The following is a 57,671-nucleotide window of genomic DNA, read 5'->3' on the forward strand; positions in this document are numbered from 1 at the left end:
CACGCACCGGGCCAGTGCCCTGGCGAGCGAGGAACCCTTCCACCAGCATGGGGGCCAGGGTGGCTCCGATGGTGTTGGACCCGTGAATCTCCATGTCTTCTGCGTGGGTCTGGGGTAACCACAGGGTGAGCGCAAGAAACCACACCCAAATGCGGTGCCGCGCCATGGGAAGATGGCTTTGTTTCATCCTAAAACCTCGTGACAACAGTTAGTTAGCGTTGCCCGAAGAATGCGACAGAAATGTGACAGTCATGTTTCAGTTGCCGTTGGCAGGCCCGGGCGCGAAGGGATCTTTTCGCCAAAACTGTTAAGCAGGCCGCGGTGCCGCAGCGTATTGTGACTTATAGTTGGTGCTCCGCAGTAACAAAAAAACACAAAATGCGGGGTCAATCATGAGCCACCTTTCCGCCCAAGCCAGTGGCGGTGACCGCGTCCGCCCCGATCCGGGATCGCCGCTGCGCCGGGTTTTAATTGTTGATGACCACCCCCTGTTTTCCCAGGGGCTGGCAGGCTTGATGACACAGGCTTCGCTGGCCACATCGGTCGATCTGGCCGATTCCGTTGACCAGGCAGCGGCCCTGCTGGCAGGCCCGAACGATGTCGATCTCGTGTTGCTGGACGTTTCACTGCAGGGCGAAACCGGGCTGATGCTGTTGCCGCGAATCATTGCCCGGGAGCCGCCGGTTCCGGTGGTGGTCATTTCCAGCTCGGAAGACGAAACAACCGTTCGGGCAGCCCGCGCAGCGGGCGCGCGGGGATTCCTGCCGAAATCAGCCGGACGAACCGCACTGGTCAGTATGTTCCGGGCCATCAGCCGGGGGGCCGAGTACTTTCCGGGGCGGCCTCAGCCGGCGGCCCAGGTCCAGGCACTGACACCCCGGCAGATGGAAGTTCTGTCACTGCTGGCGCAGGGCTTTCCCAACAAACGGATCTGCCAGAGCCTCAATCTCACCGAACACACGGTCAAGACCCATCTGAAGGCAATCTTTGCCCATCTCGGGGTCCACAATCGCACCGAGTGCGTCAGTCAGGCCCGCCAGATGGGCTGGCTGTAACCGGCGTATCAGCGTGAGGCGGGTCGCAGGCTGCAAGGGCGGGGGCATCCGCGGCCAGCCTGACATCAATCCAGAAGGTGCTGCCAGCGCCGGGTTCCGACGTGACCCCGCAGGACCCTCCGATCATCCCGGTCAGCTCTCTGACAATGGCGAGCCCAAGTCCCAGCCCGGCCGGATTGTCCCGACCCTGAGCACCACGGACAAACGGCTGGAAAACCGAGTCCTGAAGCTGCTTGTCGAGACCCGTGCCGTTATCGCTGATGCTGACTCGGACGATGGCGCCCCGGGGCGCGACGGTAATGCGCACTTCGTTGCCACCGCTGTGGTCGATGGCGTTGAACACCAGGTTCTGCAGCGCCCTCAGCAGGAGCTCCGGGTCTGCCATGACCTGAAGCCGCGGTTCCGGGGTGGCCCGGCAAAGCCGGATGTCGTGCAGGGTTGCATGATCAACCGTGAGGTCAACGAGCTGGTCCAGCAGGGCGTTCAGGTCCATGACGTCGTTCTGGGGCTGGATCATCCCCTCGTTGATGCGTGAAATATCCAGCACGGTGCCCAGCAGGCGCTGAAAGTGACTGACCGTGCCCTGCAGGCGGCGGACCAGGCTGAGGTGCTCCGGGGCCAGCCGCGCTGCCGACAGGTTTTCCAGGGTCAGGCCAATGATGTTCAGGGGCTGGCGAAGGTCGTGACTGGCCACGGTGATGAGATGACTTTTGCGTTCGCTCTCTTCGGCCGCGCTCTGGTGCAGAAAATTGACTAGTTGCTGGTCGAGGAAGTGGGCCCGGTGCCGGTATTCACTGAGCCAGGCCCCCATCATCCCGATGGTATTCGCCGTGAGGACGAAAAACAGGTTGACCATGACCGCGCCCGGCGGCAGTCCGACTGATAACTCCACAATCAGATAGGCGACGATAATGATTGCCGAGGCGATGGATGCGGCGAAAAAGGGCAGGCCCATGGCAAAGTAACCGAACATCAGCATGAGCAGCATTCCCTCGTAGGGCAGGGGGAAGTCCCGGAGTCGAGCGGTGGCGATGATGGCCACCACACTCAGGCCGCCAATCAGATAGGCGAGGGCGTACAGACCCTCGAAACCGAGGTCCCCCGGTCGTTGGCAATACGACAGCCACCACACCAGGGTGATGACGGGGCAGGTGACCCACAGCCGGATGGCTGTGGTGGTCTTCGCCAGTTCCGGTGGCAGCATGACCAGGTCCAGCAGCACAAAGATGCCGAAGATCAGCAGCCCGGCTGCGGAAACCAGGCGGGCGCGCTCCCGCACCGCTGCGGCCCTGAGCTGGCGATAACCGGGTTCAAGATCGGGGCTGAATCGCAGGCGCCGAAAACCGGCCGATTGCTGCAATCTGATTGTCTGCGTATCCATCAAGCCCACCTGCCGTTACGGAGCACTATGCAGTGTAATGCTCCGTATCCGGAGAAGACGGGAGTGGGCGCACATTATGGCTGATTGCTGCCCAGCATCTTCAGTCGAGCCCAGGTGTGTTGTTTGTTGTCCGGAAAGTACTGGTCCAGGAGTCGGGCCTGCTGGGCGGCCTCGTCGGCGTCGGCCAGTCCGGATTCCTTCAGCTGGGCCAGGGCTTCACTGTATTGCCGGTACCGGGCATCGAAGTCTTCGCGCTCCCGCAGGTAGGCCGTGACATCGGCCGCTGCATCCGGAGCCATGCCCAGATCCATCAGCTGTTGTCCGGCGTTCTCGGGGGAATCCGCCGTTTTCATGGTCTCCATCCGCTGACGGTTCTCCTCGTTGGTCTCCAGAAGCCGGCGTTCGGTTTGCAGCAGGGGTTCCGGAAGCTGGTTGCGATGCCAGTCGATCAGCGCCGTTTTGGCGCCATCCGTCAGGTCCGTCCGGCGGGCGATATCCAGCGTGGCCAGGGTGTACTCTCCGTACGCCTCTTCCATGCCAAAGAAGGCCCGGTGGGCGTCAGGACTGAACACAGTCTGTCGGAGTTGCTGGAGATCCGTGAACGCCTTTTCGAGCATTTGCTGTTGGTACGCCGGGTCGTTCTGGCGCGCCGGATCCAGCGGGGCGGCCTGCAACGCCAGGGCTTGCTGCTTGTAGTCGAGATACTGGTCCAGGAGGGCCATGGCCTGCCTGGCGGCCTCGTGCGGGAGATGACCGAAAGCCAGTGCCCGGATGCGCTCCAGGGCGATCTCCGGCGACACCTCTCCGACGGTACTCAGGAAATAGTCGAAGAAATCCCGGGTACCGAGATCAACAATCAATCGGCCGTTGGCGTCGGCCTTCAGGGCACCGTCGATATCGGTGCCTTCCAGGGAGCGGGCAAAGGGGGCGGACCCCAGCGTCTCCGGTGTGCGGGCGGCGATCGCGGCGGCGGCTGAGGTGTCAGGACCGGTGCCCGTGCCAGCCTGAGGTTGCAGGCTGAGTTCAGGGACGACGGTCTGAGCGTCGGGGGCATCGCGGTCGCCAGTGCCCGCCCGGGTGGTTTCACCGGGCGGGTACAGCCACATCGCACCGCCGGCCACGATGGCCGACAGCGCGATGGGGGCGAGCCATCGACGTTGCAGGAACTGACGATGTCTCATCTGGACCTCACAGACCGCGATTTTTCAGGCGGTTAGCCTGCGAACGGTAAAGGGATACCGGGTTGGTCCAGAGGGAACGGGCGCCGAACAGGTGATTGATGGCATCCACATGGTTCATGACGTAGTGGGTCCCGATCACGTTGCCCATTTTTGTGGAGCAGACACCCACGAGGCCATCGTTGGGCTCGCTGCCGAACGCCAGTGAGGTGATGCCCAGGAACGGATCGGAAACATCGAGAATGTTGGTCCAGACGGCGCGGCCGGTCCAGGAAAAGAACTTGATGCGGTTGCCGTTGATCCAGACGTTCTCATCGGTGCCCGAGCAGGAGGAGCGGTTGACCCCTTTCCAGCCGAGGGCATCGTTCAGTTCCGTGGTGCCCCGCGTGGTCAGGGTTTCCAGCGCAGCCACACCATCCTGGGGGTTGCTCGAGCCGGACAGAGCGTTCACCAGGTCGCCCAGGGCGTTGGCGATGGTTTGCGCTCCGCCTTCGACGTAACTGCCCGGCGGGAGGATGCCGCGGACGACATCGGCCACTTTCGAGCCCTTGTTGACGCCATCAATCGAGGTGATGGAGGCGATCTTGTGGGGAATGAGTGACGCCGTGACCCGGGACGTCGGTGCGCCCTGGCTGTGGGCCATGAGATTGACCTTGGAATGACCGAGGCCGTTGACGTAGTTGGCCAGTTGCTGGCCCCGCTGTTCACTGCTGTTGACGAAGGAAACGCTGGCGGAATAAACCCGTGCGCCGCTGCGTTCCAGGTTCCAGGGGATGGTGTGGAAGTAGTTGACCAGACCACCGATGGTGTTGAATCCGGTGACACCGTGAACCAGAACAATCGGGTAGCGGGTCTGGGTATAACTGGCGTGGCTAAGGAACGAGGCTGACAGCATGACAAGCCCCAGCGCGATGGCTGCGGTAGTTCGAATACGCATGATTGAATCCTGTTGTTTTTGTAAGCGGCCGCTTCCATGGCGGCCTTGGGTCATTAATGCGTTGTCGATTATTCGCGCGAATGCGCGGGCGCGGAATCGCCCATTTGGGGGAGGTGATCAGGAGAATCGGTGGGGTTCCAGTTCCATGTGCAGAATGCGCTGGCCAAGCATGATCACGCGGCCGGTGTAGCGCTCCTCGCCGGTGGAGGTGAAGTCAAACAGAAATCGGCGCCAGACCCGCACCCGCCCCTCGGGGTCGCGCTTGAACCAGATGCCGCGAAGATAGACGGCATCGTCCAGCAGCATGACGTCCATGCTCTTGCAGTAGCGGCGGGCCGCCTGGAGCACGAAGTCCTTGATGGCCTTGGCGCGCCACCAGTACCAGATGGCGAAGGCGGCTAGAAATAGCCAGAAGAGGGTTCCCAGAGTCACGGTTTGGCGATCTTTTTCGTTGAATAGCAAAATGGAGTGACAGACTACCCTAATCGGCTGGCTTGGGAAATTGTGCCCGGCCTGCCCCTGGGTGGCCGGGCGATTTGCGGGCCGGTCAGTGACCGGCTTTATTGTGATCGCGCGCCAGCAGGATGTAGAACGCCGGCAGCACGAAGATGGTGAACAGGGTGCCGATGCCGAGACCTGCGCTGATGGTCAGGCCGATGGCGAAACGGCTCTCCGCGCCCGGCCCGATGGCAATCAGCAATGGCACCATGGCGAAGATCAGCGCCAGTGAGGTCATGATGATCGGGCGCAGGCGGATGGCCGCCGCCTCGATGACCGCCTTGACCTTGTCCAGGCCCCGTTCCACCTGCAGCTGATTGGCAAATTCGACGATCAGGATGCCGTTCTTGGAGACCACGCCGATCAGGGTGATCAGCCCGACCTGGGTGTAGATGTTCATGCTGGCAAAGCCGAGCACGATAAACGCCATCGCACCGGCTACCGACATGGGCACGGACACCAGGATAATGAACGGGTCACGCCAGCTCTCGAATTGCGCAGCCAGTACCAGGTAGATCACCAGCAATGACAGGAAGAAGGTGACTACCAGGGCGCTGCCCTGGGTCGCAAGCTGCCGGCTCTGGCCAGTGTAGTCGTAGCTGAAGCCCTGCGGGAACACCTCGTCAGCGGTCTTTTCCATGTAATCCATGGCCGCACCGGCCGCCACACCCGGCATCACCACGCCCTGGAGGGTCAGCGAGTTCTGCTGATTGAACTGGGTCCGGTTGGACGGCTCAACAGTGCGGCTGAAGCTGACCACACTTTCGAGCGGAACCAGTTCACCGGTATCGGCGCGGATGTAGTAATCGTTCAGCGCTTGAGCGTCCAGGCGGAATTGCTGGTCCACCTGGGGAATCACCTGGTAGGAGCGGCCTTCCATGCTGAACCGGTTGATATAGCCCCCGCCCAGCATACTGGAGAGGGCCTGGCCGACGTCCTGCATGGACAGGCCAAGGTCGGCAACCCGGTCCCGGTCCACGTTGATCCGGGTGATGGGCCGGTCAAAGTTGATCGATTTCTGCAGGAACATGAAGTTGCCGCTGCCCATGGCCTTGCCCCGCAAGTCGTCGGCGACCTGGTCCAGCTGCTCATAGCTGTTGCCGGTGGTGATCACGAACTGGAACGGCAGGCCGCCACCGGAACCCGGCAACGACGGCCGCGGGAACACCGCCGTCTGCAGCCCGGTGACCTTCTTGAGCTCGGCATCCAGCTGGGGCTGGACTTCGAACTGGGTAATCTCCCGCTGGCTCCAGGGCGCCAGTTTGAAACCGCCGAACACCGCATTCGGCCCGGTAAAGCCGATGATCATGAAGTCTTCGTTGTACCCGGGCAGGTTCGACATCCGGTTCTGGATTTCGTCGCCGTGCTCCTGCAGGTAGTCGAGGGTGGCGGTCTCGGGCCCGAGGCCCTGATAGAACAGGATGCCCTGATCCTCGGTCGGCGCCAACTCGTTCTGGCTCATCATGGCCATGAAGTAAATGGAACCCAGCACCACAACCGCAAAGAAGATGACCACGGACTTGGTTTCCATCAGCGAGCTGAGAGCCTTCTTGTAGCCGTTGGACAGACCGTTGAAGCTGCGTTCCACCAGCGCCTCGAACCGGCCGGGGTTGCCATGGGGCTTCAGTACCAGGCCCGACAGCATGGGGGAGAGGGTGAGCGCCACGACACCGGAAATCACCACTGCACCGGCCAGGGTGAAGGCAAACTCGGTGAACAGCGAGCCGACCAGGCCGCCCATGAAGCCAATCGGCGCATACACGGCCACCAGTGTGGTGGTCATGGCAATGATTGGCACCGCCATTTCCCTTGCGCCCTTGATGGCGGCGTCAAACCGGGACTCGCCCCGTTCGATATGGCGGTGCACGTTTTCGACCACGATGATGGCGTCGTCGACCACCAGGCCGATGGCCAGGACCATGGACAGGAGGGTCAGGAGGTTCAGGGAAAAACCGAACATCAACATGATGAAGGCGCCGCCGACCAGCGACAGGGGAACCGCCACGGACGGCACGATGGACGCCCGGATTGAGCCCAGGCACAGGAACACCACCACCAGTACAATGACCAGCGCTTCGAGCAGGGTCTTGATGACCTCGTTGATGGAATCCTCAATGAAGTCCGAGGCGTCATAGGCCAGCCGGACATTCAGGCCGGAGGGCAGCTGGCTTTCGATGTCCGGGAGGGAGTCTTTCACCAGGCCGGCCACGGTCAGCGGGTTGGCGCCCGGTGCCAGTTCAATGGCCACGTAGGTCGCCGGGTCGCCCTTGTAGAGCGCAAGCTGGTTGTAGGACTCCGAACCCAGCTCCACCCGGGCGATGTCCTGAAGCCGGATCTGGGTGCTACCAGACTGTTTCACCACCAGATTGCGGAACTGATCCGGATCGGCGACATCGGTGTCGCTGGTCATGCTGATCTCGGTGTACTGACCCTTGGTGTTGCCCACAGCCGCCTGGTAATTGTTGGCACGCAGCTTGGCAACGACTTCCGGGGGAGTCATGTCGACTGCCGCCAGCCGCTCCGGATCCAGCCAGACCCGGAGTGCGAATTTGCGGCCAATCAGCTCGGCCTTGCCGACACCCGGAAGTGCCTGCAGCTTGGGCTGAACCACCCGGGTGAGGTAATCGGAGATCTGGGGCACACCGATTTCGCTGCTGTAAAAAGCAATGTACATCAACGCGGTGGAATCGCCGGTCGTGGAGGTGATGACCGGGTCCTGGGCCTCTGCCGGCAGCACGTTGCGCTGACTGGCTACCTTGGCCTGAATCTCTGCCAGTGCGGCATTGGCGTCGTAGTTGAGTACCATCTTGGCTTCGATGGTGGAAGTTCCCTGGGAGCTGGTGGAGGTCAGGTAATCGATACCACTGGCCTCAGCAATGGCCTGCTGAAGCGGTGTGGTGATGAACCCCTTGATCAGGTCAGAGCTGGCGCCCGGATAAGCGGTGGTCACGGTGACCGTGGTGCTTTCGAGCTCGGGGTACTGACGGATCTCCATCTCCATCGCAGCCCGGGCGCCGAGCAGCAGGATCAGAAGGCTCACCACCGTGGCCAATACCGGACGGTGGATAAAAATATCGGTAAATCGCATTATTCAGACGCCTCCTGCGATTCACCTGACTCGTCCTGAATCTCGACCGGCTGACCGGCCCGCAGGCGCAGCAAGCCCTTCGATACCACGGTCTCGCCTTCGCCGAGTCCGGCCAGAATGGCGACCCGGGTGTCGCGGGTTTCGCCGGTGTCGACGGTGCGGCGGGTGACAACCTGGGTACCCTCGTCGTTTTTGCCCACGACAAAGACAAAGTCACCGTAAGTGTTGTAGGAGACCGCAGTGCGGGGCACTGTCACCACTTCGTTGTCCCTGGGCTGGCTGGTCATCACCGTCGCAAACATGCCGGGCCGAAGCAGGTTCTCCTTGTTGTCGAGGGTGGCCCGGATTCGTACGGTGCGGGTTTCCGGGTTGACGGAGGTGTTGATCGCGCTGACCGTGCCTTCGAAAATCTGGTCCGGTACCGCAGCCACAGTCGCCCGCACCGGATAGCCGGTTGCCACGTTAGGCAGGTTCTTTTCCGACAGGGTATAGTCGACGTAGATCGGATCCAGCATGTTGATCTCGACAATGGGCGTGCCCGTGGCAATGTACTCACCCTGGTCGACCATCCGGATGCCCAGCCGGCCGTCAAACGGTGCGCGGATGATCTTTTTGCTCAGTTGGGCTTCGGCTTCGTTCACCCGGGCGCGGGCGGCGTCGAAGTTGGCCTTGGCTTCATCGTACTGGGACTGGGAGACGGCGCGTTTGGGCAGGAGGTTGGAGACCCGCTTGAACTCCTGTTCGGCGAGTTGGGCTTCCGCCCGACGGGTCCGGAGTGCCGCTTCATCAATCGCGGAATCGATGCGAATAAGCACGTCACCTTTTTTGACGGTGTCGCCGGACTCGAAATTGACGGTCTCAACGACGCCGGGTACTTCGTTGGCAACCTCAATCCCGTTGACCGCTTCGATACTGCCAACGGCCTTGATCGCTGGTGTCCAGAGTTCTTTTTGGGCCTGGACCGCGGAGATCTGTGCGGGCGGACGCGGCTGCCCCATCTTTTCTTGCATCTGGCCAAACTGGTAAAACTTGTAGCCAAAAATGCCGCCAAGGACGACGCCGAGGAAGATGATAACGATCACGAAGCGGGAGGCAGTACGCATAGTTCGGGTCCTGGGAATCGGGCTTTATATGTAAGTCATAAAACATAGCATCCTATAAAAGTCCGGTAGGTGTTGTCACCGGTTTGTCAGTATTTCTGCGTAGCCTATTCAGACAGTTGCGCCAATTTGGCGCCATTGGACTGACCGTGAAGGGGATGCTGGTATTGTCGGTCAGGTAAGTGACAGAATTACGAACGGACTCTAGTGAAGGATCAGCGCATGCAGTGGATTCTCGGCCTCGCTCTGGCGGCTGCCGTCTTTGTCATTCTGAAACAGTGGGGCGCCCTGACGCCCGAGAAGCAGAAATCGGCAATCTGGAAGATTGTTCTGGTGGCGGGCGGAGCGCTGCTGGTATTCATGGTTTTGACGGGGCGCGTGCACGTGTTGACCGCGGCTGTGGCTGCGCTGCTCCCGCTGTTGCGAAAACTGCCGGCGGCGTTGAAGTATATTCCCCAGTTTCGCCAGAATTTCCGGACCGGTGCCGGTGCCGAAGCGGATGAGGGCCAACATCGCAGAGCGGCATCCCATGGCAATATGTCCAAGCAGGAAGCCTGTGAGGTGCTTGGGGTGCAGGCGGGATGCAGTGACGAGGACATTATCGTCGCCCATCGGCGGCTGATCCAGAAACTGCATCCTGACCGGGGTGGCAACGATTACCTTGCCGCCAAGATCAACGAGGCCAAGAGTGTCCTGCTGAGTCGCTCTCGGGCCTGACGCTCAGGGCAGGATATCAACCTTCACCTCAAAGCTGCGATTTTCTCCCCGACTGCTGCTGACACTGTAGGTAATGCCGGACCGCTGGCTGCTCGCCTGTGTCGAGGTGCCGCCCAATGACACCCATTGCCCGGGTTCTACCCTGCGAACGGTGACCAACGCCTCGGTTTCGTACCCGGGCAGCGACGCCGGGTCCTCTTCGAATGAAACAATATTCAATTCAATGGCGCGGTCGGAAATGACCTGTGGGCTCACCAGGAAACCGCTCCGGGTCTCGACCTGTTCGAGAATGGCTGCGGGATTCCGTCCGCCCTGAATAACGATTGGAAGCGTGCTGATCTGGCCCGAGGTCACATGGGCCGAGTGTCCATCCTGCACCACCAGGCTGCGCTGACGGGCATTGTTGGTGCTGGTGACCTTGCGCTCGACATTTACGTTGACCCGGTCCTCCGAGCCCGAGATGCTGGCACCAGATCGCTTGCCGCCGATGTCTTCCCGGGACCGAACCGTGATACGCAGCTGCACGGCGGCCACATCCAGGGTGCCGATCAGCATGCCAATTTCGTCGAGCAATTGCGCCTCCCCGCGAACTACCACCTGTTGTCCCCGTGCAACCACCGTCAGCGCCGAGTCTTTATAGAGTGCACGGATCTGGCTGGCGACATCGTCGGCAGGCCGGTTATGAAGCTCGTAGACGCGGGCCCCGGATTGCGCCAGGGCGCCCGCCGAAAGCAGACAAAGGGACAGAAGCAGCACCAACGCCGCAGCCAGGGTGCCGGCGCGGTATTGGAGGTAGGAGGACGTTTGTTGTGTCATTTCTGCTCCTGACCCTGCCATCGAACTTCAAAAAGTCGGGGCAATGGGGTTGCCAAGGTGAAAACCGGGGGTATATATTGAAAAGCATGAAGACGACACACGCGACCTGTCAATTGAATGTTCTGCAAGCTTTCGGTGAAAAACCGATGGCGGCAGTCGCTACTGTGTTTTCTTGGTGGTTTGGTTATGGCTTTTATTTTAGCCAGAGCCCGGGCCGCCCGTAAGATCTTCATCGACCGAACAACGAGGAAGGCAGCCCGGCAGAAACCCAGGCTGCCACCGGACTCAAAAAGCCCCGACTGGTAGCCCAGCCGGGGCTTTTTCGATTCTGATACAGGGAAACAGGAACAGTGATATGAACATGCCGCCCAGCACTGACGCTCTAGAGGCCACTGATGCAATGAGCGAGGCCGCGCCCGATGCCGCACCAGAGCTTCGCCAGGAAGTGGCTTTGCCCACTCCCGCCGCCCTGCGCCAGCAACTTCCGGTTGATCTCTCGCTGGCCAGACAGATTGCCGGCAAGCGCGAGGCGATCCGCAAGGTCCTGCGGGGGGAGGATGACCGGACCCTGATCGTAATGGGGCCTTGTTCCATTCACGATGAAGTGGCGGCGTTGGAATACGGTGAAAAACTCAAAGCCCTGTCGGATGCGGTGAGCGGCCGGTTCCTCATTGTGATGCGAGCGTACCTCGAGAAACCACGAACCACCGTAGGCTGGAAAGGTCTGCTCTACGATCCCGAGCGGACCGGATCCGGCGATCTGAATGCCGGGCTGGTGCGCTCCCGCCGGTTGCTGCTGAACCTCTCCGAGATGGGCCTGCCGCTGGCGACCGAGGCGCTCAGCCCCTTTGCAATGGACTACCTGGGTGATCTGGTTAGCTGGACGGCCATCGGCGCCCGCACCACCGAATCCCAGATTCACCGGGAGCTGGTCAGCGGACTGCCCATGCCGGTCGGCTTCAAAAACGGAACCGATGGGAGCATCGGGGTGGCGGCGAATGCCATGAAGTCCGCCGCCCACTCCCATCACCACATGGGGGTTTCCAACACCGGTGCGCCGGTAATGATTACTACCGCGGGCAATCCCGATACCCATCTGGTGCTGCGCGGCGGTCGGGGCGTGACCAATTACGATGCGGACAGCATTGCGGCGGCGATCCGGTCCCTGTCGGATGCCGGGCTGTCGTCCGCGATAATGGTCGATTGCAGTCACGACAACGCCTGCAAGCAGGCTGAGCGTCAGTTGGACATTGCCCGGCAGGTGATGGCCCAGCGCAAAGCCGGCAATGCCCATGTACGGGGTCTGATGCTGGAAAGTTTCCTGGAGCCCGGCCGACAAAATGACGGTGACGACCTGGTTTACGGTTGCTCCATCACCGATCCGTGCCTGGGGTGGGACCAGACGGAGGCTCTGATCCGCTCACTGTAGAAAGCAGGAGCTGACCGGCCAACAGCAGCAGAACGCCGCCCATCATGCGGTCGAGCCAGTGTCCGAACCGATTGAAGCCGCGGCGGACCCGGGGCAGGGTAAAAAACACGGCCACCAGAGCAAACCACAGCGCCGTGGCGGCGGCCATGTAGAGACCGTAACCGGCCTGCAGCGCAATGGGCGTGCCCGGATTGATCACGACGGAAAATAGTGACACGAAGAACAGCGTGGCCTTGGGATTCAGCGCGTTGGTCAGGAAGCCGAGGCGCAGGGCCGCAATCCTCGACTGTGCCGCTCCGGGGCCAGCGTCGACGTAGATGCCATTGGCGCGGGACCGCAGGCACTGCACCGCAATCCAGGTCAGGTACAGGGCGCCGACCACTTTCAGGATGTTGAACAGCCATACAGACTGTTGAATGATCAGGCCTATGCCCAGCAACGAGTAGGCCACATGCAACAGAATGCCCAGGCCGATGCCGACGGCGGTGAGAAGGGCGTTTTTCCGGCTCTGGCTGAGTGCCTGCCTGAGCATCACCGCAAAATCCGGCCCCGGGCTGGCGACTGCCAACAGGTGCACGAGGGCCACGGTCAGGAATTCCGGCCAATAGCTTTGCACGTCATTGTTCCCCTGATCTTCTGGTTCTTGAAGCCACAGCTTAAGCCAATTCATCGGTGATTTCTCGTGCGCGCAACCGCAATCGGTCAGCCGCGGGCAGTCGATACTTCTATACTGTTGAATGGTTATAGACCCACCTCTGCCCGCCACGCTGGATGGGCGGCTGCAAGGAGATGTCAGAATGGAAAAGCGAGAAGTCGACGTTGCCATCATCGGAGTGGGTACCGCCGGCATGGTGGCGTACCAGCGAGTTCGGAAAGTCACCGATCGGGTCCTGCTGATCGAAGCAAACCGTTACGGAACCACCTGCGCGAGGGTCGGGTGCATGCCGAGCAAGCTGCTGATCGCGGCCGCCGATAATGCCAATCAGATGGCCAAGGCACCTTTATTTGGTGTTTCAGCCGGCAGTATCCGGATTGATGGCAGGGCGGTCATGAAACGGGTCCGTCAGGAGCGGGACCGCTTCGTCGCCTCGGTAGTGGACTCGGTCGACAAATTTCCTGACGCCCATCGCCTGTTCGGGCACGCCCGGTTCGCCGGTCCGCACCGGTTGATGGTCGAGGTTGGCAATGGTGAAGAGCAGGAAGTTCGGGCGGGGCGCATAATCATTGCCACTGGGTCCCGGCCGAATATCCCGGGTTTTCTGAAAGAGGCCAAGGACCGGTTGGTGGTCAACGACGATCTGTTCGAATGGCAGGATCTGCCGGAATCCGTGGCCGTATTCGGCCCCGGCGTCATCGGTCTTGAACTTGGTCAGGCACTGGGTCGTCTCGGAGTCCGGGTCAGGATGTTCGGGGTCGGTGGTGCCATAGGGTCCATCCAGGACGAATCGATCCGGCAGTACGCGCTGGAAGCCTTCAACCGGGAGTTTCCGCTCGATCCGGACGCCGATGTCCGGAAGGTTGAGTGCACCGGCGAGGGTGTCAGGATAAGCTTCCGCGACCCGGACCGGGGTGCCGTGACTGAAACCTTTGAGTACCTGCTGGCTGCAACGGGCCGGCGCCCCAATGTCGATGGGTTGGACCTCCAGAATGCCGACATCGAACTGGACGACCAGGGCATGCCCCTGTTCGATCCCCATACCCTCCGGTGCGGAGACAGCCACATCTTCATTGCCGGCGATGCCAACAATGCCCTGCCGTTGTTGCACGAAGCCGCAGATGAGGGACGCATTGCCGGTGACAACGCCGCCACCTACCCGGACGTTCGGGCCGGTCTGCGGCGGACGCCGCTGTCGGTGGTATTCACCGATCCCCAGATTGCCTCGATCGGCCTGACCATTGATCAGGTGGATGAGCGGTGTCGGGGGTGCTTCGCGGTCGGCGAGGTCTCGTTCGAGGATCAGGGCAGGAGCCGGGTCATCGGCAAGAATGTGGGCCTATTGAGGGTCTATGGCGAGCACGGCACGGGGTTGTTGATGGGAGCCGAGATGTTCGGCCCTGCCGCCGAGCACATTGCCCATTTACTGGCCTGGTCGGTGCAGCGCCGGCTGGCGGTCAGTGAGATCCTCGAAATGCCGTTCTACCATCCCGTGATCGAAGAAGGCCTGCGCACCGCCTTGAAACAGCTGAATCGCAACCTCAGTATTGGCCCTGAGCCGGCTGAAGGCTGCACCGAGTGTGGGCCGGGCGTCTAGCGGCCCAAAGGCTTTCATGGAAGAAATGGGCGACGCTAAAGGCCACGGTAAAGTGGGTGAGTGCGAACGTCAGGGTCTTTGATAATCATCAGCTATGCGAATCGTAAAATAGATAGTGATACCGTGAGGCTATCGATGGGATTGGCGAACTCCACTTCCTGTATCCGGATGGCCCTTTTACAGTGGACACCATAGTAATCAACCACCGTTAAGGAGGCTCACGATGGGCAAGAACTTTATTGGCCTGGACACGGAAAAGACCGAACAGCTGGCAGGTTCACTGAACGACCTGCTCTCCAACTACCAGATTTTCTACATGAACGTGCGCGGTTACCACTGGAACATCAAAGGTGACAACTTTTTCGAGTTACATGTGAAATTCGAGGAACTGTATGACGACCTTCTGCTCAAGATCGATGAGATTGCAGAGCGCGTGCTGACGCTCGGGCATCGGCCGGCACACGCCTACAGCACTTACATCGAGAAGTCGGAAGTGCCCGAGCGCAAGGACGTGTCTGATGGCCGGGAGGCGATGGAAAACATCGTCGACAGCTTCGCCAAGTTGATTGGCAAGCAGCGCAAACTGCTAAGCCTTGCCGGCGATGCCGAGGACGAGGGCACGGTCGCCCTGATGAGCGATTACATATCCCAGCAGGAGAAAACCGTCTGGATGTATCGCAGTTACCTCGGCCACTAAGTCCGACACAACTGCAGAAGGGGCGCCGGTATGGCGCCCTTTTTGTGGGGTTTCCGAACTCGAGCCACGCCCTGCGGACTAGACCGCCGAGGTCATTGAGCCGGTAGCGGAGTCGTCGAAGCGCACGTCCAGTGGCGGTACCTGTTGGTGCAGGAACCACTTCTCCGTGACCACCTTCCGCGTAAACCATTGCGAGCGCATCAGTGTGCTGGCCAAAGGCATCTTGACCCAGTCCGGTACCTGCCAGCCTTGGTCCATATCGGTGGCGCGGTTGCCAAAGCGTTCGGCAATGGCATCGCCGTAGACCTGCAGCGACGATGCGGAGTAGTCCGCGGCGTGAAGTATGACGTCGGCCGCCATCAGCGCCGACTCAACCGCAGGCCGTATACCCTCGCCACTCTGGGTGTATGCCAGTCCAGCGGAGTCGCCAATCAGCAGGACGCCATCGTCTACCAGTGGCCGCTCGGCGTGGGCGTACAACAAATAGGCATGGCCTTTGAACCGCCCCGGCAGGTCTTCTGGAATGCGCCCTGAGTCTTTCATGTCCTGAACAAAACTTTCCAAATGCTCGGTCAGCTTGTGATTGTCCTCGCGCCCGAGTCCGATGTTCAGATAGTTGCCCTTCCTGAACACCCAGGCGTAGCCCTTGAGGTCCCGACAGAACCAGAGCTCCGGCGTGTCACCCCGGGCTTGGCACGCCTGGGCCTGCTCCGGTGTCATCTCGAACTCCACTTCCTTGGCGGCCACCACAGTCTCGTGGCTTCCGGGGCCCTCGCCCAGTAACCGCGCAACCGGGCAGAAGTGGCCACCGGCTCCAACTACCAGGGGGGCTTCCCAGGTATTGTTGATCTGCCAGTTACCAGCTTTGCGGACAATGCTTTTGACCGGCGTGGACAGAATTTTCCGTACCGTCACCCGATCGAGCAGGTAGTCGTCAAATTCACAGCGACGAATACCGTAGCTGACCACCTCGCCGTGGTCGTTCTCCACGGCGGGCTGCCCCATCATGCCGATGCGAAAGCGCCGAATCGGCTGCAGCGTTCGAACCCGGCGATAGTCTTCCTTATCAATGTGCAGGGTTTCCATGACCGCCGGTGTCACCCAGCCGGCGCAGGTCTTGTCCCTCGGGAAATCCTGTTTGTCGATGACCAGAATACGCTTGCCGCTGTCCTGCAGGCTGTGGGCAAGAGTCGAGCCGGCCGGCCCGGCACCGACAATAATCAGATCGTAGTATTCCATCAGACGTTCTCCGGCGCTGCGGGACGGGTGTAAAGGTCCTTCCGGTTCTGCGGCAGGTCATTATTCGTGCCGTGGGTGAACACAACCTGAAACAGCTGCAGGGAGCCGGCGCGGAATGCGGCAATGGAGCCGGCCAGGTACATCCGCCAGGCACGGGTAAAGTGCTCATCGTACATTTCCGATACGGTGTCCTGATTCTCGTTGAACCGCTCCATCCAGTGCGTCAGGGTCTGGGCATAGTGCAGACGGAGGTTTTCGACATCCAGGACCGAGAAGTCACCCTGTTCACAGATCTCTATGAATTCACCGATGCTCGGTGGATAGGCGCCAGGGAAAATCCGTTTCTCGATCCATGCATTCATCAGCATGGGGCGATTCCGGCCGATGCTGTGAAGCAGCGCCATCCCGCCTGGCTTGAGGCTGCGCTTGATCAGCTCGGCCAGTGCCGGGTAATTTTCCTTGCCCACGTGTTCCAGCATTCCGATTGAGACGAAGGCGTCGTACTGGCCCTCGATATTCCGGTAGTCGTCCTCCACGTAATCAATCAGGTGATCCAGCTCCTGCCGACGGGCTTCTGCGCGGGCATAGGCAAGCTGTTCCCGGGAAATGTTGTAGGAGTGCACCTTCACCCCATAATGGCGGGCCATGTAGCGGGCCAGTCCGCCCCAGCCACAGCCGGCTTCCACCACCGTCATGCCGGGCTTCAGCCGCAGCTTGCGACAGACGTGCTCCAGCTTGGCAAGTTGGGCCTGTTCCAGGGTCAGATCCGGTTGCTCATAATAGGCGCAGGTGTACTGCATTTCAGCGCGATCCAGCCACAGCTGGTAGAACTCGTTGCCAAGATCGTAGTGGTGGTGGATGTTTTCCCTGGCTTCCGAGATGCCCGTGGATCTCGGATTGTGGTTGCGCCAGAGTGCATCGAGCCATCTTGGCCATTTCTGGCGGGCCGCGTGGACCGACCGGTACAGGGTTTCCATCAGATCCGGCAGTTCGCCTTCCACCTCCAGGCGACCGGCGCTGTAAAGGTCGCCGAACGCGAGATTGGGGTTGGCCACCAGCGTGTACAGGGCCTTCGGATCAGTCAGACGCAGGACAAACCGGGCCTCCTGTCCCTCGGGTTCGATCACATCGCCGTTCCACAACCGGAACCGGAGGGGCGGTGAGCCTGCCATACGCATCAGTTTGGCGACGAGCCAGCGTTCGTAATGGTGCGGTTGCCGATCGGTCTGGGTTTCTTCCAGTGGCAGGGTCAGCACGTGTGCCTTGTGTTCGGGATCTGTGCGCTCGGTTTTTTGGGCAGTGCTCTGAGTCATGGGTCCTTCTCTCCCTTCCTGTCTACTCTCAACATCACTGTCACGGATGACGACTTTTCCTAAGGGCTTGTCCCGACTACCGATCTGAGAATCGCCGGTGCTGTTCTCAGTATAGGAAACGTTCAGAGTTTGTCAGGTTCGGGGGAAATTCCGGGGGGAACCGCGCAAAGAAGGCCGGTTTTTCACGAAGAGGGAGAAAAACCGGGCTCAGGGGCCCGGTTTTCGGAGGTCAGTAAGTGGCGCTCATCCCGAACCACTCGGGGAAGATCACAATCATCGCCAGTACCAGTATCTGGATCAGGATGAATGGGATGATGCCGCGGTATATATCGATGGTTTTCACCTCCGGCGGCGCCACCCCTTTCAGGTAGAACAGCGAGAACCCGAAGGGGGGGGTCAGGAAGCTGGTCTGCAGGTTCATGGCGATCAGGATGGCGAACCACAGCATGTTGATGCCCATGGCTTCGGCTACCGGCGCCAGGATTGGCACGATGATGAAGGAAATCTCCACGAAGTCGATGAAGAAGCCCAGGATCAGGATGACCAGCATCGACAGAATGATGAAGCCCCACTCGTTGCCCGGCAGGGCATGTAGCCAGTCCTCCAGCAGGTAGTCGCCACCGGTGTAACTGAACACCATGGAGAAGGCGGTCGCACCGATCAGGATGGCAAACACCATGGCGGTGACCTTCACGGTGTCCTTGGAGCTGTCCCAGATCATCTGGAACGAGAACTGCCGATAGATGATGGCCAGAACAACGGCGCCGACGCCGCCAAGCGCGGAGGACTCGGTCGGGGTGGCAATACCGCTGAAGATGGAGCCCAGCACTACAATGATCAATGTCAGCGGCGGAACGATCGCCAGCAGTGCGGACACGACCTCCTGTTTGCGGGAGCGGGTCGGGTCGGCCGGCATGGCGGGTGCGGTCTCCGGTTTCAGGCGGGTCATGATCAGGATGTAGATGATATAAAGGCTAACCAATACCACGCCCGGCCACACCGCGGCCTTGAACAGGTCGCCCACGGGCAGACCGATGACATCACCAAGGATGATCAGGATGATTGACGGAGGCACGATCTGGCCCAGGGTACCGGACGCGCAGATGGTGCCGGTGCTCAGGCGCTTGTCATACTTGTGCGCCAGCATGACCGGCAGAGAGATCAGGCCCATGGCCACCACACTGGCCCCCACCACACCGGTGGACGCGGCAAGCAGGGCGCCCACCAGAATGGTGGAGATGGCAAGCCCGCCGGGCAAGCCGCCAAAGAGGCGCCCCATGGAGGTGAGCAGCTGCTCAGCCAGCCGGGTGCGCTGCAGGACAACCCCCATGAAAATGAACAGGGGCACCGCCATCAGCACGGTATTCTGCATCACACTCATGATGCGGAACGGCATGAATGCGAACAAATCCATGCCTTCGGAGTAGATGCCGAAAAACAGCGCGACACCGCCGAAGGTGAACGCCACCGGAAAACCCAGCATCAGCATCAGCATCGCGACGCCGAACATAATCATACCGATCATGCCAGACCTCCTGCGCTGTGCTCGCTTGAGTAGCTTTTCTCGCCCGACAGGACGCGGATAGCGTAAGTGATCATGCCAATGCCGCTGGTTGCGATAAAGAACGCGGTGATGGGGATGATCGACTTGATGAGATAGCGATGGGGCAGGCCGCCGGGATCGCCGCTGCCTTCACCCATGTTGTAGGAATCCAGCGCGAAACTGTAGCCGTAGGTCCCGATCAGGTAGGCAAACGGGATGACAAAGATCACAGCGCCCACCATATTGACCCAGGCTTTCGCCGTGTTGTTCCAGTTGGTGTAGAAGACGTCGACCCGAACATGACCGTCCGTGCGCAATGCGTAAGGGATACCAAATAGAAAGACGATGGAATATAGATGCCATTCCATTTCCTGCATGCCAATCGATACTTCGTTGAATGCGTAGCGGGAAACCACGTCGTAAAATACGTTGGCTGCCATCAGTATCATTGCGATACAGGCGATCCAGCCACAGAGGTTGGACAACCGGGTCAGGCCCTCGTCCAGTTTGATAATCCACCGCATTGATAATCCTCCGCCAAGCGGGTTGGCGCTTTTTCAGCTGCTATAAACGACAAAACCGGGACCCCTCAGAGAGCGATCCCGGCTCAGTACTGGCCGTTATCTTACTCGACTTCGGCCATTGTGTTGAGGTAAGCGCGCTCGGAAATGTCCGTGTAAGCGCGGCTCATCTCCAGGTAGTCTTCCTGAGACTCAACGATCTTGCTGGCGAGTTCATCACCTGCAGCGGCTTCGTTCAGAAGCTTCTGGTTGGCCTCATACATGGCATGGAAAACTTCCTTCGGGAAAGTCTTGATCTGCACGTCCGGATGCTCTTGCTTGATGCTGGCCCAGGCCTTGGCGTTTTCGTGCTGGGATTCGATCAGCATGTCATAGGCCGCGGTACGCATGGAGATGCGCAGGATTTCCTGCAGGTCGGCGGGCAGTTTTTCCCAGACCTTCTTGTTGACCAGGAACTGCAGCTCGGTCGCCGGCTCGTGCCAGCCGGTGTAGTAGTAGTCAGCAATCTGCTGGAAACCCAGACGCAGATCCAGAGCCGGACCTACCCACTCAGCCGCATCGATGGTGTTACGCTCAAGCGCGGTGTACAGCTCGCCCGGGGCGATGTTGGTGGGGCTGACACCGACCTCGGCGAAAACCTCGCCAGCGAAGCCGGGAATCCGCATCTTCAGGCCCTGAAGGTCGTCGACCGACTTGATTTCCTTGCGGAACCAGCCGCCCATCTGGATGCCGGTGTTGCCGCCCGGGAAGGACATCAGGTTGTGCGGTTCATACACTTCCTGCATCAGGTCCATGCCGTCGCCGTAGTAGAACCAGGCGTATTGCTCCAGTGCCGTCATGCCGAAGGGCATGCTGGTAAAGAACAGGGTGTTCGGTACCTTGCCTTTCCAGTAGTAAGAGGCGGAGTGGCCCATGTCGTACTGGCCGGCTTTGACCATGTCGAACACACCGAACGGTGCCTTGTGCTTGTTGGCGGAATCGATGCGGATGCGCAGGCGGCCATCGGACATCTTCTCGGCCATGGCCGCCATGTTCTTGGTGGCGTCACCAAAGATCGGGAAATTTGGGCCCCAGGTTTCTGCGAGACGGAGAGTAAACGTTTCCTGTGCGAATGCCTGTGAGGCGGCAAAGGTAGTTGCCACAGCCAGCACAGCCGCGGAAAGAACAGAACGGATCTTCATTGCTCTTCTATCCTCTTATCATTTTTGTATTTAGAGCGCCTTCCTTTGGGAAGGGACAACTCTTAACGGTAGTTCAAGTTAACAATTATCGTTAGGAAACGGAATGAAAAACCCGGTCACTACGACGTAGGTCGTAGGGCCTGCTAAACATCATCCATCCGGCCTATCTGGCGCGCGAGCCGCATCGCCTCATGTTCTTCGAGCGCCTTGAGATCTTCCAGCAAGGTTTTGGCCTCGGGTATCTCCGCCTTGCCGATCAGAGCGTCGTAAAGGTCCATGACCTGGTCGTGGAAATCAAATATTTCCCGTTCGATGCCGTCAAAATCCAGATCTGCATAGTGGGTATCGCAAGTGCGATGGGATTTGATCGGCTTGTGACTGGCATAGTCGTACAGTCGGGTTTTCATCGCCTTGGCGTCCGCCTGTTTTTCAAACTCGGCGACGGCCTGCTCCAGCTTGGCTTCGTGGCTGCTGACGTAATCGAGCAGCGCACTGGCCCTCTCATTGGTATTCAGGGCGGCCGATTCGTGCAGGCACTCGGCCAGGTAGGCGTGAAGCTGGCGGGTCCAGTCGATGAGATCCTCGAAGGTTTTGATTTCCATGGCAAACTCCTTGGGCCGGGTTTGTCGTTTCCTGATGATTTGTCTTTCAGTCTAGTCAAGAATCTGCCGGGTCGCGTCGGGGTGACAGCGGCACGGTGCTGTTAAACCGGGAGGGCGAAACCGGCAGGTAAACCGCTTCGGCCTTGCGTCGCCACGTCCGGAATCTGGCGAGTGACGGCTTTTCCACCGAATAGTGGATGGCGCTGGCCAGGGCCAGAGCAGTTGTCAGTGCCAGTATCACGCCCAGCCAGCCGGGCAGGCCGGCCTCGTAGCTCCAGCCGATCACCCCGTAGCCGATGTTCTGGTGCACCAGGTAGAGGCTGTAGGACAGGCTGCCCAGCCAGAGCATAGGGCGATTCGACAGCCAGTTCATGCGCCCGGCCACCGCCAGGGCGAACACCGCAAAGCAACCCAGCACGAACAGGCTGTAAGGCAGTTTATAGGCAACCAGGCCGTGGCCGATACTCAGGGCCAGAAGGGTGTTGTCGAACGCCGATCCGCCTCCGTAGCGGTGCCGACGGTAAATCAGCATGCCGGCGACGAACAGGGGCGCATACTTGACAAACAACAGGTCCTTGACGAGAAACTCCAGCTCCGGTGGTATCTGTTTCCACCACAACGCCCCGGCATAGGAGACAATCACCCAGGCGGCGAGCGCGAGCCGGAGGTGCTGCCAACGGCGCAAGCCAAAGAACAGGAGCGCCATCCAGCTGTAGAAGGTGACTTCCACCACCAGGCTCCAGTAGGCGCCATCGACGTGGGCCTTGCCGAAGTATTCGTGCAGCAGGGTGGTGTTCAGAAGGGCAACTTCGAGTGGGACCGCCCGGCTCTCGGGACCGAGCCAATGCACGGACAAAAAGGTAAGGACAATGGCGGCCCAGAGTGCAGGCAGCAAACGGAAGGCGCGGGCCAGCCCGAACCAGCTGGCTTTGCTGGTGCGCTCCAGGGTCATGAAGATCACAAAGCCGCTCAGAATAAAGAACAGGTGGACTCCATAACGGCCGAAGAGCAGAGTGGCTGTGGCGGCCTCGGGCAGTTCAAACCCGTGGCCATAGAGCTTGTCGTAGTATGGCAGGTAATGAAACAGCACCACGGCCAGAGCGGCGAGGCCGCGCAGGGCATCAAGGCTGGCTAGTCGGCTGGGTGATGAGGCCATGAATCGCTTCCCGTTGGATGAAGCTATAATAGCCTGCTTTGCCGGGCGGCAATACGGTTTGGAACTACCATTTGCTTGCGGCGCCTATACGATGTGTTAATAGATGCCGGGCCGGGACTCCGGCTCCGGGACAACGCAAGGAGTTGCTGTCATGACTACCCCACTCGGCGTGATTGAAGGCTTTTACGGCCCCCTGTGGAACTGGCAGGAGCGCCGTCAGCTGGTACGCTCACTGGCTCCCCACGGCTACAGGTTCTATCTGTATGCGCCCAAGGCCGATGCCTTCCTACGGCGTCGCTGGCAGGAACCGCATCCGCCGGCACTTGCGGCCGAGTTGGCCGAGTTCGGTCGTTTTTGCCGGTCCGAAGGAGTGCGATTCGGCATCGGCTTGAGCCCGTTCGAAATCTTCAACAACTTTAACGAACAGGCCCGGGAAGCCCTGGCGGCCAAACTTAGCTGGCTGGACCGCATCGGCATCGATGAGCTGGCGATCCTGTTTGACGACATGCGCTCCGGCGCGCCAGATCTGGCCCAGACCCAGGCCGATATTGTGCACTGGGTCCGGGAGCGAACCTCGGCTGGCCAGATCAGCATCTGCCCCAGCTACTATTCGGACGATCCGGTGCTGGACCGGGTCTTCGGAGAGCGGCCGTCCGATTACCTGGTGACCCTGGGGCGCAAGCTCGATCATTCTGTGAATATTTTCTGGACCGGGGAGGAGGTCTGCTCGAGGGAGATCTCGCCGGGACATCTGAAGCGGATCGGGAATTTGCTGGGGCGCAAACCGGTGTTGTGGGACAACTACCCAGTAAATGATGGCGATCGGATGTCCCAGCACCTGCATCTGCGTGGCTTTACCGGGAGACCGGCGGCGAATGCGGCCCACCTTACCGGCCACGGAATCAATCCGGCGTTGCAACCGACACTGACGGCCATTCCGGCCATCACACTGGCTGAATCCTACCGGCTGGGGCCCGAGTACCAGTACGGTCAGGCCTTTCGTCACGCAGCCCGTGAAATACTGGGGCGGGAGCTGGCGGAGCAGATCCACACCGACCTGCTGGTGTTGCAGGATGGGGGGCTGGGTCGAATCGGGGATGAAAAGCGCCAAAGTCTGTTGCGAACCTACGACGCTTTCGACCATCCGGCGGCCAATGAAATCCTGCGCTGGCTGATGGGGGAATTCCAGGTTACCGATGAGATGGTGGCCACCCAGTAGGCCGGACCCTCACTGGAGGTAGTATTCGACCGTGGAAACCACCCGAACCGTCTTGACCGGCTGCTGTCCTTCCATGACGCCCGGGGCCTGATCCCGGGCGAGAATCTGGAACACACCCTGATTGGCCCGGCGCAATCCCCCCAGTTCAGCATCGGCGTCCTTGGCAAACTGTGCCGCCGCTTCCCGTGCTGAGGCTGTGGCCTCGGCGATCATGTCCGGTTTGATGTCATTCAGGCCGTTGAACAGGTAGGTGGGGCCGGCCGGGCCAAAGTCTGACGACAGCACCACCCCGGAATCCACCAGCTCGCTCACGCCTTGGGCTGCGCGCTGGATTTTTGCGATCTCGTTGGCGCGCACCATCAATGTCTGATTGATGATGAACTTATGCTCGCCGTTGTTGCCCTGGTAAGGGTTGGCCCGGGTATCGGTGACATCCAGGCGCTGGAGTTCGACCTTGGTTTCCTCGATGGCCTGGAGCTTCAGGAACGCCATGATGGCTTCCCGGCTCTTTCGGGCAAGGTCCTGAGCCTCGGCCAGGGTGTTGCCGGTGGCGACAAAGCGAATTGGCCACAGGGCCAGGTCCGCGTCCACTTCCCGCTCGGCCACGCCTTTCACGGTGACGTAACGGTCACCGGTGCGCAGATCGGTCAGCCCGTCGGCAATCAGTGATGCGGACAGGATGATGCTGATGCCGATGATGAGGGCGACGAGAACTTTCATGGCGGTTTCCTTGTGTTGCGAGACCCAGCGGCCGGGGAGTGCTGCTATCCTTGAATCAGGGTCAAGGTTAGCGCCTTGTGACAGAGGCGAAAAGGGGGGTGGCCGTGGTAAAGGTTGAACTTGTGCAGGGCAACATAGCGTCGCAGCCGGACATGGATGCCGTGGTCAATGCAGCCAACGCCCGCCTGCTGCCGGGCAGTGGCGTTGCCGGTGCCATTCACAGTGCTGCCGGCCCGGGGCTTGCTGAGGAATGCCAGGCACTGGCCCCGATCTCGCCTGGTCAGGCCGTGATCAGTTCCGGGCACAGGCTGCCAAACCGGTATGTTATCCACTGCCTGGGGCCAGTGTACGGTGTGGACGAGCCGTCTGATCAGCTTCTGGGAGATTGTTATCGCAACGCACTCATGCTTGCAGAACAGCACCAACTGCGCTCGGTGGCGTTTCCTGCAATCTCCACGGGCGTGTTTGGCTATCCGGTGGACAAGGCGGCCGTGGTCGCCTTCGAGGCAATCGCCCGGTTGGCGCCCACGCTCAATTCCGTCCGGCTTATCCGTCTTGTGCTGTTCAGTGATTCGGACCACAGGGTGTTCCGGACGGCGCTCAGTCGCAGCGGGTTGAACCCGACTGGCTGAAGCGGGCGGTCATGGCTGCCCGTTCCCGTTCAGGATCGCGAAACTCCACCGGCAGCGGCTGAATAAAATACAGGAAGTCACCGCGTTGGCGGTATTCCTCGACCGCCGGAGCCGTCTGATTGTCGGGCCAGAACACGGGGGAGATTACGGCAACGGAGAGTTCCGGTGCGCGCTGCTCCAGCACCGCGACAGTACCCAGTCGTTCTTCGCTGTGGAAAGTGCCGGTGACATGGAGAATCTGATGGTCCGGAAAGGCTTCACGAGCCTCCAGGATGCTCACGGCCATGGTGTTGTCCCGCAGGAGCTGGGCCCGGTAGGTATTCTGCATGCGTTTGCTCATGGTCGGATCGCCGGCCCCGTGGCTGCCGGCAATGGCCGCCACAAATTTCGCCTGGTAGGCGGGCGTGTCGATAAAGGGATCCCGGGGTAACCGGCTGCGACGTTCCTCGGCCAGGGTGTCGAGGTAGTCCGCCCCTTTGCGCCCGACACAGCGCACGATGTCGGCCGGCGCATTGGCGGCGATCACGGGAATGGCCCGAGTTCGCGCAAATTCCACCAGTGGCCGGTAAGACGCCCGGTAGTTATCCCAGGCGGCGGTGTCTTCAATCAGCTCGGTTTCGCCAATCTGCCCGCTCAGGTAGCCGTCCAGTTCCGCTTGGTGGTCCAGTTCGAACTGCTCCATGGTCAGCACCTGATCCGGACGCTGACGGTAAAGTGCGGCCTGAAGCCGAGACTGGAGAAGATGCGAGCCGTGATGACCATGATACTCGCCCACCACAACGACATCGGCTGCAGATACCTGTCGGGCCAGCGCTGCCACATTCAGAACCCGGCCGGTCGTGGCCTCGACGATGCGGGTGTCATACTGGGTGTCAGGTGGTTCCAGTGTTGTCGTCATGGTCGAGCAACCACCAAGGCTGAGTAGTGCGATCAATAACAGGGTGGGCATTTGTAAATTCATGCCAGCAGTATACGAAAAGTCCGAGCGTTTGGTTGTGGATTGTGCCCAGCCCGGCCGATCTCGTAACCTCACCCGCAATATAGGGTAGAATCCCGGGTTTATCCTAGGCGATCCGCTCATGTCCCACCGCGCTCATCTGTTCTCCCTTCGTTTTGCCCATGCGTTTCGCGAGGCCTGCCTGGACGAACGGTACAGCGGCCGGAGATTGCTGAGGGATGTGCTGGCGGGCCTGACCGTCGGCATCATCGCAATCCCCCTGGCCATGGCCCTGGCGATCGCCAGCGGCGTTGCACCGCAGTATGGCCTTTACACCGCGATTGTCGCGGGTTGTGTCATTGCCCTGACCGGTGGCAGTCGCTTCAGCATTTCCGGACCCACCGCCGCCTTTGTGGTGATCCTGTATCCCGTTGCTCAGCAATACGGCCTGGGTGGCCTGTTGCTGGCCACGCTGATGTCGGGGGTTCTGCTGATCATCATGGCCCTGATGCGACTGGGTCGGTTCATTGAATACATCCCGGAGTCAGTGACCCTCGGATTTACCGGTGGCATTGCCGTGGTTATTGCCACCCTTCAGGTGCCCGATTTTTTTGGTTTGCCACTGGCCGGCCTGCCGGAACCCTACTGGGACAAGCTGTCGGCATTGGCGCAGGCGCTGCCGGCGCTGGATGCCATGAGTACGCTGGTTGCCGGCACCACGCTGGCGGTGATGTTGCTCTGGCCCCGCCTGAACACGCCGATCCCGGCGCACCTTCCGGCGGTGGTGGTTGGTAGCCTGCTGGCGCTCTTGCTCAACGCCGGGGGTGCATCCATCGACACGATCGGTTCCCGGTTCAGTTTCCTGTTGCCGGACGGCTCGGTCGGTGCGGGTATCCCGCCGGTTCTGCCGGAACTGGCCTGGCCCTGGCAGCGACCGGATGCCGGGGGGGAGCCGCTTGGCCTCTCCTGGTCGATGGTCCGGGAGCTGCTGCCATCCGCATTTGCCATAGCGATGCTGGGAGCCATCGAATCCTTGTTGTGCGCGGTGGTGCTTGATGGCATGACGGGCCGGCGCCACAGTGCCAACAGCGAACTCATGGGGCAGGGCATCGGCAACCTGGTCACTCCGTTCTTCGGTGGTATTACCGCCACTGCGGCAATCGCCCGCTCGGCAGCAAACTACCGCGCCGGGGCAGAGTCCCCGGTGTCCGCCGTGGTCCACTCCCTGGTGATTCTGCTGGCGCTGATATCCCTGGTCGGTGTTCTGGCCTACCTGCCGATGCCGGCCATGGCGGCACTGCTGGTGATTGTGGCGTGGAACATGAGTGAGGCTCCCAAGGCGGTCCACCTTCTGAAAACGGCGCCCCGCAGCGATATTCTGGTGTTTCTGACCTGTTTTTCGCTGACGGTAATCCTGGATATGGTCATCGCCATAACCACCGGTGTCCTGTTGGCTGCGGTACTGTTCATGCGCGAGATGGCGCAAATGACCCGGGTCACCGATATCACTAACAGCAAGCGGATTGGCGGCGCCGGTCTGCCCGAAGGCTGGCGGGTGTTCAAGATCAACGGGCCGTTGTTCTTTGCCGCTGCAGACCGGGTTTTCGGGGAGCTGGCGTCGCTGTCGCAGGAAGCGAGGGGCTTCATTCTCTACATGGACGGCGTCACGGTCCTGGATGCCGGTGGCCTGTCGGCGATGAACAAACTGATCAGCACCTGTCAGCGTGATGGCACGGAAGTGGTGCTCGCCGATCTGCAGTACCAGCCATTGAGGGCGCTGGCTCGGGCGGGTGTAAAGCCCATTGACGGGGTTAGCCGGTTCTGCCCGTCGCTCGACAAGGCGCTGGCCTCGGTCGGGCGGCGGTGATTTCAGGAAATATTCAGGAAATCAGTTGATTATCGGCTATGCTGGCGGTATCGATACCGCTTTGAGACAGGATGCCCATGCTCCCTTTCCGGATTGTTGACCGAATAAAGTTCGTCGTCGAGCGCCAACTGGTGAAGGGCGCCGGGTTCCAGCTGCTTGTGGTGGCGGCTTTCATCGCGCTGATTTCGCTGATTGGCGGGCTGCTCGTAGTGCCCTTGGGAGCGTCGTTCGAAAACGTGGGATCGGCAATCTGGTGGGCGTTTCTCAGGCTCACCGACCCCGGTTATCTAGGGGACGACGTCGGGACCTGGCAGCGGTTTGTCTCCACCATGCTTACGGTCAGCGGCTACGTGGTGTTCATGGGTACCCTGGTGGCGATTCTGACACGCTGGTTGATTGCCAAGATGGCCGACCTGGAACGGGGACTGACGCCGGTCACCCTGAAAAATCACGTTGTGGTACTGGGCTGGACCAGCCAGACCTTACCGTTGCTGTCCGAGCTACTCGGTTCGTCCGGCCGGATGCGGCGGTTTCTCGAGAAACACGACACCCAGAAACTGAACCTGGTGGTGTTGTCGGAGGACGCTTCCGCACAACAGGTGCATGAATTACGCAGTGAGCCGGGCATTGGTCGCCGGGCGCGGCAGGTCATCCTGCGCTCCGGATCCGCTATCCAGCCCGATGCCCTGCACCGGGTCGCCTGTCTGGATGCGGCCGCGGTGATTGTGCCCAGCGCCACCCACGAGGCGGGCAGTCTGGTGACGTCGGACGTTGAAACCGTGAAGGCACTGCTGTCGATTGCGGCCCAGGCCCGACATTTTCACTCCCCCCTTCCGTTTGTGGTCGCGGAAATCCAGGACGTTCGCAAGCACGCGGTTATTGAGCGCGCGTACCCCGGTGCTGTCGAGGTGGTTGCCGGGGACGCCACCATCAGCCGGTTGATGGTGCAGAACATCCTGCACCCCGGTCTGTCCGAGATCTACAACGAGCTGCTCACGGCGGGCGCCGATAACGAAATCTACGTCCGGGGCGGAGAGTCGGTGGCGGGCCTGTCCCTGGGTGAGCTGGCGGCGGCTCGGCCGGGCGTCATTGTCCTCGGGTTGCTGCGACGGCGCGGCACCGACTGGGACGTTCGGCTCGTCGCCCCTTCGGATACCCGTATCGACGCCGAGGACCGGGTCATCATGATGGCCCGGGATTATTCGGAAACCGATCCGAACCCGAAATTGCCCGCCCTGCCGGTTGTCAGCCTCAAGGAGGCCCGACCGAGTGGTCGGGTTGAGACAGTCAGGGACCAACGTGTCCTGGTGTTGGGCTGGAATCGCCGGGTGCCCAGCCTGGTGGCCGAGTTTGCCAGCTACGGAAATCTGGACTTCCAGGTGGACCTGGTCTCGGTCGTCCCTGCCCGGGAGCGTGAGCAGGCAATCCTCCGTTATGTGGGGGAATTTCCCCGGGTTCGCTGTCACCATCTTGAGGCGGATTATATGGTCGAAGGCGAGCTCCGGCGTCTGATGCCTTCAGGCTACGACACCGTGATCCTGCTCAGCAGTGACCGTCTCGCATCGGGTGAGGAGGCCGATGCCCGGGCCATGGTCGGCTATCTGCAACTGGAGGAGATCCTGGCCGAAAGCCCAAAGCGGCCGCAGCTGATCATGGAATTGAGCGACCCGGATAACCGGCATCTGTTGTATGACCATCAGGGTGAAATGCTGATCAGCCCGATGATTCTCAGTCACGTGTTGGCCCAGGTTGCTTTGCGACGGGAACTGAGGGTGGTGCTGGATGAGTTGTTCACGGTGGGCGGTGCCGAAATCCAGTTCCGGGATCCCGATAATTACCCGTTACCGGCCAGCGTCGACTTCCAGTTACTTGAAAAGATTCTCGCCAATGAGGGCGAGATCGCTCTGGGCGTGTTTCGGTCCCGTCCCGATGACAAGGGGCGCCATCTGATGCTTAACCCCCCGCGCAAGCAATACCTCGATATTCAGCCCGGCGACCGGCTGGTGGTTCTCTGTAACACCCTCTAGATACCCTGCCAATGTGCTCGTGGTCCGGTTCAGGCGGGTGTCTGCCGGGTGCTTACCAGTATTCATGCAAAAAATGCTGAAAATAGATTATATAAATTTCAATTATAAATTTTAAAGCACTAAAGTAACCCTCAATGTCAGCGCCATGCTCAAAAAATAAGCAGGCTGTTGGCTTCGGACGTTGCTGTAAGCTTCTCCGCACCTACTTAGAAAACCAACGTAGAAAGGATTGAGACCATGCCCTACGCACAAGACGTTGACCAGATTGCTTCCCTGTTGAAGCAGCACCCGACCTGGAACGCCATCAACCCGAAGCACGCCGCTCGCATGCGCGCTCAGAACAAGTTCAAGACTGGCCTGGACATCGCCAAGTACACCGCCAAGATCATGCGCGAAGACATGGCGAACTATGACAATGACACCTCCCAGTACACCCAGTCCCTGGGCTGCTGGCACGGTTTCATTGGCCAGCAGAAGATGCTGTCCATCAAGAAGCACTTCGGTACCACCAAGCGTCGTTACCTGTACCTGTCTGGCTGGATGGTTGCTGCCCTGCGTTCCGAGTTCGGACCGCTGCCTGACCAGTCCATGCACGAGAAGACCGCCGTTTCCGGTCTGATCGAAGAGCTGTACACCTTCCTGCGTCAGGCCGATGCCTGGGAACTGAACCACCTCTTCCGTGCCCTGGAAGAAGCCGAGAACGCCGGCGACAACGCCAAGGCTGAAGAACTGATCAAGCAGATCGACAACCACGAAACTCACGTTGTGCCCATCATTGCGGATATCGACGCTGGTTTCGGTAACGCCGAAGCAACTTACCTGCTGGCCAAGCAGATGATCGAAGCCGGTGCCTGCTGCATCCAGATCGAAAACCAGGTTTCCGACGAGAAGCAGTGTGGTCACCAGGACGGCAAGGTAACCGTGCCGCACGCTGACTTCCTGTCCAAGATCAACGCGGTTCGTCTGGCGTTTCTCGAGCTGGGTGTGGACGACGGTGTGATCGTTGCCCGTACCGACTCCCTGGGCGCAGGCCTTACTCAGAAGATCGCCGTGACCAACGAGCCGGGCGATCTGGGCGACCAGTACAACAGCTTCATCGACGGTGAAGTGATCGAGAAGGCAGAAGACATCAACAACGGCGACGTTGTGATCAAGCAGAAGGGCCAGCTGGTTCGCCCGAAGCGTCTGGCTTCCGGCCTGTTCCAGTTCAAGCCTGGCACTGGCGAAGACCGCGTGGTTCTGGACTGCATCACCAGCCTGCAGAACGGTGCTGATCTGCTGTGGATCGAGACCGAGAAGCCGCACGTTGGCCAGATCGCTGCCATGGTTAACCGCATCAAGGAAGTGGTACCCGACGCCAAGCTGGTTTACAACAACAGCCCGTCCTTCAACTGGACCCTGAACTTCCGTCAGCAGGTATTCGACGCCTGGAAGGAAGAAGGCAAGGACGTATCTGCCTACGATCGCGCCAAGCTGATGAGCGAAGAGTACGACAACACCGAGCTGGGTCAGCTGGCCGACGAGTGGTGTCGTAACTTCCAGCGTGATGGTTCACGCGAAGCAGGTATCTTCCACCACCTGATCACTCTGCCGACTTACCACACCGCGGCCCTGTCTACCGACAACCTGGCCAAGGGTTACTTCGGTGACGAAGGCATGCTGGCCTATGTTGCCGGTGTACAGCGTAAGGAAATCCGTCAGGGTATCGCCACCGTTAAGCACCAGGACATGGCTGGTTCCAACATCGGTGACGACCACAAGGAATTCTTCGCGGGCGAAGCGGCCCTGAAGGCCGGTGGTAAAGACAACACCATGAACCAGTTCGGCTAATCGAACGGTCTGGTTGTCGCTCCCGGGCTTGCCCGGGAGGCACGAAAAAGCCCCGCCAATGGCGGGGCTTTTTTATGGTTGATCGGCTGTCACCGGGACGCTGCGTCGCGAAAGCGCTGGATGCGCTCCTCGGTAACCGGGTGGCTCGACAACAGGTCGCCAAGCCGGCTCCAGCGACTGTTCGCTTCCCGTTCCTCGTCCCCTTCGCCCTGACCGGTATCCTCCAGCGCCGCCAGTCGACTCATGATGTTGGCAAAGTGCCGTGGATCCAGATCATGCCGTTGCAGGGTTTCCAGTGCGTATTGGTCCGCCTGCCGCTCCATCGTGCGTGAGTAGGACAGGCTCATCAGCACAGCCGGCACCATCACGGTGGTGTCCGAAAAGGCCGACAGGTCGCCGGTCATCATCACAATCAGCCAGAAGGTCAGCGACGACTGGACCATGCCCTGCATGCCATGACGATGCTCTACGTGGCCAATTTCGTGAGCGAGGATGGCCACCAGTTCGTCGTTGGTTTCCGCCAGTTCGACCAGCTCATCGGTGAAGATCAGGGTCCCGTCCGGCAGTGCCAGGGCATTGGCCCCGATGGCCGGAGCCGAGCGGAACAGGACCTTCAATTCCTGCCCGCCGACCGGCGCCAGAAAAGGCTCGAAGTGGCGTTGCAGCGCTTGCTGGCGGGCCTCGGACAGTTCGGAGGGTTCGAGCCAGGTGCCATCCAGGGAAGTCAGCGTCGACTCGCCCACCTGTTCGGCAATGCGGTCGGGCAGGGCATGGGCGACGGCTTTGGCCGTCCAGGGGACGCCATAGACGAAGGCAAACGCCGTGACCGCAATCGTGGCCACCACCGCCGTCAGGATCAGCCCAAGATGGTTTTCCAGGCGATGCAGCAGGCGCGCCATCCGGCCCGATGACTTGCCCCGGCCGAGCTGATCCACGCGATCGTTATCGGTGGTTTCGAAAACGCCGTCATCCGGCAGGTAGAGGTATCGCGGGGTGTTGCCCACCCGGGGCGAGATGTTCAGATCCTGCAGGGACAGGTGCTGTTTGAGGGATGCGGTGACCAGAATCAGCTCGCCACCGACAGAACGCAGCAGGGCGTCCTGTCGGTGGGAGTTGTCGCCGGAATAGAACTGTCCTTCAATGGCCAGATCAGATGGCGGCGAATTCGACATCAAACGCATCTCCCAGTTCCTGACCCAGGGCGCTGGCGCGGTTCTGCTCAGCTGCGACAAAGTGGTCCAGATCCCCGGAAATCAGCATGGTTGTGCAGGCGGCGCGGTAGCGCGCCATGCGAACTTTGGCCCAGGGCGTGAACAGGCCGAGGGTAAGCACGACGAGCAGGCTGTTGCTCAGATAGATCCAGACCATCTGTGCTGGCCCCAGTTCAGACTCGAAGCGGTGTTCGGCCAGTTCGGTGGAGTTCAGGAACAGGTTGGCCACACCGGCCATGAAAAAGCCGAAGATCGTCAGGTAGCCCACACCGCCGATGATGGCGGCCAGGACCGGAATGCCCGCCCGGGCACTCAGGTAGGCGCCGGCACCGAAACCGAGTGCCAGCAACAGGGCCTTGCCGAACAGCAGGTAGTACGCCTTGGTGGTGGCGGCCAGGTCAAAGCTGGTGGTGCCGTAGCGGCTGCCGTTGGCGACAAACTGGTGGGTTTTCTTGAGTACCAGTGGCGTCAGCAACAATAGGCAGAGCAGGTTCAGAAGGGGCCACACGAAGGCGACCATAAAGGCCTGGCCGTAGGTACCCTGGAAGTCGAACCGGATGTTGCGGTAGGCGCTGTTGATGGCGTTGAAGCGCAGTGAACGAATCATGATCCAGGGCACGAGGAACACAAACGCCACGGCGAAAGCGATGGCTGCCTCCACGAACAGTTCTGACAGGGCCACATAGGCGACCAGAACCGCGAGCGCAATCAGCCGGCCCTTGAGGATGGTGATCGGGCTGGCAAGGTACTGGAAGCTGGCGCCGTCCAGCCGTGTGTTGCCATAGAAATACTGGTTGTTGCGAACCGTTGCCCAGGCGGAATAGATGCCCAGGGTCACGATGGTGAGCAAAATGTTGACGATCCAGATGCCGAAGTACTCGCCGCCCCGCCCAGTGAACTCTAGGGGAGCGCGTCTGCGGTCGCCGGCGTCTTCGAAAGTGGTGCTGACCGGCGGCGTTCCCGCCGGCGCCTTTGCAGCAGGCGCTGGTTTTGCCGGGGCCGGGGCGGCTCTGTTCTGCGACGAAATCCGGACGTCGGCGCCGGCCGCGGTCAGGCGCTGGTGGTAAATCACCGCCTCTTCATGGTTCAGGTCGGACTTGATTGCCGGTGCCTCGGTGGTTGGTGAGAACAGACGCTCAATGCGTTCTTCCGTGGCGTTGAAAAGATCCTTCAGGTTGGCCTTCACCTGGGGTTCGTCAAATCCGTCCAGGACCTGACCGGCAAACACAATCTGATAAAGCTCTGTCGACATATGCCTTCCTTACTGTATGGCTTAACGATACGGAGCCAGGCCCCGTCTGTGCGTCCGTGCTGTGGCAGAACGGTAACATGCATGACATTACCAGAATTTCATAACCGGTGTGTGAGCCAGCCGACATTTAGGCTACACATTTGTGACGGAATCTGGACACCTGCATTCTAGATTTTTAACACCGGGATAAATTCCTATCTGCATGAATTGCGCGATGAAATCTTCCCGTGTCCCTGAAACCAGAAGAAAGACCGTTTCAACCCTGAAACAGGTGTCGAGCTTTCAGACTCTCTGTGGTAGCGGCTGACTTTCTAAAAAATTATCTTAGATCAATCTTTTTCCGGGGGTGAGGGAAAAACTGGCGCGGGAATCGCTTTGGCCCTCCGGCGGGTCTGGACCCTGCTGTCTCCGATAGTCGTCGGATTGGGAATGGATCCCATGGAAGCCAACAACATCAAATCAAAGGAATTGACGCCATGACTATTAACCAACGCCTGCTGGCGACTGCCATTGCACTTGGCCTGGGACTGTCCGGAGCGTATCGACGGGGGTTCCTTCAAAGGCCTGGCGTTCCCTGAGATCCTCGTTGACGCTCAGCCAGGGCACCCGGACATCGGCTTCAAACCGGCTGGTGAAGCCGTATTTGAAGGTCAGGGCGCCAACGAAGATGTCGCGCTGGATCTCGGAGATATTGATCAGGCCCACAAGCAGGGCCGGAATCACGGTGTAGCCCTCGATGGCGACCCGGGTGGCGTTGCTGTGGGCGTGGGAAAACGCCGGTTCAATGGTCAGTCGCCCCGGCCGGGTGACGATTCCGCGGTCGGAGGTGATGGAGGCAATGTCGGTGTCCTGCTCTTTCTTCGCTTCAGCTTCTTCGGGGGATGCCGGGACGTCGTCGGCAGAGTCCGTTTACGCAATCCCCGTTGCGGGCATCAGGCAGGCGCTGGCGAGCAGCGGAAAGAGTAGCGGTTTTCTCATGGTGGATCTCCCTTGTGGTGTGAGCCCTGTCGGTGATGACCCGACTGGGGACTGGCGTTGTATTTGTCCATAAGCCGGTAAAACGAAACTCTCGAAATCTTGAGGATGCGCGCTGCGGCGGAGACGTTGTGATGGGCCAGGGCAAGGCTGCAGGACAGGGCCTGACGGTCCGCCCGGGCCCGGAATTCCTCCAGGGTCAGGTTGGACGTGGCGGGCATGTCGGTTTCGGGGCCGACGGGTTCGAGTCCCAGATCGGCGGGCTCGATCAGCTCTCGGTCGCACAGGAGCAATCCCTGCCGCAGTCGATTCTGCAGTTCCCTGAAGTTTCCGGGCCACGAGTGATTGACCAGGCGCTGGATAGCCGTTTCGCTGAGCCGTTTCCGTTCGCCGCCACGATTGGAGGCCTCAAGGAGCGCCTCCGCCAGCGCGGGAATGTCCTCGCGACGGTCTTTGAGCGTCGGCAGTTTTACCTCCAGTCCGCCAAGCCGGTAATAGACGTCACTGCGAAACTTTCCGGATTCGACCAGCTCGGTCAGCGGCTGGCTGGATGTGGTTATGATCCGGCTGTCAATTGGGATGGGTTCGCTGCCACCAATGCGCTCAATCTGCCCCTCCTGCAGAAAGCGCAGGATGGCGGATTGCTGTTCCAGATTGAGTTCATCAATGGATGACAGGATCAGGGAGCCTCCATTCGCCAGTTCCAGCCGGCCCGGATGGGCACTTAGAGCATGGGTGAAGGCCCCTTTCTCGTAGCCGAACAGCTCACTCTGGGTCAGCGAATCGGGCAGGGCGGCACAGTTAACCGTTACCAGAGGCCCGGAAGCCCGCGTCGAGTGTTCGTGAATGAAATGGGCGGCGGCGTCCTTGCCGGTGCCACTTTCGCCGGTAATCAGAACCGGCTCCGGGGTCACCGAGAAGCGCCGGAGCAACCCGCGAACCTGGCGAATGGCCAGCGAGGTGCCTTCCAGGACCAGGGATTGATAATCGTCCCGGGGCAGGCCGACGGCGGGTTCGCGAATGGTTGCCATGCCCCAGAGGTGGCCCAGCACGGTATCAAGCCGTTCGTGATTGACCGGCAGCGTATGGAAATCGGAGCAGTACCGGGTAATCAGCTGTGCGGTCCGGGTACCGGTGATTGGGCGATGGGGCACAATGCCCACCCAGTAACTGAGACTGAGGGCCTCCAGCCATTGGTCCAGCCAGGGCAGATCGTCGGGTGGGATGCGAGTGAGATCCAGAACGCCCACCTTGGAGCCGTCCGGGGGCGACAGTTGAATGGGAACCGGATTCTCCGGGTTGAAATCGATGAGATTCCATCGGGAACCCAGCGCTCTGCGCACGGTGGTATTGGTGTGTGCCGCTGACAACCAGACGAGCGGTCGCTTTTCCATCATGGCAAACCTCCATGAGAGTGATGCCTGGGAAAACGGGACTGCCAGTTGTGTAGGGACAACCTGTAAGCCGGCACGATGAGTTGCCCGGTCACGGCCCTGTGACCCGTCACACGAGCCAGAAAGAAGGTCTGGCGGTTCAATCCGGCATACAGGATACATGCCAGATTTCCTAACAGTCACTCATTCAAATGGTTGCGAGATCCGGAAATGAGGCGCCGCGTAAAACTGTAAAAGTAGTCGACAGTTGGCCGGTCACCCGACCCGGAATCCATCTGTTATGCTGAGGTAAAAACCGGAAGATGAAATGACCTATGGGCGATATGAAATCGATTGATGCGGCTCAGGCCGCGCGGGACGACCTGTTGCTTGAGCTTGAGCGCACCCGGCAACGGACCCGGGCGCTTATCACCTCCCTGCCGGAGGAAAAGCTGGCTGTGCCCTACCACCCGGGTGTAAACCCGCCGCTGTGGGAAATGGGTCACGCCGCGTTTTTCTATGAGGTGTTTGTGTTCAATCTCCTGGATGGTACGCCGAGTTTTGATCCGGCCATGGACGATCTCTGGGATTCGTTCCACGTCGAGCACCGGGACCGTTGGAACCGAGACCTGTTTCCCGGGCGGCAGGACACCCTGGGCTATTTCGACACCATCTATGGCCGCGTCGCCGAACGCATCCGGAGCCGGCCGCTGGACGACCGGACACTCTATCTGAACCGGTACGCCATTTTTCATCAGAATATGCACATTGAATCCCTGATCTGGTGCCGGCAAACCGTGGGTTACCCGCAACCGCCGGGCGCGGTAAAGCGTCGTCCGACCCCGGGTCAGCCGGTCGCCGGTGACGCGGTGATCCCGGCCGGTCGCTGGATGATCGGCATGCCCGGGGATTCTGCGGCCTACGCAACCACGGATTTCGCCTTCGATAACGAGAAACCGAGATTCGAGATCGAGCTGGATTCGTTTGCCATTTCCCGCCAGCCGGTATCGAATGCGGAATTCCGGGCGTTCGTCGACGACGGTGGCTACCAGAAGCCGGAACTCTGGTCGTTCGGCGGCCGAAAGTGGCTCGAGACCGAGGTGGACGTTGCCCTGGTGCATGGCAGCCAGGAGTTCATGCCGCGGGTGCCGAAGCATCCCCTGTACTGGCGCTGGCATGAGCATCAGTGGCAGGAGCGCCTGTTTGACCGCTGGCAGCCGCTGACACCCGATGCTCCGGTCACCCACGTCAGTTTCTGGGAGGCTGAAGCCTTCTGTAACTGGGCCGGCCGCAGGTTGCCAACCGAGTTCGAATGGGAAGTGGCCGCTCTGGGTAACCGGGTCGACCAGCCCTTCCAGCGTTTTCCCTGGGGTAACCGGGAGCCTGATGAAACCCGGGCAGACCTGGATGGCCGGTGCCTGGGCCAGAATCCGGTTTACGATTACCCGGAATCAGACAGTCCTTTTGGCTGTCGGCAGATGATTGGTGGGGTCTGGGAGTGGACCAGCAGTCAATTCTTCCCCTATGACGGCTTCCGGATCGACATGTACCCGTTTATGTCGACCCTGCAGTTCGGCGATCACAAGGTTACCCGGGGGGGCAGTTGCGCCACGTCTTCCTGCCTGATTCGCGGCACCTATCGCCAGGCGTATCTGCCGCAGCGGAATGACGTGTTTACCGGATTCCGGACCTGTGCACGGTAGGGCCCCTGGCGCCTCATTCGGAATGGTCGCTGGCCCGGCTGATGATGTGGCTCGCGAGAGCAACACCGGTCTCGTTCATGGTCAGGTAGGCCTCATTGGCGCCTGCCTCCCGGATCTGGTGAGCCTCGTCGTCGTACATGGTGTGGGCAACGATATACCCCCGGAAGCCCAGCTTTCTCAGCATGCGCGCGGCAATGAGTTTGCCCTCGATGTCGCCCAGGGCAAGAATGACCGAGTGCACCTCGGGCATGTGCAGGCCGTTCCAGAATGAGGCATCCTCGGCGTCGGCGAACACGACGTTGCGGCCTTCCTTCTGGTGTTTGCTGGCCTTGGCCGGATCAGAATCCAGGCCCATCAATTCCGGTTCCTGTCTTGATACCCAGTCATAGGCCGCAGTGCCCGTTCGCCCCATGCCCATGATCAGGACCCGGGTATTGCCTAGGGACAGGGGCTGTTCGTCCGGGTGGTGTTTCTGGGTTTCGAAGTCGCTCAGTCCGGATCCGAAACGCTCGTAGATGACGTGGGCGAAGCGGTTCAACGGCGCGGAAATGACAAACGAGATCGCGACCGAAATAGCCAGTGGCACCAGCCATTCCGGCAGAGCAACACTGGCGACAATCAGGCCGAACTCGCTGTAGTTGGTCAGTGCCAGCGCACTCAGGAAACTGCTTCTTGCCCGCAGACGAAAGGCCAGCAACAGAAAGAAGAACAGAATGCCCTTCAGGGGCAGAACCAGTGCCGCAACCAGCGCAAAGGCGAGGGCCTGGCTGTCCGGCAGCCCGCCAATGCCAATCTGCAGGAAGAATCCCACCAGGAACATCTCTTTCACGCTCCACAGGGACTTGGACAGCTCCTGGGAGCGGGGGTGGTTCGACAACATGGCACCGAACACCAGGGCGCCAAGCTCCGCGCTCAGGCCAACGGATTCAAAGCCATAGCCGCCCAGCACCAACGCCACCAGGAGGCCGAGCAGAATCAGCAGTTCGTCATGTCCGCTGGCGTCAAGCAGACGGTACAGCAGCGGGCGCAGCAGCGGCAGGCCGAAAACGATCAGGGCCCACTGTGAGGGGGTCTGGCCGGCGGCAAGGCTCATCACCGCCAGGGCAATCAGGTCCTGCATGATCAGGATGCCGATGGCAACGCGGCCGTGGAAGGCGCGAAGTTCGCGTTTGGATTCCAGTACCTTGGCCGCCAGAACGGTGGAGGAAAACGACAGGGCAATGGCCAGCATAAAGGCGGTTTGCCATTGCAGGTCCATCAGCAGGTACAGGCCGGGGGTGAAGACCGCGCAGGTGATGCCAAAATGCAGCAGGCTGCCGCCAATCACTTCCCGGCTGACAATGGACCTGAGTTTCAGTTTCAGGCCAACGGTGAACAGGAGCAGCAGGACCCCGAGGTGGGCAATGTGCGTCAGTGCGTCGGTGGCTTCGATGGTCAGGCCGGACACGTCGGACAGGCCGCTGAGCAGGAAGCCTGCGGCCAGATAGCCCACCAGTGGCGGCAATCCGGCACCCTTGACCAGCAGGCCAAGTGCAAAGGCGAACGAAATCCAGAGAGCTTCAGGCATGCGACATTTCTTTCATCCAACACTGGGCAATGCCTGCAAGGCTATCCTGTTTTACCGGCCCGGTGTAGTCGATGAACGTGGAATCTGCTGAATTTATTCGAAATCTTGGCGGTTCAATGCGCCGACTCAAGGAATGAGCGAAAGAGTTCGGCGGAGCGTTCCGGTGCCTCAATCATCGGAGCGTGGCCAATATCGTCCAGCAGCTGGAGGCGGGCATCGGGAATGGCTGCCACGAACAGCTCGCCGTTGCGGTAATTGATGACCCGGTCTTCCTTGCCCCAGACCACCAGCACCGGATCCCGGATCAGTGCGAGGCGGGCACGAAACGCCGATTCATAGCCGCTATCTCGGATGGCGTCGAAAATCACCTCGTTGACTGGCCGGTTGGCAATCGCCTTTTCTTCCATGACATCCAGGATCGGCCAGGGAACGAAGGGTTTCTGCTCCAGCGCAAAGTCCATCAGTCGCTCCAGATCGCCGGGCTTCGAGGGAATCAGCGGGTTATCGCCCTCCATGACCAAGTCCACCAGCTCGCTTTCATACTCAAAAATGCCGGCCGGATCGAACAGGACTGCGGTCTTGATGCGGCCTGGGTAACTAGCGGCGTAGAGCGCCGTAATGGCCCCGCCCATGGAATTCCCCATCATGTGCGTATTGCCGATGGACAGCGCCTGCAAAATCTCAGCCAGACGCTCGGTCTGTTCCTCCAGGGAATAGCCAAGATCAAGTGGCTTGCTGCTGTCGCCATGGCCGGGCAGGTCGATTGCGTATACGTTGAACTCGTCGGTCAGTTCCCGTGCCAGCCGGGTCCAGTTGTCCTTGTTGGCGGCAAAGCCGTGGATAAGTACGATGGTTTCTCCGTCCACCGGTTCCGCGTTGCTCAGGTAAGCGATTGTCATGTCATCCACCTGAATACTGGACGCCTCAAGCCCGGCTCCGGAGCGCTCCCAACTGATGGCGTTGTCGTACAGACTGTGGCGGGAACAGGCACTGAGCAACAGAGTGCTGATCAGCAACGCGATCATGGGAAAAATGGGTCGGGCTGTCATTGGGCAGGCTCCTTGCGGAAGGGTTTTAAACGTCCGTTTACGGAAGCGCTTACACTACCCCAAAAAAAGACCCGGTCAAGGACGGGGTCGAGGGATTACAGCGTCCTGTTGAGGACCCTTGTGGGTGTTTGTGAAATCTTTCAAAGCATCTACTCTATTTAGCGTTTGCCAATAACAATCATCATGAGGTTGTCATGAAGCCCAGATTCAGTCTGGTTGGCCGTTATTCGTTCATTTCCCTCACCCTGATGATTGGCTCTGTCGCAGTGCTCAGTGCGCTCTATACAGCAGTTTCGGACTCTGTTAATGAACGGCTCGCAGGCGAGCGTCTTGAAGCTCAGGTTGCCGGTAACGCTAACCGGCTGACCAATTTCATTGAAAATCGCGTTTATCAACTGGAAACGTTGTCTACTCACCCTTCCATGCCTTTGTATCTGGCTTACAGTGAGGCGGTTCCCGAAGGTGTGAGAGAGCTGGTGCGGGTAGAGGCCGACTCGCCGGATCTGTATGGCATCCTGTTTTTTGATAGTGGCAATAACCTGCTGGAAGTGGTTCCGGGCCAGGCTGCCTCCGGAAGCCCCTATTGGAACCGTGAAGGCTGGACCCTGGCGGGGCTGCCAGTCATTGATTTTGGTATCAGTGAAATCATAGGGCCATCGTTACCGGGCAGCGGCGGCCCGGCCTGGTTGCTCATACGCCAGCCCCTGCGAGCCGGAGCTGAGCAGGCTGTGCAGGGCGCGATTGCCCTGCATGTGAGGCTGGCATCCCTGACGGAACTGATGCGCACGGAAAACCTGGCCGGAGTGTTGCGGCCGTACTTGCGCACCCCCGACGGCGAGCTGCTGGATGCCACGGGTAACCTCCAGGCAACGGTGCCGAAAGGCCTTCGTACCGGCCCGGAAGTGTTGCCCGGGTGGCGCATTGATTATGTGGTTTCTGCAGGTGAGATTCTGAGCCCGTTGCGCAACGCCCAACTGGGACTTTACGCCCTGGCCGGTGTGCTGGCACTGGGAACCGTTATTCTGTTCTGGGCGCTTGCCAGGAGCCTGCGCCGCCGGGTCGCCCGGTTGACGGAAGGGGCGGAAGCCTTTGCCTCCGGCGACCTGCACTTTCGCTTGCAGGCCCCCAAAAATGACAACGACGAAATCGACGTCCTGGCCCACGCCTTCAACGCAATGGCAGACCGGCTGCAGGAGATGATACAGCGCACCGTTCAAGCTGAAAAAATGGCCGTGCTGGGTGAGTTTGCGACTGGTGTTGCTCATGAGGTTCGTAACCCGTTGGCCACAATAAAGTTGACGGTTCAGGCATTGGAGAGGCGCGAGCCTGACAAACAGCGCAGGGAGTTGCTGATTTCGGTTGAGGATGAAATTGACCGCCTTAATCGTGTCGTCGGGGATCTTCTGGATTACGGCCGGCCGGTACCGGGTGAGGCCCAGCAGGTGGAGATTCGCAGAGTTTTCCGCCATGCCAGGGTACTTACTTCCGGGCTGGCGGACAGTCGTCAGGTGACCGTCAGTGCCACTGGCGATTCAAGCCTTACCATTCATGCCAGTCCGGACCAGACCATTCAATGCCTCGTCAATCTTGTGGCCAATGCAATTCAGGCCTGTGAACCAGGTGGGATCGTGCACCTGAGAGCCTATCGCAATGGTAACTGTCTGACCGTGGAAATAACCGATAACGGTAGTGGCATGTCTGGGGAAACCCTCAGCCGCGTAGCAGAACCATTCTTCACAACACGCTCCGACGGTACTGGGCTTGGCCTCAGCATAAGCCGTCAGCTTATCGAGTTAAACAGAGGAGAGATGGATATTCGCAGCATGCCCGGCCAGGGAACAACGGTGTTAGTCACCTTACCTGCCGGCAAGAGTGGTAACCTGACAACAGACCAATAAAAAAGCGAGACCCTGCAAACCATTATGCGCTTGAACATTCTGATCGTTGATGATGAAAAGAGTTTTGTACGGTCTTTGACCTTTGCGCTTCAGGAAGCCGGGTATAGCGCCGTTTGTGCTCATACCGGTGAGGATGCCTTGTCAATGCTTGAGCGGGGTCTCCCCGACCTGATGCTGCTGGATTTGCGGCTGCCAGGTATGAGTGGCATGGACGTTCTGAATGAAACCGCCCGTCTTTACCCGGATTTGCCGATAGTGATGATTTCGGCTCATGGTGATACGCGGGCGGCGGTGCAGGCAGTAAAAGCCGGCGCCACAGATTACCTGACTAAGCCATTTGCCCTGGATGAACTGCTTCATCTGGTTGATTCAGTCGCTGAGCGGACCCAGATGCGCGATGAGTTGGCCTACCACCGCAGCAGGGCTGCTTCGTCCTCCGGGCTGATGGGCGACAGCAACGCCATGCAGGAACTCTGGCAGAAGGTCCAACGGATATCGGCGAGCAGCGCTGGCCGGATTCTGTTACTGGGCGAGTCTGGCACCGGGAAGGCGCTGGTGGCACGGGCCATTCACGAACATAGCCCCCGAGCCACCGAAGCCTTTGTGGAGATCAACTGCGCGGCTCTGCCTGAGCAGCTAATTGAGGCGGAACTTTTCGGTGCTGAAAAAGGCGCCTATACGGGTGCTCACCAGAAGCGACCCGGTCTGGTGGCTCTGGCGCATAATGGCACGCTGTTTCTGGATGAGATTGGAGAGTTACCGCTCTCCCTGCAGGCCAAGTTCCTGCATTTCCTGGAAAACGGCGACTATAGACCCGTGGGGGGTGGCGCCAATGCTACCGCGGATGTCCGGGTGATAGCTGCGACCAATCGGTCGCTGGAAGCGGAGGTCCGCAACGGGCACTTCAGGGAGGACCTGTATTTCCGGCTGAACGTCATTGAGCTTACCATTCCACCCTTGCGGGATCGGGAGGATGATGTCAGTAAATTGCTGGAAATGTTCATTGAATCCCAGGCCCGGGAAGAGGGTTGCCGGCCCATCACCATGCTGCAGGAAACACTGGCCTGCCTGAGTGCCTACAGCTGGCCGGGCAACGTACGGGAGCTGCGTAACCTGGTGGAGCGGCTAACCATTCTCTATCCGGGGCATTTGATCCGCCCCCATCAACTGCCAGGCGAATTCCTGGCCACAAACCCTGCGCCATCGGAAGATCAGGATCAGGCCGGTGCGTCCTTCGACCAGCATTTGCAGCAGACCGAGCGCAAGCTGTTGCTGGATGCCCTCGAGAAAACCGGCGGTCGCAAAGGAAAAGCCGCCGAGAATTTGGGGTTGTCCCGGCACGCGTTCAAACGCCGTTTGCAGAGATTGAGGTTGGGCTAGCGAGCGGGTTCCGCTCATTACCTTAGCCGCCAATGAGCGGATACCGCTCATGATTCCGTATATGTATCGCGCAGCGGCTAACTGGGGGACCTCTCAGGCCCGCTCTCAGCCTTTCTTTGGTGCATTGGCCCCGGTTTTGCTCACCATCCTGATAACTGGTTTACAAAAATAATTCAGAACCACACGCCGGACACGACCGGCTCGGGAGGCTGACTTGCCGGGACCGAACACCCGCCTGTATCAGGCAGTGCCGACCCTGTTGCCTTGCTTCTGGCTGTACCCGCGGCCGTGGCGCACCTGGTTTGCAGCGATGGCGCTGCTGGTCAGTGGAGCGCCTCTCGCCGATACAGTGGCCCAGCCATCGGTTCCGCCAGTGGGCAGGGTCGAGCTGGGAGCAGAAGAACGTCACGCCGACGCCACGGTTGCCTGCATGTATCCGATGACGGGCCGTTCAGCCAGTTTTGGCCGTGACAGCATCGTTGCCATCCAGCTCGCTCTTGAAGAGCTATCCTCCGACCCCGACGCTCCCCGTTTGCGGGTGATTGTGGACGATTCCCGCTCCAAAGCATCCTTCGCAGTGCGGATGGCCGAAGATTTCATTCAGCACGACAACGCAAACATTCTTTGCGGCATGGTCAGTTCCGGAGTGGGTATGGCCGTCAGCCGAATGGCGAAACAGCGCAAGGTCATTATGGTGGGCACCGATCACGCGTCTTCACGAGCTTCCCTTGAGGAAGGTCATCGCTACTATTTCCGGGTGTCGAGTGACACCTGGTATTCACACGCAGCCGGTGCCCGCTACCTGGCAGAATTGCAAGAGAGGAACGGCTGGCAGAAACTCGCCTTCCTGGGACCTGATTACGAATATGGTCGCGTTGCCTGGCGCGATCTCAGGCAAGCCATGAATCAGGTCGGTACCACATACGAGGAAACCGGCACCTACTGGCCAAAACTGTATGAGCCCGACTACTCGCTTTACATCCAGTCACTGTTGGAGTCCCCGCCGGATGTACTGGTGGTCTCTCTCTGGGGTGGTGATTTTATTGCTTTCCTGGAGCAGGCCCGTACCACGCAATTGTTCAGCCGCATGCGTGTGGCCAATTTTGATGCCGGCGGAGATTACGAAACGCTGGTAAGCCTGAAGGATGATCCTCCTCAAGGACTCATTCTGTCTGCACGTCATCACGTGAACTGGCCGGATACGGAGCGAAACCGCCGGTTCGTTACCCGCTTTCACGAGTTATCCGGCCGTTACCCGAGTTATTCCGCCCAGGGCGCCTACGCTGGCATGTTGGCCATAGCCCGGGCGATCCGTATTGCCGGCGATGTGACCGATACCGACGCCATGATCGAGGCGCTGGAAGGGCTGGAAATACCCCTGCCTAAAGATCCCGAGGGCTACGTTTCCTACATCGATCCGGATACCCACCAGATAGTTCAGGCCCAGGCCATCGGAACGCCCGTGGCCAACGATCAATACCCTCCTGCCCGCGTCATGTTGGGCAACTGGGTTGTCTACGATGCTGAATCCCTGAAACCGTCCCCCGCTTTGGTGAAAAAGCGACGCGGTGAACCCGGTGGCTGACCGCGATTGGTCACTACTCAAACCAATGAAGGCAAAACAAAGCACAACCTGAAGTACGACAGAAAACAACAATCAAGGAGAACAAAATGAAAAATTCCAATCAACGGCCCATCTGGCAAAAAACGCTTCTGGGTACCGCAACGTCCGTGGCCATGGCATCGGTCGGTGTCATGGGTATGGCAGCAACCGCCAGTGCCGAGGAATCCTTCAAAGTGGGGTTCGTGACCTTCCTTTCTGGTGGTGCCTCGGGGCCATTTGGGGTGCCTGCTGCCCAAGGGGCGGAGATCGTGATCAAGGCGATCAACGAAGGCAGCCTGCCAGCGCCTTATAACACCAAAGGCGTTAATGGCCTGACACTCGAATCTGTCGTCGTCGATGAAGCGGGTGGTCCTACCAAGCAGGTTGAAGAGTACCGGAATCTGGTTCAGCGCCAGGACGTCGATGCAGTGATCGGTTATATCTCCTCCGGCGACTGCCTGGCGATCGGGCCGGTGGCCGAAGAGATGAAGATGTTCACCATCGCCTTCGACTGCGGTACCTCCCGTCTGTTCCAGGAGATTGAAGATCCCCAGTACATGTTCCGTACCGGTCTCGACGCAGTCGCGGATAACGTGGGGGCGGCACGGTATCTGGCGGAAACCCGTCCGGACGCTGTCCGCATTGCCGGTATTCAGCAGAACTACGCCTGGGGACAGGATTCCTGGCAGGATTTTACCCTGGCCATGGCGCAACTGATGCCGGAGGCTGAAATCGTCAATAACCAGACGCCACAGCTTTTCCAGGGCAGCTACAGTACTGAGATTTCAGCACTCCAGACCGAGCGTCCAGACATTGTTCACTCGTCCATGTGGGGCGGAGATATGGAGTCCTTCACCGCTCAGGCAAACGTGCGTGGCCTGCTGTCGCAAGCGACAGCGATTCTTACCACCGGTGAATCCGGCTTGCACCGTTTTGACGGCCAGGCACCCAATGGCACGATTCTGGGTGGTCGCGGGCCCTTCGGCGGCTTCATGCCGGAAAATGACCTGAGCGAATGGTTTACCCAGACTTATGTTGCTGAGCATGGAACACCTCCAAGCTATCCGGCCTCCAAGGCCGCTCAAGCCGTCCTGGCTCTGAAGTTCGCCGCCGATAGTTCTGGCGCCGAGGGTGTGCCCAGTTCTGAGCAACTGGCCGCAGCACTCAAAGGTGCCGAGTTCGAATCCGTAAGCGGTACTGTGCGCATGGCCCTGGCGGGTGGTCATCAGGCCCTGCAGCCAATGTCCTACGGTGAATACCATTTTGAGAATGGTGAGGCTGAACTGCGCAATGTCCGGTCCTACTCCGGCGAGTGTGTGTCTGCTCCGGATGGCTACAACGCCCAGCAATGGATCAAGGAAGGCTTTCCGGGAGTCGACTGTAACTGATCCACTGATCAACCACCGGCCGCTGAAAGGCGGCCGGTGGTCCGATATTAGGAGTACACACCGATGCTAACGGTCTGGGCAATATTGATCGACGGTTTCATCTACGCGTCCTGGTTGTTTCTGGTGGCGGCCGGTTTGACCGTCATCTACGGCGTTATGAGAATTCTGAACATGGCCCACGGAAGCCTCTACGCCCTGGGGGCCTATGCCGCCGCGTCGGCGCTGGGGTGGTATTACTCCGGGGGCGGAGAGAATCTGGTTATGGCATTTGCCATTATCGCAGCCTCCGCGATATTGATCGGCGCGCTAACCGGGCTGGCCATTGAGCGAGGCATACTGAGGCTCATGTATGGTCGCGATGAGATCCTGATGCTGCTGATTACGTTTGCCGTATTGTTGATTCTCGAAGACGTAATGAAGCTGATCTGGGGCACGACCCCTTACTTTGCGTACCAACCATACGCCGCTCTCGGCCGGATCAACATTGATGTACTGACCGTATCCCGTTACGACCTGCTGGTGCTGGTGGTCTCGGTGGTTATTGGCGTGGGCTTGTGGTTCTGGCTTGAGCGCACAAAGATCGGCAAGATCCTGCGTTCCATCATTCACGACCGGGAAGTATCCGAAGCCATGGGCGTTAACGTGCGCCGCATGTTCACTATCACCTTCATGATCGGGGCAACTCTGGGCGCCCTCGCCGGCGGTATTACAGCTCCCATTATCTCCGTGGTACCGGGACTCGGGATTGAGGTCATTGTACTGGCCTTTGCAGTCGTGGTAACCGGCGGCCTGGGAAGCATCACCGGCGCGGCCGTGGGCGCTGTCATCGTCGGTCTTGCGCGAGCGACGTCTATCCACACCATGCCCGAACTGGAACTGTTCATCATTTATGCCGTGATGGCTGGAGTGTTGATCTTCCGACCCCATGGCCTGTTTGGCCAGGTGATTGCGAGGAAAATCTGATGATCCTGGAAAAAAGCGAAATATCCCTGATAGGTGCCGCCGTCGCCATTGCCCTGGCGTCACTGGTGGTTCCGAACTGGCTTGTTTTTACCGCCACCCTGGCTATTTCCACTGCTCTGGTGGTGATGGGGGTGGTAATGCTTATGCGGGCGGGCCTGGTGTCGTTTGGTCAGGGGCTGTTCTATTGCCTTGGCGGCTACGCTGTGGGTCTGGGTGGCCGTTATCTGGGCATAACGGATGCTCTGCTGTTGATTGTTCTTGGTGTCGCGGTGACGGTTGGCGTTGCCATGATTCTGGGGCTGCTTGTCACGCGCTACCGGGAAATATTCTTCGCTATGTTGTCCCTGGCGTTCTCGATGATTCTGTACGGGCTTCTGGTCAAAAGCCATGGGCTGGGAAGCACAGACGGCTTCGGTGTTGTGGACTGGACTATCCTGGGCTTCTCCCCGGGTTCAGGTGAGAGCAGTTCAAGGACCGCCCTGCTGCTGGCGCTCGGGTTAGCGCTGGGCATTGCCCTGTTTCTCAATCGTTATTTCCGCTCCAGTCTCGGCCTGGCCTGCGAGGCAATCCGGGAAAATGAAGTGCGGGTTGAGTACATGGGGGTATCGCGCAAGCAGGTGCTCTATATCAACTATGTGATAGCGGCTGCGGTCGGCTCCATTGGCGGTTCCATGACTGCGCTGGCCGCTGGCCATGTCGACCCCACCATGGCCTACTGGACCATTTCCGGTGAGTTCGTGTTCATCGCTATCCTCGGCGGTACAGGACATGTGGCGGCCCCCTTTATCGCCGCGTTGATCTTCACCCTGGTAAGAACCTATGCCATTGAACTGGCGCCCAATGCCTGGCAAATGATCCTGGGTATCGTGCTACTGCTGATCATTCTCTTCCTGCCCAAAGGCATCTGGAGCCTGTTTACCCGCAAGAAAGGGGTGGCCTCATGACCGAGATTCTCAAAACCGTCGGTTTGTCCCGGTATTTTGGTGCGGTGACAGCCGCTGAAGACATCAATGTAACCATCACCGAAGGGGAGATTGTCGGGGTCATTGGGGCGAACGGCGCCGGGAAGACCACCTTCATCAACATGGTGACCGGTTACCTGCCTCCGTCCAGCGGCACCATTGAGTTCGGGGGCAAACCCATCAAGGGCCTCGGGCCACGCAAGTTGATGAGAAAGGGATTGACCCGTTCCTTCCAGATTCCGCAATTGTTTCTGGAGCTTCCGGTGATCGACAACCTGGCGATCGCCCTGGCGGCTGCTGACCATCAACAGTTCCAGATGATTCGGCCGGTGCACACGAAAGATCGGCTGGAAGCGGCTGAAGAAATTCTGGCCCAGATGAACATCGCCCAGTACCGTAATGAAATGGTTACCGCCATGCCTCAGGGGGCACGCAAGCTGCTGGACATTGCCATTGCCATGCTGGGGAGTCCCCGGATGTTGCTGCTTGATGAGCCCACCAGCGGTGTCAGCGTGGAAGAGAAATACACCTTGATGGACACGGTGATGGAGGCGGTTCGCCAGCGGGGCCTGACGGTATTGTTCGTTGAGCATGACATGGAAATTGTTCAGCGATACGTTACGCGGGTATTGGCCTTTGCCAGTGGTATTGTGATCAAGGACGGCCCGGTGGACGAAGTGCTGGCGGATGAGAAGGTCCAGGAACTGGTGACCGGCAAGCCGAAGACGGCTAAAACCGAAGGAGGCGCCTGAAATGAGCCTTGAAATTGCTAATCTCGACGTTTCCATTGAGGGTATCAGTATTCTGCGGGACATTAACCTGAGCATTCCGCAGGGCCAGATGGCAGGTCTGATCGGCCATAACGGCGCCGGCAAGACCACGCTGATTCGCACCATTATGGGTCTTTTGCCTGCGACCCGGGGATCCATTACCTTCAAGGGCCAGGACATCAGCAAACTGCCGTCCCACCGACGGGCCAATCTGCGCATCAGTTACATGCCGGAGGACCGCAGGTTGATACCGGACCTGACTGTGTCGGAGAACATGCTCATGCCGGCGTGGGCCAATAACATCAAGGATGGTGAAGAACGCCTGAAATGGGTCTATTCGCTGATGCCTGAAATTGCCGACTTCGGTGAGCGAAAGGCCCTGCAGTTGTCCGGCGGCCAGCAGAAACTGGTGGCCTTGGGCCGGGCGCTGATTCCGGGCCGGGAACTGATTCTGCTGGATGAGCCGTTTGAAGGCGTCGCACCGGTCCTGGCCAGGCGTTTGTCCGAGGTCATTGCCGACCTGCGCGCAGAGGGCCTGACGGTACTGATCGCGGAATCCGACGATAGCCACTCCGCTGATCTGGTGGACGCCACCTGGCGCATTGAGCGCGGATCCGTATCCGCTGGCCGAAAGGATCCGTCTGCGTCGTTGGCCTGACCATAGAACAGAAACCGACTGAGGAAATACGCCATGAAAATTCGAGCCGCAGTTTTGCAAGCCATCGGGGCGGAGCGCCCGTATCAGGATACAAAGCCCCTGATGATCGAAGAGCTGGAACTGTCTCCGCCCGGTGACAATGAAGTGTTGGTCCAGATCAAGGCAGCCGGCCTGTGCCATTCGGATCTTTCTGTTATTGATGGAAACCGTCCGCGGCCTGTGCCCATGGCACTGGGCCACGAAGCGGCCGGTATCGTCAAGGCAGTGGGCAACGGTGTCCGCGATCTGAAGGAAGGCGACCATGTGGTTGCGGTATTTGTACCCAGTTGCGGTCACTGTGCACCCTGTGCAGAAGGCCGCCCGGCGCTGTGTGAGCCGGCGGCAAAAACCAACAACGCCGGAACCCTGGTCAGCGGTGAGCACCGGTTGCATCGGGCGGACGGCACCCCGGTGAACCACCACCTGGGGGTATCCGCCTTTGCCGACCACGCGGTGGTGTCGCGGGATTCGCTGGTCAAGGTAGATGCCGACCTGCCCCTGCACCACGCAGCATTGTTTGGTTGCGCGGTGCTGACGGGTGTGGGCGCTGCGATTAACTCGGCAGATATCAGTGCGGGCCAGACTGTCGCTGTGATCGGCCTTGGCGGTGTCGGGCTGAACAGTGTGCTGGGGGCTCTGGTTGCGGGCGCGGGTGAGGTGATTGCCATAGATCTCGACGACAGCAAACTGGCACTGGCCAAAGAACTCGGTGCCACCCACGCCTTTAACTCCGGTGAAGAGGGTTGTGTCGACAGGATCAAGGCACTGACCAACGGCGGTGTTGACTGTGCTATTGAAATGGCCGGGTCTGAAAAAGCCCTGGAATTCGCCTACCAGATCACTCGCCGTGGTGGAACCACCGTCACCGGTGGCCTGGCCCACCCCGAAAAGAAAGTGTCCATCCAGCAGGTCAGTCTGGTGGCAGAGGAGCGTACCCTCAAGGGGAGTTATGTGGGCAGCTGTGTACCGGTTCGGGACCTTGCCCGTTATGTCACCCTGTTTCGCCAGGGTAAGCTGCCGGTGGACAAATTGCTCAGTGATACCCTGACGCTGGATGAGATTAATGACGGATTCGAGAAACTGGCTTCCGGTAAGGCCGTTCGTCAGGTTGTGCTGTTTGATTAGGCCATAACGCAATAAAACTGGTAAACGGAGAAATCCTTGGAACGAGACGAGTTTGGTGTTTTTTACCCTATCACCACCCGGTGGATGGATAACGATATTTACGGGCATGTGAACAACGTGACCTACTACTCCTACTTTGACACCACCATCAACCGGTACCTGATCGAGGTTGGCGGGCTGGATATCAATAATGCACCGGTGGTTGGCTACGTGGTCAACTCCAACTGTCAGTTCAAAAAACCGGTGGCGTATCCGGACTCACTGGAGGCCGGGCTCAGGGTGATCAGGATCGGCAACAGCTCGGTGACCTACGAGCTGGGTCTGTTCAGGAACGGCGATATGGACCCGGCTGCGCTTGGCCAGGTCGTCCACGTGTTTGTTGACCGGGAAAAGAATCACGCTGTTGCGATTCCGGGCAGTATTCGTGGGGCGCTTGAGCGCATCCTGGTTTGCTAATGTGTTCCCAGGATATCAACCACCAAAAAGCCCGGCGAGACCGGGCTTTTTGGTGTTATTTTTCCCGGGCAATGGCCCGATAACCAATATCCTTGCGGAAGTAGACGCCCTTCCACTGGATCTTTGCAGCAACCTTGTAGGCGCGCTGCTGCGCTTCGGTGACGGACTGTCCAAGGGCTGTGGCGCAGAGCACGCGGCCGCCGTTGGTAAGAACCTGATCCCCGTTGAGTCGTGTTCCCGCGTGGAATACTTTCTCACCGTCGGTTTCTGTTTCAGGCAACCCCGATATGACATCCCCTTTGTTGTAGCTTCCGGGATAGCCACCCGCTGCCAGCACAATGCCTACGGCGGGGCGCTCGTCCCAGTCCGAGCTGCACTGGTCGAGTTTGCCGTCGATAGCAGCCTGGCACAGTTCAACCAGGTCAGATTGCATGCGCAGCATTATCGGCTGGGTTTCCGGGTCGCCAAAGCGGCAATTGAACTCGATGACCTTGGGCGCTCCCTCACCGTCGATCATCAGGCCGGCATAGAGAAAGCCCTTGTAGGGATGCCCTTCGGCGGCCATGCCACGCACGGTCGGATAGATCACTTCGTCCATGATGCGCTGGTGCACGTCCGGGGTAACCACCGGGGCCGGGGAGTAAGCCCCCATGCCGCCGGTGTTCGGGCCGGTATCGCCATCGCCGACCCGCTTGTGATCCTGGGAGGTGGCCATCGGCAGTACGTGCTCGCCGTCGACCATGACAATGAAACTGGCTTCCTCGCCGTCCAGGAACTCTTCCACCACCACGCGGCTGCCGGCATCGCCGAAGGCATTGCCGGCCAGCATGTCGCGGATCGCGTCTTCAGCCTCGAACAGGGTCATGGCGACAATCACGCCTTTGCCTGCGGCCAGGCCGTCAGCTTTGACCACGATGGGCGCACCCTGTTCGCGGACATAGGCCAGGGCTTCATCGACGTCGGTGAAGTTGGCGTAGGCGGCGGTGGGTATTTTCTGCCGCGCCAGGAAATCCTTGGTAAAGGCCTTGGAGCCTTCCAGTTGGGCGGCACCGGCACTGGGACCGAAGACCCGCAGACCACGTTCTTCGAAACGGTCAACGATACCGGCAACCAGCGGTGCCTCCGGTCCGACAATGGTCAGACCGACGTTGTTGGCGGCGGCAAAGTTGGCGAGCCCGTCGAGGTCCATAACGTCGATGTTGACGTTTTCCAGGCCCGGCTCACGGGCGGTCCCTGCGTTGCCCGGCGCGACAAACACGCGGTCTGTCGCCGGGGATTGGGCCGCTTTCCAGGCCAGGGCATGCTCGCGGCCACCGTTGCCGATCACAAGAATGTTCATAGTGAGAATCCTTTAGCTGGTCCGGAATCAGTGGCGGAAGTGGCGCATGCCGGTGAACACCATGGCGATGCCATGCTCGTTGGCCGCATCGATCACTTCCTGGTCGCGCATGGAGCCGCCGGGCTGGATCACAGCGGTGATGCCCGCCTTGGCGGCGGCATCGATGCCGTCCCGGAACGGGAAGAAGGCGTCTGAGGCCATCACCGAGCCTTTCACTTCCAGGTTTTCGTCGGCCGCCTTGATGCCGGCAATCTTGGCACTGTAAACCCGGCTCATCTGGCCAGCGCCAACGCCAATAGTGCGACCGGCCCTGGCGTACACAATGGCATTGGATTTGACGTACTTGGCCACCTCCCAGGCGAACAGCAGGTCGTTGAGTTCCTCTTCCGAGGGCTGGCGATCGGTGACCACCTTGACGTCGGACATGGCCACCATGCCCAGATCCCGGTCCTGCACCAGGAGACCGCCGGTAACCCGTTTGTAGTCCATGGTCTGGGCGCGCTCACTGTCAAACTCGCCGCAGGCCAGCAGGCGCACGTTTTTCTTGGCAGAGACCAGCTCGACCGCCTCCGGGGCGATGGTCGGGGCAATGATGACTTCCACGAACTGGCGATCGATGATCGCCTTGGCGGTCTCCGCGTCGAGCTCCCGGTTAAAGGCGATGATGCCGCCAAAGGCCGAAGTCGGGTCCGTGGCGAAGGCCAGTTCGTAGGCCTGGTGGATGTCTGCACCAATCGCAACGCCGCAGGGGTTGGCGTGTTTCACGATGACGCAGGCGGGATCCGCAAACGGCTTCACACACTCGAGGGCGGCATCGGTATCGGCCACGTTGTTGTAGGAGAGTTCCTTGCCCTGAAGCTGCTTGGCGGTCGCTACGCAGGCTTCCCTGGGATTGCGCTCGGCGTAGAAAGCGGCCCGCTGGTGCGGGTTTTCACCATAGCGCATGTCCTGGACCTTCACGAACTGGGCATTGAAGGTTCGGGGGAAGTCGGCATTGTCGTTGTCCGGGGTACGACCACCCAGGTAGTTGGCGATGGCACCGTCGTAACCGGCGGTATGCTCGAACGCCTTTACGGCCAGATCAAAGCGGGTGCGGTAGCTGAGCTCACCGTCGTTGTCGTTGAGTTCCTTCAGGACCCGGGCGTAGTCCGCCGCATTAACCACGATGGCGACGTCGTTGTGGTTCTTCGCCGCTGCGCGCACCATGGTCGGGCCACCAATATCGATATTTTCGATCGCCGTGGGCAGGTCGCAGTCAGGGTTGGCGACGGTCTCCTCGAACGGGTAGAGGTTGACCACCACCATGTCGATCGGATTGATGCCGTGCTCGCCCATGATGGCATCGTCGGTGCCTCTCCGGCCCAAAATGCCGCCATGGATTTTCGGGTGCAGGGTCTTGACCCGACCGTCCATCATTTCCGGGAAGCCGGTGTAGTCGGATACTTCAGTGACCGGAATGTTGTTTTCCTTCAGGAGACGGAAGGTGCCTCCGGTGGAAAGCAGTTCGATACCTCGGTCGGTGAGGGCCCGGCCAAAGTCGACGATGCCGGTCTTGTCACTCACGCTGATCAGCGCGCGACGGATGGGGGAGTTAGCCTGGTTTGCCATGAGTCACTTTCTTCGCTGGAGATGAACGAATAAGGGCCTCGCGAATGGTTTCCGGGAGGCCCTCATCAAGTCAGGGTGTCTGGATTATAGCAGACCGTATTGCTTCAGCTTCTTACGCAGGGTGCCGCGATTCAGTCCAAGCATGGTCGAGGCCTTGGTCTGGTTGTTGCGGGTATATTTCATCACCTGCTCCAGCAGCGGTGCCTCCACCTCGGACAGTACCAGCTGGTACACCTCGGTGACCGGCGCGCCATCAAGCTGCGCAAAGTAGTTTTTCAGGGCAACCTCGACGCTGTCACGCAGGGTGACGCTGTTGCCATTGCCATTCACCGTCTGAAGCTGGTGAATATCCTCGCTGGCCGGGGTGCTTAGATTCTCGTTTGCCAAAGTCTCAGCGGTCATGCTGCGAATACCTCTCCATTTCGTAAGCCTGCAAAGTACTGTTGAATACTGTCTGTCTGCTCCAGCGCATCGTCGATCGCGTTGAAGCGTTTACGGAACTGTTTGCTCTGGTCGTGGGACTGCAGGTACCAGCCCACGTGTTTTCTGGCAATACGCACGCCCATCTTTTCGCCGTAGAAGCTGTGTAGGGCGGCCAGGTGCTCGATCAGGATCTGTTCCACGTCATCCAGCGGCGGTTCCGGCAGATGCCTTCCGGTCTCCAGGTAGTGGAGGATTTCCCGGAATATCCACGGCCGTCCCTGGGCACCCCGACCGATCAGCAGGCCATCGGCGCCCGTGTGTTTGAGTACCTGCTGAGCCTTCTCTGGCGAGCTGATGTCGCCATTGGCGAACACCGGGATCTGAACCCGGGATTTGACGTCGGCGATGGTGTCGTACTCGGCATCGCCATTGTACTTGTCCGCCCGGGTACGACCGTGGATGGCCAGCGCCTGGATACCGGCGTCTTCGGCCATCCGGGCAATGACTGCTGCGTTACGGTTGTCCGAATCCCAGCCGGTACGCATTTTCAGCGTTACCGGGATATCGACGGCGCTCACCACCGCGTTCAGAATCTCGCGGACCAGACCCTCATCCTTCATCAGGGCCGATCCCGCCGCCTTGTTGCACACCTTCTTGGCCGGACACCCCATATTGATGTCGATGATCTGGGCGCCGAATTCGGCATTCTGTCGGGCGGCGTCGGCCAGCATCTCGGGATCACCGCCCGCAATCTGTACCGAACGGGGTTCCGGTTCACCTTCGTGATTCAGGCGGGTCCGGGATTTTCGCGTATGCCAGAGCTTGCTGTCCGCTATGACCATTTCCGATACCGCGAGGCCGGCTCCCATCCTGCGGCACAGTAGCCGGAAGGGGCGGTCCGTTACGCCGGCCATGGGCGCAACAATAAGCGGGTTGGGCAAGGTGTACGGCCCGATTTTTGCCGTTGGCAGCATGATCTGAGTCCGTGTCACAGCGGGTGAAGCAAGAGACGGTACCGATCGATTGTTCAATAAGTAATCGATTCAGTGTCCGAAGGGCGCTAATGATACCGTCGGGGGCGGCGTGATTGAAGGGGCTTGATCACGAAAAAACTGATTATTTTTCGTGCTTTCTGGTTGACTTTTGTTCTGTTTGGTGGCCGCCGGCGTTCACTGTCGAGTAAATGCTCGCTTACCATTTCAGGGCGAGTAGGGGCGGAAATTGAGGTTGTAGTTCACCGCATCTTTGCCGGGGTCACGGATATCGATAGCGATCCGGACCGGCGTATCCTTGGGCATCATATCGAGATCCTGTCCGTCTCCGGCCAGGTATTCGTCCGGGGTGAAGATGCTCTGGGCGATCACGTCCCCGTTCAGGTTGGAAAAAGTCAGGGCGATGGCCGGGAAAGGTTGTTCGAACGCGGCCCGGTTGATGATGACGGCATCCACCACCAGCTGGCTCCGGTTTTCCGGGTCTGTCCGGACCACCAGTTTGCGGCTCTGGATAGCGTCCACATTGACCAGTGGCTCCAGTTCGCAGCCAGCCAGCTCGCAGCCTTTTTCATAGAACGGCCGCAGTTCCGGGATGGCGGCCAGTCGGTCGAACTGGTACCAGGTAACCTGGGCAACCAGTACGCCGATCAGAGTGAGCACGACCAGGGTCCAGACAAATGTGCGGAGCTTGCCGGTGCCGCCACCCCGGACGGATACTGGTTCCCGACGAAGGTCGTCGAACGGGATGGTGGCCGCCATGGGTTCGCCGAGCCGTTCGTTCCGGCTGTCTGCCTCGAAGAGAGGCTCGGTGCCAAAGTCGTCGTGGAAGTCGTCGCCTTGCGGCCCCGTCTTGGCAGGTCTGAGGGGTTCGTCGAAGTCGGGAACCATCTCCGGTTCGGGAGCCGGTCTGGAAAAAGGCTCTGGCGACCGGGTGGAGGGCCGGGGCGTCGGCTCCGGGCGGGGTTCTGGCCTTCTCGGAACTTCTTCCTTCCGGGACGCTGG

The 57,671-nt window shown here is 59.8% G+C and carries 51 protein-coding genes (2 of these 51 only partly in view); 23 read left to right on the forward strand and 28 right to left on the reverse strand.

Annotated elements, in window-relative coordinates:
• On the reverse strand, positions 1-187 hold the start of the coding sequence (locus QQF73_RS02130) for a substrate-binding domain-containing protein (protein WP_285367076.1). Its footprint begins 1,151 nt before the window's first position; the window shows 187 of its 1,338 coding nt (coding positions 1-187); the start codon lies at positions 185-187; its stop codon lies off the left edge, out of view.
• 205 nt (positions 188-392) lie between these two features.
• Between QQF73_RS02130 and QQF73_RS02135 the strand changes: the two genes are divergently transcribed.
• Positions 393-1,055, forward strand: coding sequence for a response regulator transcription factor (locus QQF73_RS02135; RefSeq protein WP_219867070.1), 663 nt, complete (start codon positions 393-395; stop codon positions 1,053-1,055).
• Here QQF73_RS02135 and QQF73_RS02140 read toward each other — a convergent pair.
• From QQF73_RS02140 to QQF73_RS02165, 6 genes are all read right to left on the reverse strand, one after another.
• Positions 1,024-2,436, reverse strand: coding sequence for a sensor histidine kinase (locus tag QQF73_RS02140; protein WP_285367077.1), 1,413 nt, complete (start codon positions 2,434-2,436; stop codon positions 1,024-1,026). The genes QQF73_RS02135 and QQF73_RS02140 overlap by 32 nt on opposite strands.
• 74 nt (positions 2,437-2,510) lie before the next feature.
• Positions 2,511-3,617: a lipase secretion chaperone gene (locus QQF73_RS02145; RefSeq protein WP_285367078.1), complete on the reverse strand. Its 1,107-nt coding sequence runs from the start codon at positions 3,615-3,617 to the stop codon at positions 2,511-2,513.
• A 7-nt stretch (positions 3,618-3,624) separates the two neighbouring features.
• Complete coding sequence (locus tag QQF73_RS02150; RefSeq protein ID WP_219867067.1) at positions 3,625-4,551, reverse strand: esterase/lipase family protein; 927 nt, start codon at positions 4,549-4,551, stop codon at positions 3,625-3,627.
• Positions 4,552-4,668: 117 nt separating this feature from the next.
• Positions 4,669-4,983 (reverse strand): DUF3301 domain-containing protein, encoded by a 315-nt coding sequence (locus QQF73_RS02155; RefSeq protein ID WP_219867066.1) that lies wholly within the window; start codon positions 4,981-4,983, stop codon positions 4,669-4,671.
• A 115-nt stretch (positions 4,984-5,098) separates the two neighbouring features.
• Complete coding sequence (locus QQF73_RS02160; RefSeq protein WP_219867065.1) at positions 5,099-8,137, reverse strand: efflux RND transporter permease subunit; 3,039 nt, start codon at positions 8,135-8,137, stop codon at positions 5,099-5,101.
• Entirely contained in the window at positions 8,137-9,240 is a 1,104-nt protein-coding gene (locus QQF73_RS02165) for an efflux RND transporter periplasmic adaptor subunit (protein WP_285367079.1), read from the reverse strand. Before QQF73_RS02165 ends, QQF73_RS02160 begins: the two co-directional genes overlap by 1 nt.
• Positions 9,241-9,459: 219 nt before the next feature.
• Here QQF73_RS02165 and QQF73_RS02170 point away from each other — a divergent pair, with 219 nt between their 5' ends.
• Positions 9,460-9,954 carry a DnaJ domain-containing protein gene (locus tag QQF73_RS02170; RefSeq protein WP_219867063.1) on the forward strand — a complete coding sequence of 165 codons (495 nt, stop codon included), beginning with the start codon at positions 9,460-9,462 and terminating at the stop codon, positions 9,952-9,954.
• 3 nt (positions 9,955-9,957) lie between these two features.
• Here the strand turns inward: QQF73_RS02170 and QQF73_RS02175 are convergent, their stop codons facing one another.
• Entirely contained in the window at positions 9,958-10,770 is an 813-nt protein-coding gene (locus QQF73_RS02175; RefSeq protein ID WP_228743342.1) for a secretin N-terminal domain-containing protein, read from the reverse strand.
• On the opposite strand from QQF73_RS02175, the gene QQF73_RS02180 reads away from it, so the two are divergent.
• Both QQF73_RS02180 and QQF73_RS02185 read left to right on the forward strand, forming a co-directional pair.
• Positions 10,764-10,994, forward strand: a complete 231-nt coding sequence (locus QQF73_RS02180) for a hypothetical protein (RefSeq protein ID WP_285367081.1) — start codon at positions 10,764-10,766, stop codon at positions 10,992-10,994. The genes QQF73_RS02175 and QQF73_RS02180 overlap by 7 nt on opposite strands.
• Positions 10,995-11,125: 131 nt before the next feature.
• Complete coding sequence (locus tag QQF73_RS02185; protein WP_425607946.1) at positions 11,126-12,199, forward strand: 3-deoxy-7-phosphoheptulonate synthase; 1,074 nt, start codon at positions 11,126-11,128, stop codon at positions 12,197-12,199.
• Here the strand turns inward: QQF73_RS02185 and QQF73_RS02190 are convergent.
• A complete protein-coding gene (locus QQF73_RS02190; protein ID WP_219867062.1) occupies positions 12,144-12,815 on the reverse strand; it encodes a LysE family translocator in 672 nt (223 codons plus the stop codon). The two genes, QQF73_RS02185 and QQF73_RS02190, sit on opposite strands and share 56 nt — an antisense overlap.
• Before the next feature lie 181 nt (positions 12,816-12,996).
• Between QQF73_RS02190 and QQF73_RS02195 the strand changes: the two genes are divergently transcribed.
• Together QQF73_RS02195 and QQF73_RS02200 are read left to right on the forward strand one after the other, a co-directional pair.
• On the forward strand, positions 12,997-14,451 hold the full coding sequence (locus QQF73_RS02195) for a dihydrolipoyl dehydrogenase (RefSeq protein ID WP_285367082.1): 1,455 nt from the start codon (positions 12,997-12,999) through the stop codon (positions 14,449-14,451).
• A 223-nt stretch (positions 14,452-14,674) separates the two neighbouring features.
• Positions 14,675-15,148 carry a Dps family protein gene (locus QQF73_RS02200; protein ID WP_219867060.1) on the forward strand — a complete coding sequence of 158 codons (474 nt, stop codon included), beginning with the start codon at positions 14,675-14,677 and terminating at the stop codon, positions 15,146-15,148.
• 78 nt (positions 15,149-15,226) lie between these two features.
• Here the strand turns inward: QQF73_RS02200 and QQF73_RS02205 are convergent, their stop codons facing one another.
• From QQF73_RS02205 to QQF73_RS02235, 7 genes are all read right to left on the reverse strand, one after another.
• Positions 15,227-16,387 carry an NAD(P)/FAD-dependent oxidoreductase gene (locus tag QQF73_RS02205; RefSeq protein WP_285367083.1) on the reverse strand — a complete coding sequence of 387 codons (1,161 nt, stop codon included), beginning with the start codon at positions 16,385-16,387 and terminating at the stop codon, positions 15,227-15,229.
• Positions 16,387-17,700, reverse strand: a complete 1,314-nt coding sequence (locus QQF73_RS02210; protein ID WP_219867058.1) for an SAM-dependent methyltransferase — start codon at positions 17,698-17,700, stop codon at positions 16,387-16,389. Before QQF73_RS02210 ends, QQF73_RS02205 begins: the two co-directional genes overlap by 1 nt.
• A gap of 229 nt (positions 17,701-17,929) precedes the next feature.
• Positions 17,930-19,225 carry a TRAP transporter large permease gene (locus QQF73_RS02215; protein WP_219867057.1) on the reverse strand — a complete coding sequence of 432 codons (1,296 nt, stop codon included), beginning with the start codon at positions 19,223-19,225 and terminating at the stop codon, positions 17,930-17,932.
• Positions 19,222-19,767 carry a TRAP transporter small permease subunit gene (locus QQF73_RS02220; protein ID WP_219867056.1) on the reverse strand — a complete coding sequence of 182 codons (546 nt, stop codon included), beginning with the start codon at positions 19,765-19,767 and terminating at the stop codon, positions 19,222-19,224. The genes QQF73_RS02215 and QQF73_RS02220 overlap by 4 nt, the downstream gene beginning before the upstream one ends.
• 101 nt (positions 19,768-19,868) lie before the next feature.
• Positions 19,869-20,945: a TRAP transporter substrate-binding protein gene (locus QQF73_RS02225; RefSeq protein ID WP_219867055.1), complete on the reverse strand. Its 1,077-nt coding sequence runs from the start codon at positions 20,943-20,945 to the stop codon at positions 19,869-19,871.
• Between the two features lie 143 nt (positions 20,946-21,088).
• Entirely contained in the window at positions 21,089-21,547 is a 459-nt protein-coding gene (locus tag QQF73_RS02230) for an ATPase (protein ID WP_219867054.1), read from the reverse strand.
• 55 nt (positions 21,548-21,602) lie between these two features.
• Positions 21,603-22,703: an acyltransferase family protein gene (locus QQF73_RS02235; protein ID WP_285367084.1), complete on the reverse strand. Its 1,101-nt coding sequence runs from the start codon at positions 22,701-22,703 to the stop codon at positions 21,603-21,605.
• A gap of 151 nt (positions 22,704-22,854) precedes the next feature.
• Between QQF73_RS02235 and QQF73_RS02240 the strand changes: the two genes are divergently transcribed.
• Complete coding sequence (locus tag QQF73_RS02240; RefSeq protein ID WP_285367085.1) at positions 22,855-23,922, forward strand: beta-N-acetylglucosaminidase domain-containing protein; 1,068 nt, start codon at positions 22,855-22,857, stop codon at positions 23,920-23,922.
• Between the two features lie 9 nt (positions 23,923-23,931).
• On the opposite strand, the gene QQF73_RS02245 is transcribed toward QQF73_RS02240, so the two are convergent.
• Positions 23,932-24,642, reverse strand: coding sequence for an SIMPL domain-containing protein (locus QQF73_RS02245; protein WP_219867051.1), 711 nt, complete (start codon positions 24,640-24,642; stop codon positions 23,932-23,934).
• Positions 24,643-24,746: 104 nt separating this feature from the next.
• On the opposite strand from QQF73_RS02245, the gene QQF73_RS02250 reads away from it, so the two are divergent.
• Entirely contained in the window at positions 24,747-25,274 is a 528-nt protein-coding gene (locus QQF73_RS02250; protein WP_285367086.1) for a macro domain-containing protein, read from the forward strand.
• On the opposite strand, the gene QQF73_RS02255 is transcribed toward QQF73_RS02250, so the two are convergent.
• Positions 25,243-26,223, reverse strand: a complete 981-nt coding sequence (locus QQF73_RS02255; protein WP_285367087.1) for a ChaN family lipoprotein — start codon at positions 26,221-26,223, stop codon at positions 25,243-25,245. The genes QQF73_RS02250 and QQF73_RS02255 overlap by 32 nt on opposite strands.
• Before the next feature lie 130 nt (positions 26,224-26,353).
• Between QQF73_RS02255 and dauA the strand changes: the two genes are divergently transcribed.
• From dauA to QQF73_RS02270, 3 genes are all read left to right on the forward strand, one after another.
• A complete protein-coding gene (dauA, locus tag QQF73_RS02260) occupies positions 26,354-28,078 on the forward strand; it encodes a C4-dicarboxylic acid transporter DauA (protein ID WP_285367088.1) in 1,725 nt (574 codons plus the stop codon).
• Between the two features lie 77 nt (positions 28,079-28,155).
• The gene (locus tag QQF73_RS02265) at positions 28,156-30,105 is read left to right on the forward strand and encodes a CASTOR/POLLUX-related putative ion channel (protein WP_285368275.1); all 1,950 of its coding nucleotides are present in this window, start codon (positions 28,156-28,158) and stop codon (positions 30,103-30,105) included.
• Between the two features lie 237 nt (positions 30,106-30,342).
• Entirely contained in the window at positions 30,343-31,935 is a 1,593-nt protein-coding gene (locus QQF73_RS02270) for an isocitrate lyase (protein ID WP_219867048.1), read from the forward strand.
• Positions 31,936-32,024: 89 nt separating this feature from the next.
• On the opposite strand, the gene QQF73_RS02275 is transcribed toward QQF73_RS02270, so the two are convergent.
• Positions 32,025-33,107 (reverse strand): M48 family metallopeptidase, encoded by a 1,083-nt coding sequence (locus tag QQF73_RS02275; protein ID WP_228743339.1) that lies wholly within the window; start codon positions 33,105-33,107, stop codon positions 32,025-32,027.
• Entirely contained in the window at positions 33,085-34,398 is a 1,314-nt protein-coding gene (locus QQF73_RS02280; RefSeq protein ID WP_219867046.1) for a YjgN family protein, read from the reverse strand. The genes QQF73_RS02275 and QQF73_RS02280 overlap by 23 nt, the downstream gene beginning before the upstream one ends.
• A gap of 510 nt (positions 34,399-34,908) precedes the next feature.
• Here QQF73_RS02280 and QQF73_RS02285 point away from each other — a divergent pair.
• Entirely contained in the window at positions 34,909-35,364 is a 456-nt protein-coding gene (locus QQF73_RS02285) for a hypothetical protein (protein WP_219867045.1), read from the forward strand.
• 8 nt (positions 35,365-35,372) lie between these two features.
• Here QQF73_RS02285 and QQF73_RS02290 read toward each other — a convergent pair whose 3' ends face one another.
• The gene (locus QQF73_RS02290; RefSeq protein WP_219867044.1) at positions 35,373-36,770 is read right to left on the reverse strand and encodes a sigma-54-dependent transcriptional regulator; all 1,398 of its coding nucleotides are present in this window, start codon (positions 36,768-36,770) and stop codon (positions 35,373-35,375) included.
• A gap of 311 nt (positions 36,771-37,081) precedes the next feature.
• Here QQF73_RS02290 and senA point away from each other — a divergent pair, with 311 nt between their 5' ends.
• Complete coding sequence (gene senA, locus QQF73_RS02295) at positions 37,082-38,449, forward strand: selenoneine synthase SenA (RefSeq protein ID WP_285367089.1); 1,368 nt, start codon at positions 37,082-37,084, stop codon at positions 38,447-38,449.
• A gap of 13 nt (positions 38,450-38,462) precedes the next feature.
• On the opposite strand, the gene QQF73_RS02300 is transcribed toward senA, so the two are convergent.
• Both QQF73_RS02300 and QQF73_RS02305 read right to left on the reverse strand, forming a co-directional pair.
• A complete protein-coding gene (locus QQF73_RS02300) occupies positions 38,463-40,016 on the reverse strand; it encodes a cation:proton antiporter family protein (protein ID WP_219867043.1) in 1,554 nt (517 codons plus the stop codon).
• A 113-nt stretch (positions 40,017-40,129) separates the two neighbouring features.
• Positions 40,130-41,065, reverse strand: a complete 936-nt coding sequence (locus tag QQF73_RS02305) for an alpha/beta fold hydrolase (protein ID WP_219867042.1) — start codon at positions 41,063-41,065, stop codon at positions 40,130-40,132.
• 194 nt (positions 41,066-41,259) lie between these two features.
• On the opposite strand from QQF73_RS02305, the gene QQF73_RS02310 reads away from it, so the two are divergent.
• The 10 genes from QQF73_RS02310 to QQF73_RS02355 all read left to right on the forward strand — a co-directional run bounded on the left by QQF73_RS02310 (position 41,260) and on the right by QQF73_RS02355 (position 52,307).
• The gene (locus QQF73_RS02310) at positions 41,260-42,963 is read left to right on the forward strand and encodes a sensor histidine kinase (protein WP_219867041.1); all 1,704 of its coding nucleotides are present in this window, start codon (positions 41,260-41,262) and stop codon (positions 42,961-42,963) included.
• A gap of 24 nt (positions 42,964-42,987) precedes the next feature.
• Complete coding sequence (locus tag QQF73_RS02315) at positions 42,988-44,343, forward strand: sigma-54-dependent transcriptional regulator (RefSeq protein ID WP_285367090.1); 1,356 nt, start codon at positions 42,988-42,990, stop codon at positions 44,341-44,343.
• A gap of 214 nt (positions 44,344-44,557) precedes the next feature.
• Positions 44,558-45,928, forward strand: coding sequence for an ABC transporter substrate-binding protein (locus QQF73_RS02320; protein WP_285367091.1), 1,371 nt, complete (start codon positions 44,558-44,560; stop codon positions 45,926-45,928).
• Positions 45,929-46,014: 86 nt separating this feature from the next.
• Complete coding sequence (locus tag QQF73_RS02325; RefSeq protein ID WP_219867038.1) at positions 46,015-47,334, forward strand: ABC transporter substrate-binding protein; 1,320 nt, start codon at positions 46,015-46,017, stop codon at positions 47,332-47,334.
• A gap of 63 nt (positions 47,335-47,397) precedes the next feature.
• Positions 47,398-48,297, forward strand: coding sequence for a branched-chain amino acid ABC transporter permease (locus QQF73_RS02330; protein WP_219867037.1), 900 nt, complete (start codon positions 47,398-47,400; stop codon positions 48,295-48,297).
• On the forward strand, positions 48,297-49,241 hold the full coding sequence (locus QQF73_RS02335; protein ID WP_219867036.1) for a branched-chain amino acid ABC transporter permease: 945 nt from the start codon (positions 48,297-48,299) through the stop codon (positions 49,239-49,241). The genes QQF73_RS02330 and QQF73_RS02335 overlap by 1 nt, the downstream gene beginning before the upstream one ends.
• Positions 49,238-50,011: an ABC transporter ATP-binding protein gene (locus tag QQF73_RS02340; protein WP_219867035.1), complete on the forward strand. Its 774-nt coding sequence runs from the start codon at positions 49,238-49,240 to the stop codon at positions 50,009-50,011. Before QQF73_RS02335 ends, QQF73_RS02340 begins: the two co-directional genes overlap by 4 nt.
• A gap of 1 nt (position 50,012) precedes the next feature.
• Positions 50,013-50,687 carry an ABC transporter ATP-binding protein gene (locus QQF73_RS02345; RefSeq protein WP_219867034.1) on the forward strand — a complete coding sequence of 225 codons (675 nt, stop codon included), beginning with the start codon at positions 50,013-50,015 and terminating at the stop codon, positions 50,685-50,687.
• Positions 50,688-50,720: 33 nt separating this feature from the next.
• Positions 50,721-51,851, forward strand: a complete 1,131-nt coding sequence (locus QQF73_RS02350; RefSeq protein ID WP_285367093.1) for a zinc-dependent alcohol dehydrogenase family protein — start codon at positions 50,721-50,723, stop codon at positions 51,849-51,851.
• Positions 51,852-51,887: 36 nt separating this feature from the next.
• Entirely contained in the window at positions 51,888-52,307 is a 420-nt protein-coding gene (locus QQF73_RS02355; RefSeq protein WP_345782946.1) for an acyl-CoA thioesterase, read from the forward strand.
• Positions 52,308-52,362: 55 nt separating this feature from the next.
• Here QQF73_RS02355 and purD read toward each other — a convergent pair whose 3' ends face one another.
• The 5 genes from purD to QQF73_RS02380 form a co-directional block, all read right to left on the reverse strand.
• Complete coding sequence (gene purD / locus QQF73_RS02360; RefSeq protein ID WP_285367094.1) at positions 52,363-53,646, reverse strand: phosphoribosylamine--glycine ligase; 1,284 nt, start codon at positions 53,644-53,646, stop codon at positions 52,363-52,365.
• Positions 53,647-53,673: 27 nt separating this feature from the next.
• Positions 53,674-55,254 (reverse strand): bifunctional phosphoribosylaminoimidazolecarboxamide formyltransferase/IMP cyclohydrolase, encoded by a 1,581-nt coding sequence (purH, locus tag QQF73_RS02365; RefSeq protein WP_219867031.1) that lies wholly within the window; start codon positions 55,252-55,254, stop codon positions 53,674-53,676.
• Positions 55,255-55,338: 84 nt separating this feature from the next.
• Positions 55,339-55,656 (reverse strand): DNA-binding transcriptional regulator Fis, encoded by a 318-nt coding sequence (gene fis / locus QQF73_RS02370; RefSeq protein ID WP_219867030.1) that lies wholly within the window; start codon positions 55,654-55,656, stop codon positions 55,339-55,341.
• Positions 55,653-56,651, reverse strand: coding sequence for a tRNA dihydrouridine synthase DusB (gene dusB / locus QQF73_RS02375; RefSeq protein WP_425607947.1), 999 nt, complete (start codon positions 56,649-56,651; stop codon positions 55,653-55,655). The genes fis and dusB overlap by 4 nt, the downstream gene beginning before the upstream one ends.
• 225 nt (positions 56,652-56,876) lie before the next feature.
• Positions 56,877-57,671 carry the 3' portion of a DUF3426 domain-containing protein gene (locus QQF73_RS02380; protein WP_285367097.1) on the reverse strand. 468 nt of this gene lie beyond the right edge of the window, so 795 of the gene's 1,263 nt are visible here — the last part of the coding sequence; the start codon falls outside the window, past its right edge — the gene reads right to left on this strand; its stop codon occupies positions 56,877-56,879.

The sequence above is a fragment of the Marinobacter albus genome (assembly GCF_030238305.1).
Lineage (GTDB): Bacteria > Pseudomonadota > Gammaproteobacteria > Pseudomonadales > Oleiphilaceae > Marinobacter > Marinobacter albus.

What these genes read in the sequence shown, in the direction of transcription:
- QQF73_RS02255 (WP_285367087.1), bottom strand. Translation starts at nt 26,223, where the DNA reads ATGCCCACCCTGTTATTGATCGCACTACTCAGCCTTGGTGGTTGCTCG.
- QQF73_RS02165 (WP_285367079.1), bottom strand. Translation starts at nt 9,240, where the DNA reads ATGCGTACTGCCTCCCGCTTCGTGATCGTTATCATCTTCCTCGGCGTC.
- QQF73_RS02160 (WP_219867065.1), bottom strand. Translation starts at nt 8,137, where the DNA reads ATGCGATTTACCGATATTTTTATCCACCGTCCGGTATTGGCCACGGTG.
- QQF73_RS02200 (WP_219867060.1), top strand. Translation starts at nt 14,675, where the DNA reads ATGGGCAAGAACTTTATTGGCCTGGACACGGAAAAGACCGAACAGCTG.
- QQF73_RS02240 (WP_285367085.1), top strand. Translation starts at nt 22,855, where the DNA reads ATGACTACCCCACTCGGCGTGATTGAAGGCTTTTACGGCCCCCTGTGG.
- QQF73_RS02170 (WP_219867063.1), top strand. Translation starts at nt 9,460, where the DNA reads ATGCAGTGGATTCTCGGCCTCGCTCTGGCGGCTGCCGTCTTTGTCATT.
- QQF73_RS02140 (WP_285367077.1), bottom strand. Translation starts at nt 2,436, where the DNA reads ATGGATACGCAGACAATCAGATTGCAGCAATCGGCCGGTTTTCGGCGC.
- QQF73_RS02185 (WP_425607946.1), top strand. Translation starts at nt 11,126, where the DNA reads ATGAACATGCCGCCCAGCACTGACGCTCTAGAGGCCACTGATGCAATG.
- QQF73_RS02215 (WP_219867057.1), bottom strand. Translation starts at nt 19,225, where the DNA reads ATGATCGGTATGATTATGTTCGGCGTCGCGATGCTGATGCTGATGCTG.
- QQF73_RS02150 (WP_219867067.1), bottom strand. Translation starts at nt 4,551, where the DNA reads ATGCGTATTCGAACTACCGCAGCCATCGCGCTGGGGCTTGTCATGCTG.
- QQF73_RS02315 (WP_285367090.1), top strand. Translation starts at nt 42,988, where the DNA reads ATGCGCTTGAACATTCTGATCGTTGATGATGAAAAGAGTTTTGTACGG.
- QQF73_RS02175 (WP_228743342.1), bottom strand. Translation starts at nt 10,770, where the DNA reads ATGACACAACAAACGTCCTCCTACCTCCAATACCGCGCCGGCACCCTG.
- fis (WP_219867030.1), bottom strand. Translation starts at nt 55,656, where the DNA reads ATGACCGCTGAGACTTTGGCAAACGAGAATCTAAGCACCCCGGCCAGC.
- QQF73_RS02310 (WP_219867041.1), top strand. Translation starts at nt 41,260, where the DNA reads ATGAAGCCCAGATTCAGTCTGGTTGGCCGTTATTCGTTCATTTCCCTC.
- QQF73_RS02345 (WP_219867034.1), top strand. Translation starts at nt 50,013, where the DNA reads ATGAGCCTTGAAATTGCTAATCTCGACGTTTCCATTGAGGGTATCAGT.
- QQF73_RS02225 (WP_219867055.1), bottom strand. Translation starts at nt 20,945, where the DNA reads ATGAAGATCCGTTCTGTTCTTTCCGCGGCTGTGCTGGCTGTGGCAACT.
- QQF73_RS02300 (WP_219867043.1), bottom strand. Translation starts at nt 40,016, where the DNA reads ATGCCTGAAGCTCTCTGGATTTCGTTCGCCTTTGCACTTGGCCTGCTG.
- QQF73_RS02245 (WP_219867051.1), bottom strand. Translation starts at nt 24,642, where the DNA reads ATGAAAGTTCTCGTCGCCCTCATCATCGGCATCAGCATCATCCTGTCC.
- purH (WP_219867031.1), bottom strand. Translation starts at nt 55,254, where the DNA reads ATGGCAAACCAGGCTAACTCCCCCATCCGTCGCGCGCTGATCAGCGTG.
- QQF73_RS02265 (WP_285368275.1), top strand. Translation starts at nt 28,156, where the DNA reads ATGCTCCCTTTCCGGATTGTTGACCGAATAAAGTTCGTCGTCGAGCGC.
- QQF73_RS02195 (WP_285367082.1), top strand. Translation starts at nt 12,997, where the DNA reads ATGGAAAAGCGAGAAGTCGACGTTGCCATCATCGGAGTGGGTACCGCC.
- QQF73_RS02235 (WP_285367084.1), bottom strand. Translation starts at nt 22,703, where the DNA reads ATGGCCTCATCACCCAGCCGACTAGCCAGCCTTGATGCCCTGCGCGGC.
- dusB (WP_425607947.1), bottom strand. Translation starts at nt 56,651, where the DNA reads ATGCTGCCAACGGCAAAAATCGGGCCGTACACCTTGCCCAACCCGCTT.
- QQF73_RS02325 (WP_219867038.1), top strand. Translation starts at nt 46,015, where the DNA reads ATGAAAAATTCCAATCAACGGCCCATCTGGCAAAAAACGCTTCTGGGT.
- senA (WP_285367089.1), top strand. Translation starts at nt 37,082, where the DNA reads ATGGGCGATATGAAATCGATTGATGCGGCTCAGGCCGCGCGGGACGAC.
- dauA (WP_285367088.1), top strand. Translation starts at nt 26,354, where the DNA reads ATGTCCCACCGCGCTCATCTGTTCTCCCTTCGTTTTGCCCATGCGTTT.
- QQF73_RS02135 (WP_219867070.1), top strand. Translation starts at nt 393, where the DNA reads ATGAGCCACCTTTCCGCCCAAGCCAGTGGCGGTGACCGCGTCCGCCCC.
- QQF73_RS02145 (WP_285367078.1), bottom strand. Translation starts at nt 3,617, where the DNA reads ATGAGACATCGTCAGTTCCTGCAACGTCGATGGCTCGCCCCCATCGCG.
- QQF73_RS02335 (WP_219867036.1), top strand. Translation starts at nt 48,297, where the DNA reads ATGATCCTGGAAAAAAGCGAAATATCCCTGATAGGTGCCGCCGTCGCC.
- purD (WP_285367094.1), bottom strand. Translation starts at nt 53,646, where the DNA reads ATGAACATTCTTGTGATCGGCAACGGTGGCCGCGAGCATGCCCTGGCC.
- QQF73_RS02220 (WP_219867056.1), bottom strand. Translation starts at nt 19,767, where the DNA reads ATGCGGTGGATTATCAAACTGGACGAGGGCCTGACCCGGTTGTCCAAC.
- QQF73_RS02275 (WP_228743339.1), bottom strand. Translation starts at nt 33,107, where the DNA reads ATGTCGAATTCGCCGCCATCTGATCTGGCCATTGAAGGACAGTTCTAT.
- QQF73_RS02340 (WP_219867035.1), top strand. Translation starts at nt 49,238, where the DNA reads ATGACCGAGATTCTCAAAACCGTCGGTTTGTCCCGGTATTTTGGTGCG.
- QQF73_RS02330 (WP_219867037.1), top strand. Translation starts at nt 47,398, where the DNA reads ATGCTAACGGTCTGGGCAATATTGATCGACGGTTTCATCTACGCGTCC.
- QQF73_RS02280 (WP_219867046.1), bottom strand. Translation starts at nt 34,398, where the DNA reads ATGTCGACAGAGCTTTATCAGATTGTGTTTGCCGGTCAGGTCCTGGAC.
- QQF73_RS02305 (WP_219867042.1), bottom strand. Translation starts at nt 41,065, where the DNA reads ATGACAGCCCGACCCATTTTTCCCATGATCGCGTTGCTGATCAGCACT.
- QQF73_RS02290 (WP_219867044.1), bottom strand. Translation starts at nt 36,770, where the DNA reads ATGATGGAAAAGCGACCGCTCGTCTGGTTGTCAGCGGCACACACCAAT.
- QQF73_RS02230 (WP_219867054.1), bottom strand. Translation starts at nt 21,547, where the DNA reads ATGGAAATCAAAACCTTCGAGGATCTCATCGACTGGACCCGCCAGCTT.
- QQF73_RS02205 (WP_285367083.1), bottom strand. Translation starts at nt 16,387, where the DNA reads ATGGAATACTACGATCTGATTATTGTCGGTGCCGGGCCGGCCGGCTCG.
- QQF73_RS02210 (WP_219867058.1), bottom strand. Translation starts at nt 17,700, where the DNA reads ATGACTCAGAGCACTGCCCAAAAAACCGAGCGCACAGATCCCGAACAC.
- QQF73_RS02270 (WP_219867048.1), top strand. Translation starts at nt 30,343, where the DNA reads ATGCCCTACGCACAAGACGTTGACCAGATTGCTTCCCTGTTGAAGCAG.
- QQF73_RS02350 (WP_285367093.1), top strand. Translation starts at nt 50,721, where the DNA reads ATGAAAATTCGAGCCGCAGTTTTGCAAGCCATCGGGGCGGAGCGCCCG.